Here is a 57,671-nt window from a genome sequence, read left to right on the forward strand (position 1 = left end):
GGAACCTGTACGATTACTAGGTGTTACCATATCGAATGTCAGTGATATTAAAGAAACGACACAACAGCTAACGTTATTTAACTTTGAAGAGCATGTAAAAGATGAACCAATTATTAAACTGGTTGATCAAATCGAGCAAAAGTTTGGAAAAGGAACAATTTTGCGAGGTTCAGATATTGCCAAACCAGTAGGGAAATATCAAGCAAATACGAGTTTTAGTAAAGACTTTTGGGATGAACATAAGTAGAATAAATGATCAAACTTTAAAAATAAAATAGAAAACCGTCATTTCGATCAACCTTTTTTCGCAATGACGGTTTTCTATTTGTATTCAGATTGAAAGCAGCTTATTTAAGTGGAAATATTATATGTTCGTAGAAAATTCATTTTCCTTTTGTTCATAGTTTTCACGGCGATCTTTGATGTTTTGTAATACACTATCTAGCACATTCCGTTCAGACAGCGTTTGATAAAGGGTATTTTGTACCTGTGCAGCTTCCTTGTTTTCTTCTTGGTTACTTAGAAATTCACTGTATGTTCCCATATATTCATGATAATCAATATTAGAAAGTGTCTTAGCAGCAATTTGGTTGTGTTTAGTTAACGCAGAAGTAAACTGTTTACGTGCCTCATCTGGTTGGGCAGGTAATAGTTTAATTTTACCTCTTGTATCTGTGTTACCTGTGAAGTCAAGGAATTGATAATCGAACGCCAATGGTTTAGCAAGAGCGATATGAGCGTGAAGAGCAACAGCATGGTCAGGAAGTTTTTCAGTTATCTCACGAAGGACATCGTTTCCTTTGTCAAGATAACGACTGCCATCGAAGGCAAGAACACGTCCTACTTCTTCAGAGAAATAGTCTTGAGCAAGGAATTCCTGATCGTATCCTGTAGGTGGTAAAACTCGAAGTCTTAAGTTATTTGATACGATGTTATGGCCGTTTATTTGCATAGCTACTTGAATGTTATAAAATCCTGGGTCATCAATTAACCAGCCATTTTTCCCTACAGACGCGAAAATAGTTTCGTACAGTGATTCACCAGGCATTATTACCTTGTTCTCTTTGTTCCACAAATATTGAACATGAGGTAGTAATCGCCGTCCTTGTTTTTCTTCTTTTTTAACCATTACAGACATTCCGTATAAGTCAGACAATAAATGTTTATTGATTGACTGAGGTTGGTTCGAAGTATTCGTTAGTTTGATTTCAATAACTGTAGGTTCTAACCATTGGAATATAGGTGATTTACGGTTAACCCTCAATTCAAGATTAAAAGAAGGGTGAATAGAAATGTTTGATTGCTCAAAACCATGATCTACAGCCCAGTCAGCATTACCCATTTGTACGAAGCGCTCAGGTGCGTGTCGCAAAAACAACAGTTCTTGATCACTAAAACGATACTCAAAGTTTTTAAAGAACGCTTTGCCACCAGTTTTACTATCAAAATTGTAAGGATAATTCATAAAGCTTAGAGCCTTTGGTTCTGGGGTAAGAGGGCGCTCCAAAGGTTCCCAAGGATAACCTAGGTGTTTTTGCCAAGAGTGCAGCAGATTAAAAGCATGTCCCATCTCATGGCAAGCACACCAAAAACGATAGCGCTGTACAAAAGCCTCAGGAGCGGGATCACCTTTAGGTGGATCGGCAATAAATGAATTATTAAAAATGGCAGTCCCTTGACGATGATTCGGACCTATGCTATCAAACATAATACCGCCTAGACCATGGCCTTCTTCAGCTTCCGAATTTGCAAAGAATGTCCACATGGACCATTGGGGCTTATTATCAAAGTGTGACCAATATACTTGCATGGCATCATGCATCTCTTGAGTGTTCCACTTTTTATCAGTCCCTGCATAGTCTTTGGAAACAATATTATTACCGTCTGATATTTTTACATCAAACCCAGTGCGTTTAAAAACTTCTGAAATTGATAAAGTTTCATCCGGCAAAGATGTAGGCTTGTCTGGATGAGCGTGAGTTTGGTAGGTAGTAACTGGTGTTGTATCTACTTCAGCATCAAATTCAAATTCCACAGGGTGGAAGTAAGGAGATTGAAACTGGAAAGTGCTAGTTCTGTCTGTCTCCCCTCCAATCAGAAACGCGACTTCTGCAGTATGCTGTTCAGGTAATGAACCGCGTGTTACTTGTATTTTTACATTTGTATAAGGAAATGATTGTATGTCGTCTAAGTATTTATTTCGAATATTGCCTGTCCAAGTATCTGGACCATTCGCTGTTAACTTAGCAATCCAATGAATAGTAGAAGACATGTTTGAAATAATAGTGCCGCTTGCTACCATTTGTGGGTAGTATCCGTCTACATCGATGCGAAGTTCCTCACGGATTTGCTGTTCACTCCATACATATAAGCCACTAATTGGTGCGAGGGGAAATTCTCCTAAACTGGAAGGGGTAATGGCTTTTACTTTTAGTTCGTTCGTTTTGTTTTGATCCATCTGTATTACCTCCATGTTTATTATTTTTTTGTCTTTCTTCCTCAATCTCAAGAGCCACAATGCTACGTAAAAAAATGGAAAATGTGTTTCGAGTATTATATATGCAGCAGAAACTATAAATATGACACATAAACACTACAAATTGGTAAAATAAATACAATGTGTAAAAGTATAGCTCATAACCATAATGAGTGGTTGATTTCCGTTCCGACTGGGCGCTTTCCTGGGGGCGTCCGATGAGCCGTTTCACTCGCGTTGCTCGCTCCAGGGTCTCATCTGTGAAGCTGATCCCCGAGGAGTCGCACAGTCTCCACTCCAATCAACTTATATACAAGGCATACACTTTAACAAAAGTTATCCACAGCTTTTGGTGATGATTTAAAATATGTAAGAATAATTTGTTTATTTCCCAGGAAATACAAGAATGAAGAAAGAAGGTGTGGTAATGCATTTTAAAGAGTACGGAGATATACATAAGCCGCTTATACTGTTGATTCATGGGGGTGGTGTTGGAGGGTGGATGTGGGATAAACAAGTCCAATACTTTTCCGATTATCATTGCGTTGTACCAGAATTAATAGATAACGGGGCTAAAAATAACTCTGATTTTTCAATTGAAGATAGTGCCAAAACCCTTCTATCATTAATAGAAGAAAAAGCAAAAAATAAATGTGTTATAGTTTTATTAAAAGTCAAGAGTTATACTGGATACACTTAATATAATGTGCAACATTATAACAAGTTATTTTTAAGCTGAACTAATTTTTGTATTAGTTCAGCTTTTATTTGTGTTTAAAGATATGATTTGGAATATTTGGTAGGCAGAAGTGTAGTTTGAGTGAGATGTTAAATTATATATTCTTCAACTAACAATGCAGGATAGTTAAAGAACATTTAGGGTACTTTACTTTTAAAAAGGAGTAACCTAAATGAAAAATCCATTCTTAATTAGTTTGTATATGTTTATATTCTCGTGCAGTCTTTCCCTGTTATTAGGAAATCCTGTTTATTCACAAACTACATCTTCAGATAAAATTGAATATTTATATCCTGCAAATAAGGAAAAAGTTTTTGATGAAACTGTAGATGCATTTTACCAGGCATTAAGAGACCTAAAGTATCCTATACATCAGGAGTTTTATCAAAGATATATGCAGAAGCCCAAGCAACAGCAACAGCAAAGAGATTTGGATACTGCTCTTTTTAAAGAAATACCTGATGCATCTGTAAATATTAGAAAAAAGTTATTGTTTAATGAGGTAGAAAGATTAAATTATATAACTATTGATGGAAATATTCTTCGTCCCTACCCTGATATAGATATTAACTACCATCAGACTGTTAGCCCTGATAGGCAAGTTTATTTCTTTTATTCCTTTATAGACACAGAAAAAGAATTCAGAGGTAGATATGCAATTTATGATGTTGAAACAAAAGAAATGGTAGCAGGTGGAGGTACTTATATGCCAAAGCTCAATCTCACAAGGAACACTTAAAATAATGAAGGATAAATTTTGAGCCAGAAAAAATAGCATATAGTTTGTGTTCGTCTTGTTCAACTAAACGGAAGTGTTAGTTAAACTAAGATAATCAAAATAGCCTTGTTGAAAATATTCTAACAAGGCTATTTCGTAATTCTTTAATTTCTATTTAAACTGCTCAAAATGATTAGCTACCCAACGCTTTTGATTCTCTGCTATATATTGCTCCACAGCTACCAGCTTATTCACCAATTCTTCCTTTGAGAGTTTCATATACTTCGCTTTAACAACGTCTATATTACGTTTTGGTTAAATATTCCTTAAACTTGATTCATCGAATTTAGGAGGCGTTGTAGGCTTTTTACGAACCTTATTTACTTTATCGTTGGCGATAAGAGCTTATCTAAAACTCCTCAGCTTTGAGGATTACACCAACAGTCGCAAGCTTATAGAAATGTATAACGAGCCTTTGAGGATTTATAGTAGAGCAGGAATCATTTACACAGGTTGTCTGATTGGAGCAACCGAGTTGTCTGTGAGCTTGTGAGAACATAACAAAAGGGCTTGCATATATGAAAATCAATCATAAACAAGCCCTATTCTTATTAAACTGTTAGGAGAATAAGAAAATGCAGCTTATTCAACAGTTGCGTTTGATTGTTGGGGAGCTAGATTATTGTTGTCTTGTAATTGATTTTGTTGCATAGCAAAAAAGTTTCGTACTGGTACATTAATATAAAAGAACAAGCCTGTAATGAAAATCGAGAAAGCCCACCCTGCGAATTGCTTATATATCAACATGCCACCATAACCATCAATTCCGTATTTTTTGAGTAGGTATACGGTTAATCCTGCCATAAAAAGTCCTCTGATGATGAAGATAACCTGAATAATTTGAAACCATTTAAAGATTCCTTTTTGAAAAAATAATGCTCGGCTGTCGATTCGTGCATAACCTTGCAAATATACAAAATCAACAACGAAATATAAAGAAAGAGGACGCTTAATCATTAGCGTAACAATATAAAGGAATGTATAAAAAAGACTTAGATATACACCGTTCCAAATCATTTGCTCTGCTGAACCTGATAGCAAATTAACCGTCGTACCTAGTGCTAGTGAGCTAAAAATTAATAAGCCCGTAATGTTAAATTGCTTATCTAAAATAAAGCGGTAAATGGTATAAACAATTCCAGGGATGGTTGAAATCAGCATTGCTGAATAATCACCTAAAGTCTCTCTACCAAAATTCCATATAACATAAGGTAATACTGCGTAAAAAATCAACTCTAATAAAATTACTATTTTGCTTGAACGTTGTCTTTTCACCATATTCCCCTCCATTTATCTCTATTAGCTTGCACCTTTTTATACTTATAGAGGTTTAAACTACATAATTTTGCCCAATAGTTGATTATGCTAAAACATTTTTCATTAACTAAATTGCTGCGTTGTTTTAGTAACTGAATAATCAGACGTTTCATTCTAGTATACTATATTTACAAATAGTATTTTCAACCAAATTCAAATCTTAAAACTACGTTGAAGAACAGGTTTTTACGTTACCCGGAATTCATATATAGTAAAAGCTAATAGGAGTAGAGATTATTGGACAAACAACTTAGCAGATATAGATGGGTTGTATTTGTTTCTGTATTATTTACGTATTTGTTAATGGCGAGTCAACGAACCGCCCCAGGACTAATAACAGACCAATTGATGCGAGATATTAATGTAACAGCATCAACGATTGGGTTATTGACGAGTATACAATTTTGAAGCGCCCAGTCGGAACGGAAATTTGTTGAAGAGCCAGGGTATATAAAAACAGTAAGATGTTAGGTATAATTATTATTTAAGAAAAGAAAAATTATATGATTAGATTATATAGTTTAGAAGGGAGAGAAAACGTAAATTGACAAATAATAATAAAACGGTTATCCGTTCAATGGATATTTTAAATTTATTTATCGAACATAATGAACTGTCATTTCAAGAAGTAATTGAGTTATCAGGAATCCCTAAAACTTCTGCTTTCCGCATGTTGAAATCTTTCGAGGAAATGGATTTTTTAGAAAAGGGAACTGATGCAAAATATCGGTTAGGCATTCTCTTCCTTAAATTTGGACATCTAGTATCAATGCGTCTAGATGTGCGGAAAATTGCAGAACCAATTATGAATGAGCTACATAATGATGTGAAAGAAGCGATTAATTTAACCGTTCGTGATGGTGACGATGCTGTATATATCGAGAAAATAGATACGAAGCAAAAAGTTCGACTCTACACAGCAATTGGTAGAAAAAGTCCTCTTTATGCAGGGGCATGCCCTCGTGCTGTATTATCCTATTTACCGGATGCAGACATAAAGGAATATCTCGAATCGGTAGAACTTAAATCATTTGCAAAGGGGACGATTACAGAAAAGGAAAAGCTTTTTGAAACGATTGTGCAGGCTAGAGAACTTGGTTATACAATCAGCCATTCAGAATTAGAAAATCATACATCTGCTGTTGCAGCACCGATTTACGATCATAAAGGAGAAGTCGTTGCAGCAATGAGTATTGCGGGACTAGAAACGAATTATCGAGGGGAAAACGTTGAAATCTTCGTCGATAAACTTAAGAAGGCTACCGCAGAGATTTCTAAACAATTGGGGTATGAACAGCTATAAAAAATGGGTAGTCTCAAAAGTCATTTGAGATTACCCATTTTGCGTTGGAGTTGATAATTTATGGATGACATTTTTTAAAATATATGCACTGTATTTTAGTTGATTGTAGTGGAGACTGGGCGACTTCTTGGGGATCAGCGTCACAGATGAGACCCTGGAGCGAGCAACGCGAGTGAAGCGGCTCATCGGACGCCCCCAGGAAAGCGCCCAGTCGGAACGGAAATCAACCACACGGTTTGGTGAAAAGCCTAATTTTTAGGAAATATTTTTATCTAAATATGCTATAACCTTTTTAAACGGAGCCCAAATGCTAATTCATTTCGTTTTTTTTCTTGATGTATTAATGCCAATTGAGCTTCTTCAAGAGAGACCTCTTTAAAATAGACTCGACCATTCGCTTGCATTTGTGCTAATGATGGTAAATCGGCAGAAATCACTTGAGCTATTTTAGGATATCCACCAGTAGTTTGACGATCTGCCATTAAAATAATAGGTTGCCCACTAGAGGGCACTTGAATCGTTCCAAATGTAACCCCTTCGGATAATAATTCAAATGGCTCTTTTAATTGAATAGCCTCTCCATCTAATCGGTAGCCCATTCGATCTGCGTGGGTTGTGATGGTGTAAGGCGTTGAAAGGAATTTTTTTAAACTTTCTTCATCGAAATGTTCATATTCAGAGCCCCTTATGAAGCGGATTGTTTGCGTTTTTTTAAATGTAACAAAGGGTGTGTAATCAGCTGACCAAGAAAGGTACGTTGGTTCTTTTTTTAATTGGTTAAAAAGATCTGCTCCTAATTCTGATCGTCTTTCCAATTCAATGACATCATTCCTCAGCAATTTTCTTCCGTAAAATCCTCCAATCCCAGCACGTATGTAGGTACTTTTACTGCTCATCACTTTGGGCACTTGAATTCCGCCACTAAACGATACGTAGGCTCTGCAACCACTAATCGCAGTATTAAATTTTAAAACAGAGCCTTTTTGAATTAACAGTGGTCGCCACATTGGTGCTTCTTTGCCGTCTATTGTAGGTTGTAAATTGCCCCCTGTAATTGCGATCAGTTCGTCCGTTTCAAATAAAAGAGTTGTTCCATATAGTGTCACCTCAAGAGCGCCTTCTCCTTCTGAATTTCCGACAAGTAAATTTGCAATTCGTAAGGAAATAGAATCCATTGCTCCTCCGACGATAACACCAAACTTTTGTAACCCATATCTTCCTAGGTCTTGAATGGTTGCCAGCATACCTGGCTGTAATACTTTTATGCCCATGTTTTCATCTCCCAGTCGTTCTTATATTCTTCCAACGAAATTGGTACAAACTGAATTCGATCACCCGGTTGTAATAAGGTTGGAGGAGATTGTTCAGGTAGAAACAAACGAGAAGGTGTTCGTCCGATGATTTGCCATCCCCCTGGAGTTTCTAATGGGTAAATACCTGTTTGATTTCCCGCAATTCCAACAGATCCCGGAGAAATCGATAACCGTGGAGTTTCTTTACGAGGTGTTGCTATTTGTTTGTCCATTCCTCCCATAAACGGAAAACCTGGAGCAAAACCTATCATGTAAACTAGATATTCTACAGAAGAGTGAATTTTAATAACTTCATTAGGTGTTAAACCATGATAAGAGGCTACAAATTCTAAATCGGGTCCCATTTCACCACCATATACTACAGGGATTTTTACGACACGTTCCTTTGTTGTTTCAACTATGTGAGATTGATTCATTAAAGAAAGAATTGTTGCTTTCACCTTTTCGTAAGGCATTTCGCCTTCTTTTCCTATAGTTGAAAAGTATACTTCAATCGGATTGTAATAAACCGTCACACTATTATAGGCAGGCACAACCTCGATGAATCCTTCAAATGGATTTCTCTCTAATAAGTTCAATATAATTTTAACTTTGTTGTGAATTGCCTCACTGATTCCTTCACCTACATGAATGACTAGTGCAGAATCACTCAAAGGTCTTATCTGTACATTCTCTTTTAAATTCATCATAAAAACCATCTCCTGGAGTTTCATAATTCGGTATGTAAGTTTTAAATAACGGATAAATATTATATTTAAACAATAAACGAAAACAAGTTTAATTTAAATGAAAATTTCAAAAAAAAAATTCTTTCTCAAAATTTTAAATTTATACTTTTCAGTAATAATAAAATATGTTAAGATTTTTTTAAATTTCAAAACTCAAGTTCCGAATATCGGTACAAAATAGTTGTAAACGTATTCAGTGTAACTATTTTAGTGGGAAGAAAATGGGGGAAGAAGATGTTTCGAGTTGATTTAAACTGTGATTTAGGGGAAAGTTTTGGTCGTTATCGACTTGGAGAGCAAGAAGAAATCTTAAAATATGTAACCTCTGCTAATATTGCTTGTGGATTCCATGCTGGAGATCCAACTGTTATGCGAGAGACAGTTAAGCTAGCCATTGCTAATGGTGTGAAGATTGGGGCACATCCAGGCTTACCGGATTTAAATGGCTTTGGACGACGTGAGATGAACATCACACCACAGGAAGCCTATGATATGGTTGTTTATCAAGTGGGAGCATTGCAAGGTTTTCTATCGACTTACAATGAAACTATGCAGCATGTTAAGCCACATGGTGCACTTTATAATATGGCTGCTAAAGATCCGGCAATTGCTGAGGCAATTGCACAAGCCATTTATGATATTTCACCTTCACTTGTGTTATTCGGTCTTTCAGGTAGTGAATTAACAAAAGCCGGAGAAAAAGTAGGGCTTCAAACAGCCCATGAAGTGTTTGCAGATCGTACCTATCAAAAGGATGGTTCTTTAACATCCCGTAAACAACCTGATGCATTGATTACCGATAAGGAACAAGCTGTGACACAGGTTGTGAGAATGGTGAAAGAGGGAATTGTGCTGTCACAACAACAAATCGAAATACCATTACAGGCAAATACTATTTGTATTCATGGGGACGGGGAACATGCTGTAGAATTTGCAAAATATATTCATTCAAGATTAGCAGAACATCAAATATCAGTACGTGCAATCAAGGAGGGGTAGTCCAATGGGAGCAAAAATAACGGAAGTTAGTGAAGTAGTAATCGAGCAAGAGAAAAAAGGTAAATTTGTTAAGAAAACAGCAAGTAAAAGTGTGTTAATAGGAGCTGCCTTTTTAATGGCTACCTCATCTATCGGACCAGGTTTTTTAACACAAACGACAGTATTTACACAGCAATTAGCGGCTAGCTTTGGATTTGTCATTTTAATTTCATTAATTCTAGACATTGTCGCACAGGTAAACGTTTGGCGAATCATTGCTGTTTCTGGCTTGCGAGGGCAAGAAATTGCCAATAAGGTGTTACCTGGATTAGGTGTGCTCCTTGCGATTATGATTGTTACAGGTGGTTTAGCATTCAATATTGGGAACGTTGCTGGAGCTGGATTAGGGTTAAATGCAATGCTTGGCGTAGATCCAATTATGGGGGCCATTGTAAGTGCACTTTTTGCTATTTTTATATTTATCTATAAAGAAGCAGGAAAGGCAATGGACAAGGTTGCGCAAATTGCTGGCGGTGTCATGATTTTACTCATGCTATTCGTTGCTTTTAAAACGTCACCACCTGTAGGAGAAGCGATTGTGAACACCGTTTGGCCTAAAGAAATTAGCTGGTTTGCGATTGTAACTTTAGTTGGTGGATCAGTTGGAGGTTATATTACTTTTGCTGGTGGTCACCGCCTTTTGGACGCTGGCATCAAAGGACAAGAATCATTGCCAGAAGTAACAAAAAGCTCTGTGACAGGGATTTTAATTACAGGCGTAATGCGTATTGCTTTATTTTTAGCGGTTCTTGGTGTTGTTTCAAAAGGTTTAGTTATTGATCCTGCGAATCCACCTGCATCTGTATTTCAACTAGCTGCGGGTAATATTGGTTATCGTATGTTTGGTATGATTATGTGGGCTGCAGCGATTACTTCTGTTGTAGGTGCAGCTTATACATCTGTTTCATTTATTCGTTCATTCCACCCTAGCATTGAGAAATATCATAATTGGGTGATTATAGCATTTATCGTCATTTCAACAACAACTTTTTCCTTGGTTGGAAAGCCTGTTAATGTGTTAATTTTAGTAGGTGCATTAAATGCACTGGTTTTACCATTATCACTTGGCATTATATTAGTTGCTGCACACAAAAAAGAAATTGTTGGTACATATAAGCATCCACGTTGGTTAACTGTAACTGGAGCAATTGTAGTTGTACTTATGGGATATCTCAGCATTAATACATTAATTGAAGAAATTCCAAAAATTTTTAGTTAATCTAACAACCAACCATCCATCCATCCATGAGCATCTTTTCATGGATGGTTATTTTATAAGGAGTGAATTAATGATGACAACATATAGTGCTTTAGAGCCGAATGAAATCCGTAAACGTATTCGCAATCAAGAAATTTCTGGACCAACTTCTGGCATGTCGATTGGGTTTACACAAGCAAATTTAGTGATTTTGAAGAAGGAGCATGCGTTTGACTTTCTACTATTTTGTCAGCGAAATCCAAAGCCATGCCCATTATTAGACGTGACAGAACCTGGATCATTTATACCTTCAAAAATTGCTAAAAATGCAGATATTCGCAAGGACATTCCGAAATATCGTATTTATCGAGATGGTATTTTAACGGAAGAAGTATTAGATATTACAGATTATTGGGAAGAGGATATGGTAGGTTTTTTAATAGGTTGTAGCTTTACATTTGAAACACCTCTTCTTGAAGCAGGTATTCCAATAAGACATATTCAAGAAAACTGTAATATGCCAATGTATAAAACAAATATCGCGTGTGAAAAAGCAGGTGTATTTGAAGGACCAACTGTTGTCAGTATGCGCCCTATGACACCAGAGGATGCGATTCGTGCAATCCAAATTACTTCGCGCTTTCCAAATGTACACGGTGCACCAATTCATATTGGTAATCCAGCACAAATAGGGATTACGGATATTTCAAAACCAGATTTCGGTGATGCCGTGTCCATTAAGCCGGGGGAAATACCAGTATTTTGGGCTTGTGGCGTAACCCCTCAGGCAGTAGCAATGGAAAGTAAACCTTCTATTATAATTACCCATGCACCGGGTCATATGCTAATCACTGATATAAAGGAAACAAGCTTGAGCATACTTTAAGGTATGATCGAAGACATCTATTTATAGTAAGCGTCAAGAGGATGGACAAAACCAATTTCTGAAATCTAAAAAGCTGGTGAGATTTTACGAAGAGTAAAATTTCACCAGCTTTGATTTTTTAAGTGGATGGCTAAAATTACAATGAAGTGAATGGTTCATTACAATTGAAATAATATTAATATATAATTTTTTATTATAAGAAGAAAGCGCAAGTTTGAAGGAACTAATGAGGTGTGTATATATGGATTGGAAACCTGATAGAAAAGCGAAAAAAGCTATCTATAAACAACTAGCAGAATATATTGAAAAGGGAATTGCAGATGGTACATTTCCACCTGATAAACCATTGCCATCAGAGAGATATTTAGCGAGTGCTCTACTTTTAAACAGAAGTACTGTCGTTCATGCATATGACGAATTAGAATCGATGGGGTTAATTGAAAGGACTAGAGGAAGCGGTACTACCATTAGTAAAGATATATGGGGTATAACAAAAAAACGGATTCCTAGTTGGAATAGGTATATTGAGGCGGGTTCTTTTTTACCGAGTCAACCTGTCACGCAAAAAATAAGAAAAGAAGCTGTTGAACATAAATTAATAAATTTAGCTTCCGGTGAATTGTCAGAAGAACTTTTCCCAAAAAGATTTTTAAGCGAAATAACGTCAACACGATCTTTTACAGGAAGCTTAGGATACGATCATCCACAGGGGAATGAAATCCTTAGAACTACCATAGCAAAACACGTGAAAAAAAGTCGGGGAATCGAAACCAATCCTTCTTCAATACTTATAACATCAGGAGCGCAACAAGCATTACATTTAATTGTACAATGTTTGTTAAAGCCTGGAGATGCAATAGCAATAGAAGATCCTTCGTACAATTATAATCTTCCAATTTTCAGATCGGTAGGTATACAAATACATTATTTACCTGTCGATAAGGATGGAATAAACCCAGAAGATTTGCAGTCATTATATAAAAAACACCGAATCAAAATGATTTTTTTAAATCCATATTTTCAAAATCCAACGGGCTCCTTATTGAATAAAAAGAAAAAAGAAGCGATTTTAGACATATCCTCAAAGCTTGGAATTCCAGTAGTAGAAGATGATCCCTATAGTTTAACAGCTTTTTCAGGAGAGAAAATCTCTACCCTTAAATCAATGGATAGGAATGGCAACGTATTATACATTAGTTCTTTGTCCAAAATTGTTGCCTCAGGATTAAGAATAGGGTGGATTATTGGTCCAACATCGGTGATTGAAAGGTTATCCGATGCGAAACAACAAATCGACTTCGGTCATTCTAGCTATACACAATGGATAGCGAATGATTTTTTAGAATCAGAAAATTTTCATATTCATATAAAAAGGTTAATTAAGGAATTAGAAAAAAGGAGAGATAAAATTATAAAAAGCCTTGATACTTATTTAAAAGATCAGGTGGAATATTCTATTCCTCAAGGTGGCATTCATATATGGTGTAAAATACTTAAAAATTATAATGAAACCCAATTGCTTGAAGAATCCATTAAAAGAGGCGTCATTTTTGTTCCTGGTTCTACACTGGGATCTAAAGTTGGGTTTGTTCGTTTTACTTTCGCAAAGGAAGATGAAGACTCAATCGACGAAGGAATTAAAAGGTTTGCAGAAGCCCTTAATAGTATATAGACAATTGGATGGTTAAATGGATGGTCAAAAAAGCATCGAATTGGATGGTTATAATAAATATAAATCCATTATCATGGAGAGGTGGATGTTAAAACATCAATATAGCCTAATTACTAATTATTTTTTATGAAACAAGGTGAACTGAAGGTAATAATAGAGTAATTGCTATTAAAATGATAAAATTTTTGAAAGAGTTGGTATGGTATGACAACAGGATTGATTATTACGCTAGTGATTGGATCTATTCTTAAATTGTTAATGAGCCCTCCCAGTATAGCTGTGGGGTGGGGAGTAAGTAAATTTGAACTTCATAAAAAACTTGATTCAAAAGATGTGACGGTAACATTTAATGGAAAGAATTTAGATGAGGAAGAAAAAAATAGATTTACAGACTATTTTAATAAAGCTTCCTTTTTGAAAAAACATTATATATTTCCAGGTAATGAAAAATTATTTTTACAACCAGAGACTAATGTTACTCCATTTATCATGAACGTAAAAAGAGGCAAAAAAGATGTTAATTTCTTTGTTTTTAGTTACGACAATCACGTTGATGTAGTCAAGAAGTACAAGGAGAAGGTTGTTTCATATAGTATTAATTCTGAACATCTTCAAAATTTCGCAGCTTTAACTATAAATGCAAACCATTAAAATAAGGTTTTCGAAAATTAGGGATTCGGTCACTGACGTAGAATCCCTTTTTAATACCCTGAAACATTACGTCGAAATTGTCTTCCAATTTAATTGAATGGAGGATTTTTTTGACAAAAAAGTCGGGATTATATTGCTACTCATCTCAGCACTTAATACTTGATGAAAAACTTCTTTAAACTAGGGCTTTACTTCTATGTCAAGGGCTGTAGATGAATGCGAATTTAAGCTCCATTGCAGGTGTCTAAACACTCGCTGAAATAGAGGAATCTCAGGCTAACAACTTAACATCGTGCTGTTGTTGTTGCTGCCGATTCGTTGGCACTACGCTTTCGCACAGTAAAAACCATGTTGCTGCCGCTTCGCTTTCGCATGAAAGACATTTGTTGGCCTAAAGCCCCAGCGGGAATAGAAGCAGAAATAGAAACTACTAATTTTTGGGATAATCCTCGATTCATTATTCATCTCCCTAAAAGCTGGTAGTATAATTGTAGAAGCATACATTCATAAAGGAGAGAAATTGATGACAGCTCAACAACAAGCAGCAATGCAATCCATGATCGACTGGCTAGCAGATGAACATGAACTTGGGCAAGAACCCAAGAAAATAGAAATTGCAGCAGAATTTGATTTATATGATATGCACTACTATATATTCAAGTATAAAAAATCATTGTTAGGAAAATGGCTCCTTAGCGTATGTGGAGGTTATGAGGATCCGTCTGACACTGAGCATTGCGGCCATATATTCAGCGAGATGCAACCTTATGACCCTGCGACTGCAGAGCAAGAAGCTGTAAAGATGGTAGAATTAATCCGAGAATACTGGATGCAGCGGGCTGCAGCATATGAAGCTACTCAATCCATGGAGGACGAGACGGAAACGCAAGAGAATGGATCTGGTATTTTTAACGGGTTCGTTCTGCTTAACTCTGCAGAATGTGATATTGATCAGATAAAGGCTAACCTTTTGAATGATTGGAACATCTCTTGCTCGTCAGTAGAAGATGAGGAAAACGTCGAAGAAACAGAGAAAGGAACCTTGGTCTTTGAAGTGGACGACTGCATGTTAGCGGTTAGTTTTGTCGATGCTCCAGTACCCGATGGTGAGGCTGAGTATTATGCACAGGGAAATTACATGTGGAAGGAAGCCGTGGCGGTTACTCAAACGCATGTTGCTCAAATCATCCTGGCTGCATTTACCCGCTCCGGCTCCCCGCTGGACAGTGGCAGGCTCTACACTAAGCTGGCGGCAAGTTGTTTAAAGCTTCCTAACGCAATAGGGATCTATACATCTGGCACCGTATTCCAACCTGAACTTTTTCAGGATATGGCTGAAGCCATGAAGAATGACGACATGTTTCCTTTACTGAATCTTGTTTATTTCGGCCTGGTCGGAACGGAAAAAGGGGTAGATGGATATACTTATGGGTTAAAAGCCTTTGGCAAGGATGAAATTGAAATTCTGGACAGTCAAGCAACTCCTGCCGAACTGCGCGATTTTTTGATTATGATTTCCGGATATATAGTAGAAGAGAATGTCACTTTAAGGGATGGAGAAACAATCGGCTTTTCAGCAGAACAAAAGCTACCGATATCCCGTTCTGAGGCAGTTTATGTCGATGGGGATACTCTCAAAATCCAATACTAGTCTCATGCTCAAAAGACACCGTAGCAGGTGTCTTTTTTTATTGTGCGCCCGGCATGCGCAACAACTTGGTGGTGAAAGTCCACTACAGGCTTGGCAGTAGGAACTGTTAGCGAAAGACAAGGGTGTCCATGGTGACGTGGAATCTGAAGGAAGTCGGACGCAAAATCTCGAACTGACGAACAGAAATCAGATATAAGGCTGAATTGGGACGGACGAGTTTGCAGCACAAAACAAAGTCCAATACTGCCCGAATCCCATACAGTAAATCTGGCAGTTACATGAGAGGAAAGTGGTTGCGCTTACCCGGGGAGGTCTCTTGAGGGTTATTGGAGTAACAATCGGATGAATCAAGAGAAGTCAGCAGAGGTCATAGTAGCTTTCTAACAAAAGTAAAGGACCGAACAATCTTAAATCTTGAAGGAACAAGGAGGTGAAGACATCCCATCAAAGCACAGAAAACATCGAGGTAAAGACCAAAAGATGGCTACTTATAGAGGGATAAGCTGGAAGCGAAAGAGTATATAAGAGCGTGTAGGGATGTAATCATGGAAATGAAGAAACAAGATGGTATCAATTTAATCGATAGAATCGTTACTAACGGCAACTTATGGAGAGCTTTTAAAAAGGTAAAAGAAAATGGAGGAGCTCCGGGTGTGGACGGAATAACAGTTCACGAACTAAAATCTCATCTCTGTAATGAATTCTTCTAGATACGCTCTTAGTCGTTGGTGATGGATTGTGTCAAAATAGCTTTTTAAATCACAGTCCACCACTGTTCGATATCCTTCTTGATAGTATTGTTCGGCGAGTTCGATTGCCTGATGTCTTCCTTTTTGACCATGATGATGCGATGAAAATAGCACATTCAAGAAAAGGGTATTAGGGACTATCGAGAAACGGAAATGGCAATACAAGGTTATTTATACCCATGTAATGAAACGCTCGCAATTAAGTTATTAGAATTGATTAGTGATTTGAATATCTATGTAGAAAATCAGGAACAATTAGAGTTTGCAAATGGCTCTGTTGTAAGTAGAGAAAGCAATAAACTTGTACCAATATTAGTTGAGACAGACGCGGAAGCAAAAGTAAAAATTCGTAAAGGTCAGCAAAAATATAAAGAGGCGTTAGCTCCATTATGGAATCATCAATGTGCATTATGTGGTGCAATGCTTAGAGTAAGTCATTCCAAGCCGTGGAAGGATAGCACAAATGAAGAAAGATTAGATGCTTTTAATGCTTTGTTGCTATGTTGTAATCACGATGCATTATATGACAAAGGCTATATTGCATTTGATGGTACAGGCAAGATACATATCTCTGAACGAATTGATGAATTGGATTATGTAAATTATGGTATTCATCCTGAAATGCGGGTGAATCGTTACGAAGAAATAAGAAGTATTTTTAGTGGCATAAGAAAAACGTGCTTTTATAGTGAAAACTGACAAAGAGAAGCAAGATTTATATGGGGGGATCCATTCTATGGATTGGTTTTGACTCCCGCCGTTCTACGTTTCGCTTCTTCTTTCGCTTTCTTCAAAAATCGAAGGGGACAAGCTCCCATAGAAAAACACCTTCTCATTGATTATTTCAGGTTTCAATACCCGTTTTTCAATGAAAGGTGTTTTTCTTTATCACATGGTTAGACAAGTAATTTCCTACTCTCAACGCTATTGTTTTAACCGAGGTATGTCCATGCATCTATAATACATCTAGTAGCTTTTATTAATGGATTTTGTTTTGACTGAACAACTGCATACTTTAATATGTAACCGTCATATCCGTAATAAAAGCTGGTTTTTTATACTCATATACTTTCGTTATTTCTTTATTATCCAAGTCATACTTATAGATACATTGTATTTTAGAAATTATACCGTCAAAACTAACATCTGCTGCATTTTTAGGTATACCCGAAAAATAAATAAATCGCTCATTTTTTGACAATACCGCTAGCCTTCTTTGACCAATCTCTGATAATAGGGGACTTTTACTTTTATTAATCATTTGATCTGTTAATATGGTAGTTAATGTTTTGTCTGTAAGAGATAACTGATAAATGCCGCTTCCTTCATCTTCATTTATATTTGCCCCTCCAAGAATAACAGTATTCCCATTAGGTCCATATGCCATCGAATCAATATTGACGGCTTTTATATTCGTTACCAAATTCATGTCAGAGCCATCTAAATTCATTTCATATATTGAATAGACAATTTGCCCTAAAGGTACACCAGCATCATTTGCAGCCTTCCTTCTTGCTGTATTCTCTTCCTCAGAGACAAATGCACCAATAATTTTGTCTTTAGAAGTATCATACATTTCTACAGCACGGTCAGGTTGTTTTGTATCAAATACAATAGAATTCTTCTTTTTAACATCTATTTTCGAAATCTTGGATACAGGGAATGTTGCCCCTAGTATTTCACTGTAGATGGTGTTGTTATCACCAAATCTAGGAATAAGTTGTCCTAAAGTATCATTTGTAACTTGATAAGTTTTTTTATCCTTTCTGTCTAATAAATAAATCTCCCAAGGTCCTTCACCTTTTGCACTTGTATAGGCAAGATATTGTTTATTGTCTGAAAGTGATGCATGTAACCAAACCTCTTCATTATTAACTAATTCGTTTTCTACATTTTTTTCAGGATTTATCTCCACTACACTACTTTTGCCTTCCTTATCAAATACAGAAACAATGAGTTCTTCATTATCATCAACATGCTGATCACTAACAGGTGGATCACCAACAGGTTGGCTGGTATCTTCTTTCTTTTGACATCCAAACAAAACTAATACTAACGATAAAAAAATGATAACAGAAGTACCCATTGTTTTTTTCCTGTATTTACAAACAGATCTATACATTATGCACTTCATCCTTTGCGAAGTTTTTTTAGAAATTGTATTATCACATACCAATAACTATCAAAATACTACATATTATTTTGATAAGAAACTCAGTTATTTCTTAAATTTATACAGCCTATTTCCCCTAATTAAGAAGAGCTAATTCAATCAGAATCACTGAAAAAGTCAGTTTACGCCAAAAAAGATTGTGTAAACTGACTTTCCATAACAAATAAAATCAGAAAGAATTATTTACTATCCCAACTAATCGTACCGTCAAATACTCCCGTACTTAAAGTATGTAGCTTACTAAATGATTGTTTAGACATATCTAAAATTCTTCCCTTTGCATACGGTCCTCTATCTAAAATTAAAACTGTTGTTTTATTTGAATTCTTGTTACTTTTTACATTAACATATGTCTTCATAGCTATAGTTTTATGAGCCGCACCATCATTCGCTTTTGAACCAGATGCTGTACCACTTTCTGCCCAAATATCAAACCAAGAAATTTCACCCGATTCTGTTTTTACGGCTAAAGGACGTATTCCTTGTTGCGGATTAATTTCTTTCATTTCAACATTAATAGATTCTTCAGTTTCTGGGACAACTACTATTGGTGCACCTAAAGCATCATAGACCACTGTCATACCTGGTTTTATAACTGGCAAATCTGTTTCGTCTGCTTGAAGTCTATATTGTTGCATAAAACTTGGTTTTTTATCTCCTTCTCTTAGAATAACAGATTCTTCCTGTTCATTAAATTTAATTACTGTCCCAGGAGCCATGTATCCAGGAATAGTAGCTTCATTGTCTGTACTCGTTTCAATCCCTTCATTTGAATTAGCAGCAAAAGCTAAATTGGGAATAACCAAAGTGGATGCTACTACACAGCCTAATAATAATTTTTTCATTTTACATCTTTCCCTTCGCGTTTTTTTAGAAATATGTTGCTAGTTGCATCATATTACGTAAAAAGAATACACGAAAAATTTGTTTTAAAGAGTGTTTCTTCTTATAAAGTAATCTATATGTCCTTAACGCTAACTCATACTATTATAATAACAAATAGGAAAAAAAATCAATATTTCAGGAAAATTAATTCCAATATTGTATAATTTGTGTAAAATAAGAAAGAAAGGTGGACGTTTATGAAATATATAGAGGATCAACTAGTCAATCTATTTACACTTGAATCTCATACACAAACTGAGAAGCTAAAAATTGAATATGGTATTAAGCTAATTGTTTCAGAGGCAGTTATATGTTATTGATAGTGTTTGCTGTTAGATTACTTGTTTCAAGTCTCAACAAAATCCAAACGATTCGGCAAAAGGAAGTAACACAGCAGCAGTTTTTTGAATATATGCAGGTATTGGAGCAAGTGAATACAGATATGCAAAAGTTCCGCCATGATTATATAAATATTTTAATGTCGTTGCAAAACTATATAGAAGATGAGGATGTACAGGGGTTAAAGCAATATTTTTATTCGCATATTATGCAGGTGGAGCAACAGACCTTATTCCAAAGTAAAATGATTGGTACATTGGAAAATTTGCAAATCGTCGAGCTAAAAGGTTTATTATCCTCTAAGCTGTTACTCGCGAATCGTTTACAGCGGAGGGTCACGATTGAAATTCCACATACGATATCCTCTGTTAATATGAGTCTTATTGATTTAACGAGGGTGCTAGGCATTTTGATTGATAATGCTCTTGAGGCGAGTGTTGCAAAAGCAGATTCAGTTGTGCATATTGCTATTCTCTCCACAAATGACCATGTTGTTATCGTCATCGACAATCCATTACAGGATGCAAGCTTCAATATTTCAACTATCTTTGATTATCAATCCTCTTCTAAAGGAGAAGACCGAGGGATTGGTTTAGCTAATGTGAAGGGAATTTTACAGACCTATCCTAATGTTACATTAAACACGCGTATTGAAAAACAACGCTTTATTCAGGAGTTACAAATTTTCTAAGGAGTGTCTACTATGAAAATTGTTATTTGTGAGGATGATGCACAACAACGAAAATTTTTGCAATCGACTATTGTTCATTCTTCTTTATTTCAATATGAGGATGTTGAGATTGCATTGATCGCCTCTAATCCATCTGAGGTACTTACATACATACAGGAACACCGAGCAGATTGTTTTTTATTGGATATTGAGCTTCAGCATGAGATAAATGGCTTAGAACTGGCAAATACCATACGCAGTAAAGATCCTTTTGCAACGATTGTCTTTATTACCACATATGTGGAAAAGCTAAGGCTAACCTTTACGTACAAAGTAGCAGCACTGGATTTTATTGTTAAAAATGAGCCGGGTTTAGCTGAAAATTTAATCGACACCTTGCATGTTGCTTATCAAAAACATCAAAATATACATGCCCAACAAATTGAAATGACTTTTCAAGTGAAAATAGGGGAACATATTAAATTCATCCCATTTGATGATATTTATTGCTTCTGCACATCACCAATTGCACATAAAATTGAGCTGAAGGAGAAAAGTGGTGTCTATGAATTTTTTAGCAATTTAACAGATATTGAACAGCAATTAGATAATCGCTTTTTCCGCTGTCATCGCGGGTATATTGTTAATTTGCAGCATATACATAAGATTGACTCAACCTATCGAAAAATTACAATGAAAAATGGCTCTATTTGTCATTATTCATATCGCTACAAAAAAGCATTTATGAATGCACTGGCCTCTACAACAGAAATTATTTCTAAATAGTGCTAGTTCAGAAAAGTGATATCTTTTTAGCATGTTATTCTGCTGATACGTTAGGAGTGATACTATGATTCGACAATTAACAGTCGATAATCATGAGATTTGCATGGCTCTCGTTCAATAGCAACCTGCTGAAAATTTATTTATGATCGGGGGTATCTACTGGGTACTGAAAAACTTCAATTGGTTCCACTTAGCGAGGTATTCGACGATTGAATCGTCGAATACCTCGCCTTTTTAATTTATAATTGAGAGACTAAATGCAGGTGGTGTTCTCAATGATTTCAACCAAGAGACTTTCAACTTAAGTCCATATAACCAATTTAAAATATTTTCTATTGAAAGTTAATTGTATATGAACTAAAAACCTTTCTCACAATTCGCTTATAGAATATTGACCTTCTTCAAACAATTGAAGGATATGTAGTTTTAACTCGAGTGGATGTTTGCTTCGCCCCATAAAAAATACTCCCCTTAGATAAACAGATTTTATTTTTTAATCTGTCTACCTAATAGGGAGCATATCAAAATCTACTCTATCTATCTCAATTATATAATCTATAATTAATCATCAATCTTTCTTACTTCCAAAAAAAATTAAAACCACTTTAACTTTTCCTTTTTTAGTTTTTAAATCTATATCTAAACCATCTTTTTTCCAATCAGAAGAATACCATAAATAATCAGTTCCACTAATTTTAACTGTATGATCAGGAACAACAAACTCTTCTTTTACTTTATTTAGATACATTTTATGAATCCCTGATACAGTGTCTGGTGTGTTTTCTTCTTTGCTCCAATCAAATTTATGCCACCAAAAATTTAATTCATTGATTTCATCAAAGAAATAATGCGTTGTTCCTGATAATCCATATCTCGCTTTATTTGTAAAAATACTAGAGTTCTTCGTAGAGTAAGTAACATTGTTCTTCACAATCTTATACACAGAATCGTAAGACATGCCATGCTTAATATCAGAATCATTGTAGATACTATTTTGGTTATTGTTTAATTTGTTTCCAACTTTAACCTAAATATTTTACAGTTCTATACATAAACTTGGATTAATTTGCATTCAGAATACTCGTGAATATCAGAAAAAACAGTATTTTTTATTTAGTATTAACCTATACAGGGAAAATTATCTTCTATTAGGTTTTTATGGCATATACCGATATACCATTGAATTATTTCTCCGGTAGCATTAAACATAGTTGTTACAGAATGATTTTTTTAAGGGGAAATTGTTGCAACCATATATAGCCGTTATCAACAATACATAGGTTTTTTCTCCATAATTCACGGTTAAAGGTTCAGTAACCTGGAGTGTTTTTAATAATGTAGTAAAACCTTTGATTTCTCTAATGTCAAGGTATGATTGACTATACTTTCTTTCGATAACTCGTAGCCATTCTGAACGGTCACCGAACTTTCTTTTTAGCATACTGAACCTCCAAACTCATTTAAAATAATGAGGATACAAATCTTTATGCCGCCATATCCAGTGTTTCATCTCAACGATCATGTCTTCATAGCTAGGAACAATAAATGAAAAATCTTTTCGTGTGTTGACTAGTGTTTTATCGATGTTTACGAGGGGATATGGCTGGATCGTAACTTTATTTTCTTTGAAGTGCATATTGAATAATTGCAGTAGCTCAAATTTTGAAATACTGCTATTGTTGACTAGGTGGTAGAGGCCTGTTGTCCCTTCAATTGCTGCACGTTCAATTGCTTTTGCTAACGTTAGGGTAGTAACTCCGGTCCATATTGCACCAGTATAGCCGCGAATAGTATCATGCTGCTTCATAAACCAATTGAAGAGACCAATGCCGTCTTCCTTCAAATCAGGACCGATGATAGAGTTACGAAACGTTAGGTGTTGAGTGCTTTCAATTTCGCCTAGTCCCTTCGTACGATCGTAAAAGGTTTCCCCGTCGCGAAGGCTTTTTTCATAATAGGGAGCTGTTTTTCCTGAGAATACACAATCTGTACTTAAATGAATAAGCTTAGTATTACTGTTTTTTAATAAAGATTCAATGGCATGAGGCAAATAACTATTGAGATATACACTTTTCTCGCGGTCCGTTTCACAGGCGTCATTTAAAACACCGATACAATTGACCACAACATCATAGGCGTGATCTAATAAAAGTGACCTTAAAAAATTTGTATCTGTAATATCTCCTGTAATATTATTGCCACAAGAAAAGGATGTTCGTGAATAGGTTGTTACATCATGCCCTTTGGCGTACAAATAGAGTGAAATTGTGTGGCCAGCCATTCCAGTAGAGCCAAGTACTAAAAATTTCAAGGTTTTCCTCCCGTCCAATTTTGTAATTCTTCTTGAATGAGAGGAAGCTTTAATAATTTTTCTTTTATTTCAGTGACGGACAGTATTTTCGTATTAGTAGAGTTGTATTCATCTGTTAACGTAATTTTAGGAGAGCCCTCATCAAGATATTTTCCGTAATTTAAATCTCGATTATCCGCAGGGATTCTATAAAAATTCCCCATATCAATGGCCTTTGCAGCTTCTTCCTTTGTTAATAACACTTCGTAAATTTTTTCGCCATGCCGTGTTCCGATAACTTGTATTTTATTTTGAGCTTGGAAAATTTCTAGTAAAGCCAGTGCTAAATCCTCAATATAAGCAGCCGGGGATTTTTGTACCATTATGTCCCCATTATCAGCGTGTGAGAAGGCGTATAAAACTAATTCAACTGCCTCATCAAGACTCATCATAAAGCGTGTCATTTTTGGATCTGTAATCGTTAAAGGCTTGCCAGCTTTAATTTGTTCAATAAATAAAGGGATTACTGAGCCCCTTGAAGCCATGACATTTCCATATCGTGTCCCGCAAATCAATGTTTTATCTGGATGAACCATTCTTGATTTAGCAATAAACGTTTTTTCCATCATGGCCTTTGAAATTCCCATTGCATTTACTGGATAAGCGGCTTTATCAGTGGAAAGGCAAATAATTTTTTTCACACCTGCTTGAATAGCAGCCGTTAAAACATGATCAGTGCCAAGGATGTTCGTCTTAACTGCTTCCAGTGGGAAAAATTCACAAGAGGGGACTTGCTTAAGAGCGGCAGCATGAAAAACAAAATCGACATCATACATTGCATTGTGAATACTTTGGATGTCACGTACATCGCCTATGAAAAATTTAATTTTCGGATGTTGATAGAGTTTACGCATATCATCTTGCTTTTTCTCATCTCTTGAAAAGATACGTATTTCTTTAATATCGGTATTCAAAAATTTCTTTAATACTGCATTACCAAAAGAGCCAGTGCCGCCAGTAATGAGAAGAACTTTATCTTTAAACATTGTTACACCTCTGCATGTACGGAGTAATGATTCATTTTAATCCTCTACGATGTAAATCATATTCAGAATTTTCCCTTGGGAAGTTATACCAGTATGCCAATTCATTTGTATATTTACTTGTCGGGTTTTTATCCATTAAGGCACAATTAAAATCCCAATCCCCAGCAATATCTTTTCTTATGGTAAAGGTTGCATCACCTATAAAACTTCTTCGAATAATTTTAAATTGCCCAGGTAATGTGTAACGGTTAGATTCATCTTTTATAAATGCATAGCCTGCCTTTGTTAGCATGTTGTAGTAGTAAATATCAAACTGACCATCTACTTGGGCTAAGACGTTTCGAATAGCGGGTAAATAGTGATCATCACTATCAATGATAGCTATATAATCACCCGAAGCTTCTGCGATACATCGATTATAGGCTACACTAGCACCCAAATTAGTTGGATGATTAATAATTTTTAAGGCAGGGCAGTTTTTTTGATAGTCCTTTAAAATGGCTAAAGTATTGTCCGTAGAGCCATCATCGCAAACGATAATTTCATAGGCGTATTCTTTAGGAATACTTTCTAACAATGTCAATATCCACTCTTCACTATTGTAGGCAGGTGATAAAAAGCTAATTTTCATGTAACACCTCGATTCTTTTATTGTTAGTAGAAGTGTTCAATAGGCGTAAGTAGAAGTTTTATAAAGTCTATACTGTTTACTTTCATTGACAAAAAGGATTCTTTATTACAATATGCGTTGCAAGAGTTGTTATATAGGCAATTGCTTACAATCGTTAGTTATTTAAAAGAGAGAACACTTCAAAAATAAGGTGATTTTACTAGTGTATTCATGATATTTATACTATTCTTTTCACGTTATTCAACGAGAAATCATATTTTAATGAAGTACAGACTTTAAAAAGGGGAATGTTATGTCAAAAAAAATAGCCTTCATATGTAGTGTGGAATCGTATAAGCTCTCCGACGCACATATTTTCAAAGATTTGTGCCTTGTTCCGATTTTGTTAGGTGAATATTTAGGATATGATGTTAGTATTTTGACGACGGAAATGAATGAGGCATTATTGAAACAAAATTTTCCTGCTGTTACTTTTCAACATATTCCGTTTGAGGATGACTATGTTGCTAATATGAATACTTATTTAATAGAGCATGCAAAGGACATCGATATTGCATTTGTAATAGGACCGTATCCATCGTATTTGTCGATATTAAAAACCTATAAAAAATTTAATCCGAACGGAAAAATTTATATGAAACTTGATGTTAATCGTTTTTGGTTAAACCGATTAAAAACCTATCCTTATTTCTCAGAGTTACTCCAGCTTTGTGATGTACTTTCCTCTGAATCTGAATCCATTCAAAACGCTATTCATGAATTTTTAAATTTAGATATTAAACGTATTCCTAATGGTTTTTATGAGCTATTTCAAACAGAGCCGGTTTCATTTAATGAGAAAGAAAATAGAATACTAACGGTTGCCCGTTTAGATGCTCCTGAAAAACAAATTCTTTTAGCAGTCAAAGCATTTTTAGCTGCACAACTTTCAGATTGGGAATTTCGGTTAGTAGGTCCAATGTCAGAGGCGTTTAGACAGGAGCTGTTGAACGTGCTTGATGGAAATCCATTTGCGGCACAGGTCGTTATTTTAGGACCGATTTATGATAAGGTACGATTGGAGGAGGAGTATAGAAAGGCTAAAATTTTTTGCCTTACCTCTTTAGTAGAATGCTATGCTCATGTATTTGCTGAGGCTGCAAAGAATGGTTGTTACATTGTTTCGACTGATGTAGATGGGGCTATGGATATTACTCATAATCAACGCTATGGAACAATTCATCCGACACATGATTGGCAAAGTGTTGGGCGGACATTGCAGCAAGTAACGAAACAGGAAGCTTTATTGGGGGATACGTGTGAACACCTCCAAGCATTCGCAAGGGCGGAATTAAATTGGAAGCATATTGTGCAAAAAGTAGCAGAATATTTAGGGGAAAAGCCAAGTTTAAATTAGATCGAATTAGAGGAAGGGTAGATCATCTCTAACATGCCATTATTATAAGGTGATTGGCATGAAGACAAGGCGACTCCTTGAAGATTAGAGAGCTAGTAGGGGAACGAGTATGGAAATAAAATCCTCGTTATGGTGAATAAAGGTTCATCACCAAAAGTTGTGAATGACTTTTGTTAAAACGTCTACTATGTAAATAGTTGATTGGAGTGGAGATTGGGCGACTCCTCGGGGATCAGCGATAGAGGAACGAAGGCTAAAAGCATCACATCCTGTGATAACGCCTTCGTGACCAACATCGTGTTGGCCCGAGACCCTGCAGCGTAGCGGATGTTTTCTGTAGCGAAAGCGAAGCGGCAGCAACAAAGCGCCCAGTCGGAACGGAAATCAACCACACGTTTTGGTGATGATCCTGAATAAAACATAAATGTATAAAAAAATCCCCTAGATTTTTCATCATCTAGGGGATAAACCTTCATTTTTTTGAAAACTTAAATCTTGCAGCTATTACACTACCTTCAACTGAAAAGTCTATTGTTCTTTAAAGTTCGTTTTTCAGCCCAATGGTATATCTTATTTTATTTCAAGTGTATATGGTTGAGTACTAGCTTTGCCGTAATATTCACTTACTTCAATATAGTAAGTGCCTTTATCCAGTTCGACTGTACCTACTTCAGCATCTCCAGCTCCGTAAAGATCTAAAGTTTCTACTGTTTTTCCTTTTGCATCAATAATACGGATGACGCCATCAAGTGCTTTTTCTGTTTGAAGAGAGAAGGACACATTGCGTTTGCTGTCGTTTTTAAATTCAAAATAGTCCTTATCACCAAATGGAACACCAGCATTTAGATATTGAGTAGCTACCCATTTATCATCTTTTTTCGTAAGTACAGTTGGTTTTGTCGGTATACCATTAACTAACTTAGAATCTGCATCTTCATCTAGTTTTTTATGATCAAATAAAGTTAAAGTATATGGCTGGATTGATACTTGTCCAACATTGCTTCCGTTAAGAACAATAAAATAACCGTGGTCTTTTTTTGCTTTAAAAGAAGTATTTACATCTGTTGTTCCTCCAAGACCGAGTAGTATTTGAAGGAGGTCTTCACCTTGTCCAAATTGAATTTCAGTCGCCATTTCTTGTGGATCGATTTCCATATTACCATTTGTATCTTCTATAATGGAGCCTGAAAATTTCAAGTCATTTTGAAGTTCTTTAGGTAATTGAGCTAGCTGTTCTTTAGTATATGGTACAGAAGAAATAAGAAGACTCATGACTTCATCTTTACCCTGTTGTTTATAGTAGTAGAAATCAGTATCATCTTGATAAATGAGATGGTCTTTATAAGTAATACCAGATTTAAGCGTTTTTGCAGTAGTTGGTGTGTTATTATTTCTATTATCGTCTTCTGGAATAGCTGCCATTTTACTTGTTTTAAGTGTATATGGTTCAGCAGAACGATCACCAAGATTCATCACTTTTACAACATATGTTTTGTCCTTTTTCAATGCAATTGCCTTAGCATCGTTTGGATCACTTGTTGATCCAAAAAGTAGACTGAGTAACCCCATATCATTCGATAATGAAGAAACTGGGATTAATTCATTTGTTTCCTCATCATATTCGAATACATTACCGGCTGGAGATTGGTTTAACCCTTTTTGAATTTGGAAACCATATACGGCATCTTCTTTAGCTGTAAATGCGAAGTAATCTTCATCATCTTCTGTTTGGAAGTATGCTTTTTGATCTTTACCAATATCAAAACGAATTGCTTGGTTCATGATTTGGTCAACGTTTTCCGGTTGTCCCATAGCATCTAGATTCATGAATATATTCATAAAATCATTTAGTTGATTACGTTTCTTTGTTTTATACTCAGTTAAAGATAAAATATCCTTTTGTACGTTGTTTTCTTGCATTCCTCCATTTGATGAAAGTCCGTCTTCATCATTAGGAAGGGTAACGACTTCACCTTTTAATGTGTAAGGAATGATTGATTCACTAACAGTTTGCTCTGTTTCAATACCGCCGCCAAAGAACATATCAAGTGAAAAATTCATACCGTTTTCATTAGATACGCTTATTACATACTCTTCCTCAGGTACAGCATCGACAACTAAGTTGACGCCATCGCCTTTATCCGTGCCATAAGATGCTCGGATTGGGTAGGCCTCATTTAATCCTTCAGCATCGTCCTCCTCTGACGGAACATTAACTAAATCTTCTTTTAGATAAAGCTCCATAGAAGCAGAAACACCTGGAATCCCAGCTAAATCAAATTTCAGTGTCGTTGGTTCATTTACTGAAAATGTAAAATAATCTTTATCACCTAGATGATCTTCAGAAAGTAGGGTATAGTTTTTCCCGGCTGTACTGAATGGGAATTTTTCAATCTTCTCCATATGTGCCATATCTAATGCATCAATTGGTAATTTTTTAGTCGTTTGAGCCGTGAATACGTAGTTTGAATTACCCTTCGAGCTATAGCTGCCATTATGATCTTTTACGCCAATAAGAAGGGTTCCTTTTTGATCTGCTTTATATAGGTATCCTTCTTGCTTGCCTACACGAACATCATTGACGTTAATTGGTTCTACTTCTTTTTTATTACCATCAGGGTAGAAGTATAAATCAAATGCATAATCATATTTGTCTGCACCTTTTAATGTCAGTTGAGCATACTCATTTGCGTCTAGATCCACCTTGTACCATTTCTTCTCGTCTGGTAACTTGAATTCACCTTTTTCAGTATTTACTATATCTTTTTTAAGGACTTTTGCGTTTTTCAAGCGCTCTTCTTTTGTTTCAGAATACTGTTTTGGTAGATTATTAATATTAAACTGTAATGCTTTCACAGGATCTACAAGGCCATGTCCATATGTAAGATCATAGCCCTTGTCACCTAAATCCTTTGCGGTCATTTCGAGAATAGCTTCTATTTCATAAGGCTTTAAATCTGGATATTTTGATTTTAGTAGGGATGCCACACCTGCAACAACAGGAGATGCCATCGATGTTCCACTAAATTTTACAAAGGATGATCCTTTTTTCTCATCATGAACTGAACTGTAAATGTCTTCACCTGGAGCTACAAGATCAACCGATGGACCATAGTTTGAATAGCTCGATAGCTTATTTCGATCATTCGTAGAGCCTACACTAATAACGCCTTCGTAAGAAGCAGGGAAGGAGTAATTGTCTGTCGATTCATTTCCAGCAGCTGCTACAATGGTAACTCCTTTATCAATTGCTTTCTGAACGGCTTCCTGCATTAATGGAGATTCACCATAACCGCCAAGGCTCATATTGATAACATCTGCGCCTTGCTCAATGGCGTAAAGGATTCCTTGTGCAATAACGAAATCATTAGCGCCATCTTTTCCGTTGAATACATCAATTGGAAGAAGCTTGGCATTTGGATTAATTCCATGTCCTCCAATACCATTATCTTTTGCCGCGCCAACAATTCCTGCTACATGTGTTCCATGCTCACTAGGATAAGATGTATTGGCAGGTGCTGCTGCATTATATGGTGGAAGCACTTGAGATTTTAAATCTGGATGTTTAAAATCCACACCACCATCGATAACAGCTACTTTTACATCATTGTTGCCTGCTAATTCTAGTGCTTTATCAATTTGAAGTAGACTCAAATGGTACATATCCTGTTTCTTTGGATCTACTGCTGTGCCAAAGGAATGATACACGTAGCTTGGAGATACTTTTTTAACTCCTTTTTGTTTCACATAATATGAAACTGCTTTTTCTAAATCTGTTCCTTTGTTCAGTTGGATAACATCGTATCCTAATGAAGGAATAGAGCGGATCACTTTTGCGCCAATTTTTTTGTGCACATTCTTATCAAGACCGGAATGTTTGACGATAATCGTATCCTGACTAATCCATTCTTTTTGATTCTTAGATGTTTGATCCTTATTGCTAGCTACTTTCACTAACTCTTGGTTCTTCGCTGTTTTTTGTGGCGCTTCAGCAAAGGCAGAAGTAGCAGGAACCATTAGTGCTGCAGTTGCTACTAAAGCAACTGATTTTTTTTTCCAGTTTTTCAACTGTTTTCCCTCCTTGAGTGTGCCAAATATTTGTGACATCTATACTAATACGTATGACTAATAGAAAAGTTTCGTAATAAGTATATATTTTTCCAAAAGCACCATTCTATATTTTACCATATTTCCCCCATTATAAAAATATGTAGAAGAGAGGTCGAAACATTCTACTCGATTTGTGAGATTGGAGTAGGAGCTTGGATTCAACCATAATTGAATTGTACCAACTATGAACAAATTGTCTTAAAGCTGCTCAAGAAGTCTGTGTAAATCTTTCTTCGAACGGGGCATTTTAATGTTTTTTTTAAATAACTTTTTCTTTTGCAAGGCAATGGCCATTTCAAAGACCCATGGGCGTTCAAGATGGGCTCTTTCAAGCAAATCCTCTTGGAAGAACATTGCAACTGGATCTCCATTATAAATAATTCTCCCAGCTTCCATCACGATTATTTGATCTGCCCATTCATAGGCTAATGAAATATCATGCGTAGCTAGTAAAATTGTTCGTATATCGTTCTCTAACGTAGCTAAATACTTTAAAACTTGTGCACTATAATAATTATCTAGTCCAGCTGTCGGTTCATCTAATAATAAAACGGAAGGTTCCATTGCAAGTACTCCTGCCATTGCGACACGTTTTTTCTGTCCAACACTTAAAAAATGGATCGGTTTATCTAGCAATGCTTCGACTTCGGTTTGAGCGACAGCCCACGCAATTTTCTCTTCAATTTTTTCAGTTGTCCAGCCAAGATTCAAAGGACCAAATGCAATATCTTGCTTAACTGTGCCAGAAAAAAGCTGATTGTCGGCATCCTGAAAAACAATACCAACCTGTTGGCGCAATTTTTTTAATGCTTTTCTACTATAGTTCAGGTCATTGCCACAAAAGGATATACTTCCAGCGGTAGGCTTCAAAATACCATTTAAATGCTGAAATAACGTTGATTTTCCAGCTCCATTATGACCGAGTAAAGCGATTTTTTTCCCCTTTGGAATTTGAAGTGTAATATCTGTTAGGGCATAAGTTCCATCTGCATAAGCGTAGGATAAATGTGTTAAATCAAAGTATAAATCTGTCATCAGAAAAACCCTCCATAAATGATGAGGAGTATAAAAATAGTAGCAATACCTACCCAATTTTTCGCGTTATAGGTAACATCGTCTTGCCAATAAACAGTTTCGCCACCACGCGCTTCCATCGCATTGTTTAGCTCACGACTTCGTTGGAACATCTCGACAAATAAAGCTGCAATTAACATTGATACCGAACGGAGCCACTGCATAGGGGAGCTGTATCCTAGACGAGCCTGCTGGGCAAGATGAATTTTTTGCATACTATCTAAAAAGATAAAAATAAAACGATACGTTAGCTCTACTAGCTCTACAAATAGAGTTGGAAGTCGCCATTGTCTTAGCACGTAACAAATAGATTGGACTGATGTTGTGAGAATTAAAAAATACAAACAGCTAATGCTGCCAAGGACGATGAAAAAAAGCTGTTGCGCTGTCACGAGGCTCGCTCTGCCGATAAAAATCGTCCAACTATTAAATGAAAATGACCAAATATACGTTGGTAACGTGCTAGTTGTTGGCGCTATAGAAATTAAAATTGACACTAAACTTGATAGTAAAAAAAATCCAGGTAGCAATAGTAATTTAGCATAATATTTAGCAGGGATTTTTGCGCCTAAAATGATAAAAGCACTCATCACAATAAATGTAATGAGTGACATTCGTTCATCTCTCATGATAAGCGACAATATAAGTAGTCCAAGGGATAACGTCGTTTTTTCTAACGGATGAACAGACGCTAATTTATTCAAATAAGCATACTTATCAATGAGTAACATCGCTTAACCCTCTTTATGTTTGCCACGCATTAAGCCAATGAAATAGCCGATAAATCCAGCGCCAATAGCAGCTTGTAGTGCGAATAATAAGCTTTCAATTTCACCACTTGGTGGCTCCCATAAGCTTTCAAACCATGGCTCGTAGTTTGCATCAATTTCACTAATTGCTGCTTCCGCTTCGCCATCAGCCCCCTCGAATTCTGCACCTTTTTGAATAAATAGGGGGATAATTGCTAGGAACACAACAATGGCTAAGAGCAGTAAGTTCTTTTTCATGTTAGTGAGCCTCCTTTGTTGAGAAAACACGTAGAGCTTTTAATTCACTCACATTGTATTTTTTCAGAAAATTCATAACGATCACTGTTAAAATTCCTTCACTAACAGCAAGAGGAATTTGTGTTAACGCAAAAATACCAGCAAATTTTGTGAATGAAGCCATAAAGCCACCGACCTCAGAAGGGAAGGCAAGAGCTAATTGTACAGATGTGACAACATATGTACCTAAATCACCAAGCATTGCTGCTAAAAAGACGGCTACTGAAAATGATAATCCCAGTTTTTGTGAGCCCTTAAATACATAGTAAGCGATAATAGGGCCCATAATTGCCATGGAAAAGGTATTTGCCCCTAATGTTGTAAGCCCACCGTGTGCTAACAGTAAAGATTGGAATAATAATACGATTGTCCCGATAACACTCATCGCTAATGGTCCAAAAAGAACTGTCCCAAGTCCAACTCCAGTTGGATGCGAACAACTCCCTGTTACAGAAGGGATTTTTAAGGCAGATAGTACAAAGGCAAAGGCACCCGATAGCCCTAATATCATTTTTGTTTCAGGATTTTCTTCAATGGTTTTACGAATAGAACGTAATCCTAAAATAATAAATGGAATCGATACGACCCACCAAAAAATCGCCCATTCAATTGGCAAAAAACCCTCCATAATATGCATCGCAAATGCACGATTTGGCACGAATAAAAATGCCAATAAGAAATAACTAAGCTTCCAACCTGAAAATTTCAAGAATCTCTCCTCCTAGCTTTAAAATTTTTCGAATTAGTATGCGATCGATAAAATTTCGCCTTGGCGTAATTGTAGCTGCCGCTTCGCTTTCGCTACAGAAAACATTTGTAGCTGCCGCTTCGCTTTCGCGCAGATAAACAATGCGTCCGGATTTTGAATTGTGCAAGCACAATTCATTCCTTTCAAAGTCCGTGACATCCGCCGGAAGCTTTTTTTCATTCAGTAGGTGTTTTGGCCCGGTTGGAACCATATCTGTACTCATCTACTACCTTGAGATGGAGTCTCTTCTGAATGAAAAAAAGCACTTCTCCGATAGTGGAAAAGTGCATGCTAAAAAAGCAAATAAAATTCTAATCTGCTAAGCCGCACACCCATCCTCGTAGGTTGAAACGATCACATATTTTTCGGCAGGTCTCCTGGCTTTAGTTCAACGTTTTATAGGCCTTCCCATCCTTTGGACAGTGACATTCTCTATAAAACTTCCTAGTACAGTGGCGGGACCGCGCCGGACTTGAACCGGCTTCCCTTTTAAGCGAAATGCTGAACAATTCGCACCGAAAAAAGATGAAGTTGTGAGATTTCACGACAAAGTGTAACATGAATTTCCATATATATGCTATGATTTTTATAGAAAAATTTTAAATTAATAGTCTACGTCGAAAATTTAGATAAATCAAAAAGAAATGTCGCGTTTTTCTATAGAATTTTAAAAAAATTGTCACAAATTAAGAAAGTAATATTGAAATTTTTAAAAAATAAGCTATGATAGAAACAGTTTTCAATTACATTAAAATTCTTTCAGCAAATGTCTTTTGTAGCGAAAGTGAAGCGTTAGCTACAGAAGTCTCCTACCTCTATAGATGGTAAGATGAATGCTGATTTAAGTTCTTTTCAGCGGGTGTCAAAACACCTGTACCTGCTGAAAGAAGTTAAAGCCTCCGGCGGCTGTCATGCAATTATGCCGAGGCATACTTGATATATTAAAAATTCATATAAAACGTCCATAAGTGCTTGAATATTCAAGATAATAGGGAAATCGGTGAAAGTCCGATACAGCCCCCGCTACTGTAATAGCTGATGAAATCGCGGATGCCACTAGTGAAAACTTGGGAAGGCGCGAAAGTAAAAGGAAGCTTAAGTCAGGAAACCTGCTTATGGGATGATACATGCAAACTTTTCGGAGGGAGAAGTTGAAGCGAAAGCGAGTACCCGTATATATTCGTTTTTATTTGGCTTCTACAAAACCTTTACTCTTCGTCTAGAGTAAAGGTTTTTTTTTCCTAAAAGCAAATGAGGGGAGAACGACTATGACAACTTGGAATTTAGAGGGGATGAAAACACATCTTTTTATTTGTAATGGTAGTAGCTGTATGAAAAAAGATGGGGAGGACATTACACAGGCGATCCGTGATGAAATACAGTTGCTGGCGCTTGATAAGGAAATACATACGACGAGAACTCGCTGTAATGGCAGATGTAAAGATGCTTGTGTTGTCATTGCATATCCTCAGGGAAATTGGTACCGTGTGCCAACAACGGAGCATGCGAGAGCACTCGTACAAGATTTAAATCATGAGTCGTTACATAATGAGCATGTCTTTACATTGCAGGAAGGTTCGTTACAGCGTACAGCACAAACAACAGCCATTAAAGGCATTGAAAAGGTGAAAGAGGGGTAACAAAATGGCACAAAAAGGTAAGATTTTCGTAGTTGGCTTTGGTCCTGGAGACTTTAAACATATTACGACTCGTGCTGTGGAGGCACTACAACAAAGTGATATGATTATAGGCTATAAAACGTATGTTGAGCTTATTCAGGATTTAGTTAGTGCAAAGTCGATTATTAGTACTGGTATGACGGAGGAAGTTTCACGTGCACAGGAAGCGGTACGTCAAGCAGAGGCTGGAAGTATCGTATCGGTCATTTCTAGTGGAGATGCCGGGGTTTATGGAATGGCAGGATTAGTGTATGAGGTATTAATCGAGCTAGGCTGGACAGAGGCAACTGGTATCGAGGTAGAAATTGTTCCAGGTATTTCAGCTATTAATTCGTGTGCAAGTTTACTAGGTGCTCCAATTATGCATGACGCCTGTACCATTAGTTTAAGTGACCACTTAACACCTTGGAATTTAATTGCAAAAAGAGTAGAAGCGGCAGCAATGGCGGATTTTGTTATTGCTCTTTATAACCCGAAAAGTGGACGTCGTACGAGACAAATTGTAGAGGCACAACGAATTTTATTGGAATATCGTTCGCCAGATACACCAGTTGGACTTGTGAAAAGCGCATATCGTGACCGCCAGGAAATAACGATGACTACTTTAGCAGAAATGCTTGAACATGATATCGGCATGTTAACGACAGTTATTATTGGGAATTCAACAACATTCTTCTACGACAATAAGATGATTACGCCACGTGGTTATCAGCGTAAATATACACTTGGTGTAGAAAAACAACCGTTACGACCGCATCAACGACTTAAGGAAGAAAATGAACCATGGGCGATGAATCAAGAAACAGGAGCAGCGCGTAATGATTTTGCGACAGATCCTAATGCAAATCGTATTAAGCCCAGTTTAGCCATTAAACCACAACCAAAGTCTAACAAATCGTCACTTGAAATGGCAACAGCAGCTCTTGCAATGGTAAAGGGAACAAACGCTGTGAAAGTATCACCTAAGCGTGTTCAACAAAAAATCGAATCTATTTTTGAATTAGCGGTTAGTCCTGGGGTAGCCAATAAGTTCTTTACGCCTCAACAAATGAAGACTTTAGCTGAAGTAGTTGGTGAGGAAGGAACGATGGAGTATACACCAGACCATCAAATTCATTTGAAAATTCCAACGTCTGACCCTGAAGAAATTACAGCAAAGCTCCGTGAAGTTGGCTTTTTACTTGCACCACTTGGTGACGTGCTTTCGTTAAAGGCTTGTGACTTCTGTTACGGAGAAAAGGTCGATTCGATTCCATATGCAGAAGAGATTCAAGAAAAGCTTGGGGGTATGGCGTTACCGAAAACATTAAATATTGGCTTTAATGGCTGCGGTATGGCGTGTTATCGAGCAGTATTTGATGATATTGGCATCGTTTATCGTAAAAGTAAATTTGATGTTTTTATTGGTGCCAAGCCGGTTGGTCGTACAGCTCATGCTGCACAGCCTGTTGTTGAGGGGTTAGAGCCTGAACACCTCATACCACTTATCACCGACATTATCGATGAATATAAAGCAAATGCGCATCCAAATGAACGTCTGTTTAAATACTTCAAGCGTGTGAAAAAGATCCTACATTTTACGTATCAGGATATGTCTTCAAAAATAAAAGTAGAGCCCGCTCCATGCGGCGACTAGTGAGGAGTAATGAGATGAAAGCAATTTTATTTGTCGGCCACGGGAGCCGTTTAGAAGCAGGAAATGAAGAGGTACGCACGTTTATCGAGCAAATGACACCTCGCATTGATGAACGTTTTTTAGTAGAAACATGTTTTTTAGAGTTTGCCTCGCCAAACATTGAAGAAGGTATTACGAACTGTGTGAAGAAGGGTGCTACAGAGGTGCATGTTATTCCGATCATCCTGCTTCATGCTGGACATTCAAAACTACATATTCCAGCAGAAATCGAACATGCGCGTGAGCATTATCCAAATATAACGTTCACATATGGGCAAACAATCGGTATCCATGAAGAAATATTTGCTATTTTAGAAGATCGTTTAGTAGAAATCGGTTTTAATGCTGAAGAAGAACATGAAGATACTGCCATTTTATTAATTGCACGTGGTGGCAGTGATCCTGCTGCAAATGGTGATTTTTATAAAATTACACGCTTGTTATGGGAAAAACTCCCGGTTAAGTATGTGGAAAGTGCATTTATGGGTGTCACTGATCCGCGTGTTGAAGAAGGAATTGAGCGCTGTGTGAAGCTCGGTGCTAAAAAAATTATTATGCTACCGTACTTTTTATTCACAGGTATCCTAATGGAACGTATGAACGGTATGTGTCAGCAATTTAACGAAAAATATCCGGACTGTGATATTCAAATTGCTAACTATTTTGGCTATCATGAGCGTTTACAAAATGTACTATTAGAGCGTATTGAGCAAGCTGTAAATGGCACGTCAACAGGTATGCAAGATTTAGAAAATTATCGTGCTTATGCAGCAGTACATGGACATGCGCATCATCATCACCATCATGACCACGACCATGATCATCACGACCACGACCATGATCATCATCACCACCATGAAGAGGAGCCAGTGAAATGATTTTCATGTTAGCAGGGACGAGCGATGCTAGAAATCTAGCACTTGAAATCCAGTCAGCGGGTTATGCTGTGACAGCAACGGTCGTTACTGAATCAGCTGCTTCTAGCCTTGCAGAAGTAGGCCTTCCTTATTTAGTCGGTCGTTTAACGGCGGATGAAATGGCGACGATTATTACAGAGCGAGGGTACCGTTTAGTTGTAGATGCCTCTCATCCATTTGCTGAAGAAGCTTCAAAAAATGCTATGGTGGCAGCTGAGCAAGCAAATGTTCCGTATATTCGCTATGAACGTGCTCATGAGCATTATGCAGATCCACTAATTACGATTGTGAAAGATTACGACGAGGCTGCCCATTTAGCAGCAGAAAAACGTGGTGTCATTATGCTAACGACGGGCAGTAAAACACTAGCAACCTTTACAAAGGTATTACATGGTTTAGAAAATACAAGAGTAATTGCGCGTATGCTTCCTCGACTCGATAATATGGAAAAATGCGAAGCACTTGGTGTGGCACAAAGAGATATTGTTGCCATACAGGGCCCTTTTTCAAAGGAATTAAATGAAGCACTTTTTCGTCAATATGATGTGACGTTGATGATTACGAAAGAAAGCGGCAAGGTTGGCTCGGTGGATGAAAAGCTAGAGGCTGCCCTTGCATGTGGCATCGAAACGATTTTAATTGCCAGACCAAATATAAAATACGGACAGCAATATTCTACATTTGAAGATGTACGTCAAGCTGTACAAAACACACTTTAGGAGGCAATCCAAATGGACTTTAAAACAGATTTCAAACCATTAACAGTAGACCCAGATAAAATTTATGATTACAGTTTCTCTATTATTGCAGAGGAAATGGGCGAGCATAATTTCTCAGAGGATGAGTGGAAAGTTGTACGTCGCATCATTCATGCTTCTGCAGACTTTGAATTAGGGCGTAGCGTAATTATTACACCGGGAGCACTTGAGGCCGGTATTAAATCAATCCTTGCTGGTCGCCATGTCATTGCAGATGTGCAAATGATTGAAAGTGGTTCAGGGAAAAAACGCTTCCAAAAACATGGTGGCGATTTACACTGCTATATTGCAGATGAAGATGTTTCAGTTGAAGCAAAAAAACAAAACACAACACGTGCGATTATCTCTATGCAAAAGGCTACTAGATTACACGAAGGTGGCATTTATGCAATTGGGAATGCACCGACAGCATTGCTTGAATTAATTCGTTTAATTAAAGAAGGCATAGCGAAACCAGATTTAATTATCGGTATGCCAGTTGGCTTCGTATCAGCCGCTGAATCGAAGGAAGAGTTATTAAAACTAGAAGGTATTCCGTATATTACAAATGTTGGTCGTAAAGGCGGTAGTACAGTGACGGTTGCCGCATTGAATGCTGTCTCACTTTTAGCGGATGAACAGGCGAAAAAATAATGGAGCGGAAGCCTAAAAAAGATCCCAAAGACATGCGTCACGGTTATACAACGGGGTCCTGTGCGACTGCAGTAACGAAGGCCGCATTACTCGCCTTAATTACAAATGAAGAGCAAGAAACAAGTACGATTCATTTGCCGATTGGACGAGATGCAACTTTTACGATAGAAAAATGTACATTTCAGCATGATGCTGTTAGCTGTGAAACGATTAAAGATGCTGGTGATGACCCGGATGCAACACATAAAGCACTCATTGTTGGCACAGTAAGCTGGTCAGATATACCAGGCATTCATCTGGACGGTGGAATTGGGGTCGGGCGTGTAACAAAGCCTGGCTTACCAGTACCTGTTGGAGAAGCAGCTATCAATCCTGTACCACGGAAGATGATTCATAGTACTGTACAAGGTGTACTTGATGAATTTCAAATTAAACGAGGCGTTAACGTAGTTATTTCCGTCCCTAAGGGTGAGGAAATTGCTAAAAAAACGTTAAATGGGCGACTTGGTATTATTGGAGGCATCTCAATTTTAGGCACAAGGGGAACCGTCGTGCCTTTTTCGAGTTCTGCCTATATGGCCAGCATCGTCCAAGCGATTAGTGTTGCAAAAGAGGCTGGTTGTAAGCATTTAGTCGTCACGACTGGTGGACGTAGTGAAAAGTATGCGATGGCACAGTACCCTCATTTATCAGAGGAAGCGTTTATAGAAATGGGCGATTTTGTAGGCTTTACATTAAAGCATTGTAAACGACTTGGTATGAAGCAAGTCTCGCTTGTTGGGATGATGGGGAAATTCTCGAAGGTGGCACAAGGTGTCATGATGGTGCACTCTAAAAGTGCTCCAATTGATTTTAACTTTTTAGCACAATTAGCAGTGGATATAGGTGCAGATGAAGAAACCATTACGAACGTACGAGAGGCAAACACTGCTTCACAGGTTGGAGAAATTATGGCAGAAAAGGGCTATGATGCATTCTTCCACCACTTATGTGAAGCTTGCTGTTATTCTTCATTACATCATATTAAGGGCGGATTAACGCTATCCACATCGATCTATTCGATGCAGGGACAATTATTAGGAAGGGCTGATGACATTGCATCGATCGATGAAATTGATTGGGATCGGGGATAACGGACAAGAAAGCTTACTACCGCAATATGTACAGTGGATTGAAGACTGTGAGGTACTTGTTGGTGGGGAGCGTGTCCTAGAATTTTTCCCGAATTTCACGGGTGAAAAAATGTTAATTAAAGGTGGTCTTTCAGCGCTTGTCGAAAGATTATCTGCAGAAACAAGAACTACAGTTATTTTAGCGTCAGGTGATCCATTATTTTACGGAATCGGTGGTTATTTAGCGAAAAAGCTAGACATTGACGTTTATCCATATATGAGCTCTGTACAGCTTGCTTTTTCAAAGATGGGGGAAAGCTGGCAGGATGCTTATGTTACAAGTATTCATGGGCGCTCCATGAAAGGCTTAGCACAACGCATCGATGGTAAAAAGAAAGTGGCATTGCTAACAGATGCAGAGAATAATCCGAATGAGTTGGCACGTTATTTAAAGCATTTTGGCATGACAGAATACCGTGCATTTGTCGCAGAAAATTTACAGGGCACAAATGAAAAATTCGGCTGTTATTCACTTGATGAATTAGAAATGGCTGATTTTTCTCCGTTAAATGTTGTTATTTTACAGCAAACTTCAGTACCAAAACGCTATGCACTCGGTATCGCTGATGAAGAATTCTCACAGCGTAAGCCAGACAAAGGGCTGATTACGAAAAAAGAAATTCGTGTTTTAAGTTTACAAGCAATGCAGCTACAATTTGATAGCATCATTTGGGACGTTGGCACATGTACGGGTTCGATGGCCATTGAGGCCGGCAAGCTTGCGCCAGAAGGTCGAATATTTGCCGTGGAGAAAAATGCCCCCGATTTAGAAAATTGTCTGCAAAATCAGCAAAAGTTCCGTGTAGATATTACAGCTATTCATAGTAAAGCGCCAGCAGGACTTGAAAACTTCCCTGATCCGGATGCGATTTTTATCGGCGGCACTGGAGGAGAAATGGTGGAGTTATTACAATTGTGTTGTACACGCTTAAAGCCAAATGGTCGTATTGTCTTGAATGCTGCAACAATTGAAAATTTATATAAAGCAGTCGAAGCGTTTAAGTCTTGTGGCTTTGCTGTAGACATATTGCAGGCACAGCTTGCGCGCAGTAAACCAATATTAGATATGACACGTTTTGTCCCATTAAATCCTATTTACATTATTTCTGCATATCGAAAGGAAGAAAATCATGAGTAATCTTGGTATTTTATATGGCTTGGGCGTAGGTCCTGGCGATCCAGAGTTAATTACAGTTAAGGCATTCCGTGTTATTCAAGAATCTCCTGTTATTGCCTATCCGAAAAAATTAAAAGGCAGTAAAAGCTATGCACATCGTATCGTAGATGTCTACATTAACCCAGAAGAAAAAGATATGCTTGGCCTAGTATTTCCAATGACAAAGGATGAGGCTGTATTAGAACGCGAATGGACGAAATCAGTGGAACTTGTCTATGAGAAATTAAAAGAAGGTAAGGACGTCGCATTCGTAACAGAAGGTGACCCATTATTATATAGTACGTTCATCCATATGATGAAGCTTATGCAGGACATGCACCCTAATGTTGAAATCCGAACAGTTCCTGGAATTTCTTCGTTCAATGGTTCAGCATCCCGACTTGGGATTGCGCTAGCAGATGGCGATGACCGTGTTGCCATTGTCCCTGCCCATGATGACTATGATGCTATGCGTGAAGCGATTGAAAGTCACGATGCAGTGGTGTTTATAAAAGTAGCGAAAGTTATTGATTTAATGCTTGAGGTGCTACGCGATTTAGATTTACTTGATAAGGCATCGGTCGTAACAAAAGTAACATCTGACGAGGAAATCATTTGGGATGTACGGGAGCTAGACGGTGTCGATTTAGAATATTTAACGTTAATGGTGGTGCGTAAATAATGAAGAAAATATATATTGTCGGCGCTGGTCCTGGTGATCCAGATTTAATTACAGTAAAAGGTTTACATATGCTACAAACAGCAGACGTTGTGATGTATACAGATTCATTAGTGAATGAGGACCTTATTGCAAAGGCAAGACCAGATGCAGAGGTTATTCGTACAGCAGGTATGCATTTAGAGGAAATGGTAGCGGTCATGGTAGATCGCGTCAAGGCAGGTAAAGTAGTAGCTCGTATGCATACAGGAGACCCTGCGATGTACGGAGCAATCATGGAACAAGTAGCTCTATTAAAAAAAGAAGGCATTGGCTACGAGGTTATTCCTGGTGTTAGTTCTGTCTTCGCTTCAGCAGCGGCAATCGGGGCAGAATTAACAATTCCTGATTTAACACAAACACTTATTTTAACGCGTGCCGAAGGACGTACACCTGTTCCAGAATTTGAGAAGCTACGTGATTTAGCGAGTCACCACTGTACAATTGCCTTATTCCTGAGCGCAACGCTAACAAAGAAAATAGTAAAAGAATTACAAAATGCTGGATGGGCCGATGATACACCAGTAGCTGTTATTCAACGAGCTTCTTGGCCAGATCAAAAAATCGTACGTACAACATTAATTGAACTGGATGAAGCAATGCGTGTCAATGGGATTCGTAAACATGCGATGATTTTAGCTGGCTGGGCATTAGACCCGAATATTCATGATAAAGATCAATATCGTTCCAAATTATATGATGCTTCCTTTACACATGGCTTTAGAAAAGGTGTGAAAACAAGTGATTGAGTTACAAGAGGGCGTATTGCCAGAAGTTGACCAACGAAATCCTTATGCAGTTGTAGCCATTACAAAGCACGGTGTTCAAATCGGACGTCGCTTGCAGCAAACCTTTGCAGCAAGCGACTTATATTACATGAGTAAATTCGAGCAAGGTGATGAAGCAAAAAAGCATATTCAGATGTTTACAGGTACGGTGCGTTTACTGCTGCCAACTCTTTTTAAGCAATATAAAGGCTTAATTTTAATCATTTCACTCGGTGCAGTTGTACGCATGATAGCACCGATTTTAAAGGATAAAAAGACTGATCCAGGTGTTGTAGTCATTGACGACCGTGGTGAAAACGTGATTAGCGTGTTATCGGGACATTTAGGTGGCGCCAATGAGCTGACACATGAAGTAGCTGCAGCACTTGGAGCAAATCCTATTATTACAACAGCCTCAGATGTGCAAAAGACCATTCCGGTTGATTTATTTGGTGCCCGTTTTGGCTGGGTATGGGATAGTGCCGATAAACTAACACCTGTCAGTGCCTCTGTTGTCAATGAGGAGCACGTTGCAATCGTTCAGGAAACGGGGGAACGTGACTGGTGGATGCGTGACACAACGATGCCAGAGCAAATTAAAATTTATCCTTCAACATATGATGCGATTGAAGCGAAACCACATGCGACATTACTCATTACTGACCGCATCATTGACCCAAAAGAAGAAGTGCTTCTAGAAAATGGTGTTATTTATCGACCAAAATCGGTTGTGCTTGGCATGGGCTGTAATCGTGGGACAGCTGTGGAAGAAATTGAGCAAGTCATTGATGAAACCCTTGCAGAGCTGAAGCTTTCGAAAAAAAGTGTGAAAGCGCTATGCACGATTGATTTAAAGAAGGACGAGCAATGTTTCTTAGAAATAACAAAGAAATACGATTGGGAATTTGTAACATATTCACCGGCGGAATTAAATGAAATTGATTTCCCTTCACCTTCGGAAACCGTTTTTAACTATACAGGAGCATACGGGGTGAGTGAGCCAGCAGCAATGCGTTATGCGCAGGTGGAGTCACTTGTACTAGAAAAGAAAAAATCGGGCAATGCTACAATCTCTGTTGCTAGATTAACATTTTAAGGAGGAAGCCTATGCAAACGAATCGCTTTGTACTTGCTGGTACTGGTAGTGGAGTTGGTAAAACAACCTTTACCATTGGACTAATGAAAGCGTTACAAGAAAAGGGCAAAATTGTGCAAGGCTTTAAATGTGGTCCCGATTATATTGACCCTACTTATCATACCGCTGTTACAGGACGTGTATCACGTAATATCGATAGTTGGATGTTTTCACATGAAGCAGTACGAGATATTGTCGCACGCGCAAGTAAAGATGCTGATGTTTCCATTATTGAAGGAGTTATGGGCTTTTATGATGGCAAAAGTCCGCTATCGAATGCTGGCTCTGCAGCAGACATTAGTGTTGTCACAGAGAGCCCCGTTATTTTAATTGTCAATTGTGCAAGTATGGCACGAAGTGTAGCGGCAGTTGTGAAAGGATTTCAATTGTTGTCGGATCAACCGAATATCGTTGGTGTCATTGCTAACCAAGTCGGAAGTGTCGGTCATTATGAAATAGCGAAGGCTGCTATTGAGCAGGAATGTGGTATTCCTGTCATTGGCTATTTAAAGCGTGAGGAAGGGATTGCTATTCCAAGTCGTCATTTAGGACTAGTCCCTGCCATCGAACGAGGGGAACTAGATACATTTTTTGATAAGCTAGGCGATCTAATGGCTGAGACCATTGATTTAGATCAATTGCTTGCATTAACAAAGGCTTCTGTTCTACAAGAATCAGGGCAACTTTTTGATGAACAACCATCGCAAAATATTTGCATTGCCGTAGCAAAGGATGCAGCTTTTAACTTCTATTATAAAGAGAATTTGGATCTGCTACGTGCAAAAGGAGCTGAGCTGCAATTTTTCTCACCACTTGCAAATGAGCCTGTTCCAGCTGAAGCAGACGGATTGTATATCGGCGGGGGCTTCCCAGAGGAATTTGCAAATATTTTGGCGGACAATTCGGTTACCAAAAAGTCTATTCGTGAAGCAGTTGCCAAAGGTCTTCCAACATTAGCTGAGTGTGGTGGCTTTATGTATTTGACGGAGGCTATTACGAATAGCAATGGTGACCGTTATGACATGGTTGGTGTTATTCCAGGAGAAGTAGCGATGCAAGCGAAGCTAGCGGCTCTCGGCTACCGTGAAATTTTTGGCACACCAAATAATTTTTTAATTGGTACGGATGAAGAAGCAAAGGGGCATGAATTCCACTATTCAAAATATAGCGGCTCGCATAATACGCCGGCCTATGAAACGAAGGGGCGTTTTGGTAACAAACAAGAGGGCTACCAAGCTGGAAATTTAGTAGCTGGCTATACGCATTTTCATTTCGTATCGAACCCAAAGCTTGTTGACAATTGGTTAACAGCTTGTAAGAAGGTGAAAAATCGTGACTAATTATTTTCCTATTCACATCAATATTGAATATAAAACTGTAGTAATTGTTGGAGGGGGACACGTAGCAACACAGAAGATAGCTTCACTGCTTCCAGCTAAAGCTAATATTGTCGTTGTTAGTCCAACTCTAGATGAATCATTACTGCCTCTTGCCGAGTTAGGGCAAATTACGTGGCGTGAAAAAGAATTTGAAGCGCGTGATTTAGATGATGCATCACTCATCATTGCGGCTACAAATGATATGTTAGTAAATGAGGCTGTACAAGAAGCAGCACAACATTGGCAGCTCATCAACCGCGCAGATGCACAGGCTGAAAGCGACTTTATAACGCCAGCAACAGTGCGCCGTGGTCCTTTAGTGTTAACAGTTTCAACGTCAGGTGCCAGTCCTGCATTAGCGCGTAAAATAAAAGCTGACCTCGAAGAGCAATTTGATGAGGTTTATGACGACTATGTATGCTTCTTACAGCAGGCACGTTTAATGATTGCGGCTCAGTTTGACAAGGGCCCACAAAGGCGCAACGCTTTACAAGCATTACTTGAACCGAGCCTACTAGAATGGACACGTAATGGAGAGATTGAGAGACGTGAAGCATTTTTACAACAAATACTGATGGGAGAAGCGCAATGAAAGACGGAATAGTGTATTTAGTTGGAGCTGGACCAGGAGATCCAAAGCTCATTACAGTGTACGGGCTCGAATGTATTCAAAAGGCTGATGTCATTGCATATGACCGTCTTGTGAACCCGAAATTACTAGAGTTTGCCAAAAAAGATGCAGAGCTTGTGTACTGTGGTAAATTACCTGGGAAGCATCACTTCATTCAAGATGAGATTCATACATTACTTGTCGAAAAAGCGCATGAAGGCAAGATTGTTACACGTTTAAAAGGTGGCGATCCATTTGTTTTTGGTCGTGGTGCAGAAGAAGCGGAAATTTTAAAAAGTCATGGTATTGCTTATGAAATTGTACCAGGTATTACAGCTGGAATTGCTGCCCCAGCATATGCGGGCATCCCTGTAACACACCGAGATTTTGCGACAAGTTTTGCGCTCGTAACAGGTCATGGTCGTGAGGAAAAAGGACAGGACTTTTTAAATTGGCCCGCACTTGCAACAGGCATCGATACAGTTGCCTTTTATATGAGTGTTGGTAATATTGCTTATATTTCTAGAAAGCTCATCGAAAATGGTCGCAAGGCAACTACTCCAGTCGCCGTTATTGAATGGGGAACAACAGAGCAACAGCGTACCATCACAGGTCAGCTTGATGAAATAGCTAGCATTATTGAACGAGAAGGCTATCATAATCCTTCCATGATTGTCGTTGGCGAAGTCGTCAATGTACGCGAGAAAATTCAATGGTTTGAGGAGCAAGGGCTTGCTTTCTCATAAAAAACTTACTTGAGCATAAGGAGGAAACACATCATGACAGTAATCGAGGCTTTAAAAAATCGTCGAGCGATTCGTAATTACACGACACAGCCTGTTGAAAAAGAGAAGATTGAGCAAATTTTACAAGCCGCAACTTATGCTCCAAATGACCGTATGCGTGAGCCTTGGCATTTTTATGTTATTCAGGACGATGCGATGAAACGCTACGAGGAAATGGCGAATGCCTATTTGCAAGAGCGATTCCCAACAAAACCAAATTTAGTGGAAAGCTCGTTAAAAGTTGTTCAAACAACGCCTGTGGCCATTGTTGTGACAGCAGATATTGTAGAAGACGATGCCGATGCGACAGCAGATAATGTTTTTGCCGTATGTAGTGCTATTATGTCTATGTGGCTTGCTGCAGAAGAGCTTGGGCTTGGTTTTGTATGGCGTACACGTGGTGTAGGGCTTGTTCATGATTCACGTATGCATGCATTCATTGGCGCAAGTGAATCACAAAAGGTAGTAGGAACGATCTTTATTGGCTACCCAGAAGAACAGGAGCTTAAAGACAAGAAACGTACCTCATTTGAAGAAAAAACAACATGGCTTTAAGGGAGGCATGAAGAATGGCTAGAAAAGGCTTGTTTTTAGTGTACACGGGTGAAGGGAAAGGCAAAACAACTGCTTCTCTTGGTGTCACATTGCGAGCAGTTGGTCGAGGCCTGAATGTACGCTATATGCAATTTATTAAATCACCAGAGCGTACATACGGAGAGCAAATTGCTCTTCGTAAGCTTGGCGTAGAAATGGAGCAAATGGGAATCGGCTTCACTTGGACAAAAACACCAGACGAGCATCGTGCTGCATTAGCAAAAGCATGGGAAAAAACAAAGGCTGCCTTGCAAGACGACAGTATTGATGTACTCGTATTAGACGAGCTCAACAATGCGCTGGCTATTACAAAATTTCCAATCGATGATGTGCTCCCATTAGCCGAAGTCATTGAAGCCATTCAGCAGCGTCCATCTACAATGCATTTAGTCGTAACAGGACGTAGCGCGAATCCAGCGCTAATTGCAATGGCCGATTTAGTATCAACAATCGATGCGACAAAGCATTATTATGATGAAGGCATTCCAGCTGTAAAAGGTCTAGAATTCTAATTCGAGATTCTCACTTTTGTGAGAATACCTGTGGAACGTGGCAATACTCGCGCTTCGGAGGAAATACCCACGGAACGGGGGAGAATACCGGAAGCAAGCTGAACCCCGTGTATCAAGGTGAACTTCGCATGTTTGTGAAAATACTCGCGGGACGTATCAGAATATTCTCGCTTTGGAGGGAATATACGCGAAAGCAAGAAGAACACCCGCGCAAGGACCCAGACTTGCTCCCCCGCTTCAACTATAAAAAAGGAGGGAAAAGACTATGCCAGCAAAATCTATCATGGTTCAAGGAACGGCATCTGATGTGGGGAAAAGTATGATTTGTACTGCGCTGTGCCGTATTTTCTCTGATGATGGGCTAAAGGTAGTACCGTTTAAATCACAAAATATGGCCCTTAATTCGTTCGTAACTCAAGACGGCGGAGAAATTGGCCGGGCACAGGGTGTACAAGCAGAGGCAGCACGAGTTGTCGCAACTACGGATATGAATCCTATATTGCTAAAACCAAAGCAGGATATGGTATCAGAAGTAATTGTTCATGGCAAGCATTTTTTAAATATGGACGCCAAAAGCTATCGCAATCAATTCGTACAAGAAGCGATGCCGATCGTTGAAAAATCAGTACGAACTTTACAAAATACATATGATGTCATTGTCCTTGAAGGTGCGGGTAGCCCTGCAGAAATTAATTTAAAAGACCGTGATATAGCAAATATGCGCATGGCTCATCTAGCAGATGCAGCGGTTGTGCTAGTGGCTGATATCGATCGGGGTGGAGTATTTGCATCGATAATTGGCACACTCGCATTACTTGACGATGCAGAACGTGCACGTGTAAAAGGGCTGATTATAAATAAATTCAGAGGGCTGCGAGAATTACTCGATGATGGCATTGAATGGGTAGAACGTGAAACGGGGATTCCTGTCCTTGGAGTTATACCATATGTAGATGTCAATATTGAGGCTGAAGACTCGCTAGCATTATCTTCATTGCGCTTTAAAAAGCCAAAGCAAGGGGAGTTTGGCGTGGATGTGGCAATGATTCGGCTGCCGCGCATTTCAAATTTTACGGATGTTGATCCATTTTTTGATGAGCCAGAGGTTGGTGTGCGTTTAATTGGCAATGTCAATGAGCTTGGTACGCCCGACTTACTTATACTACCTGGAACAAAAAGTACAATAGATGATTTAGCGTGGCTAAAGGAACAAGGCTTCGATCATGCGATAGCAAATTTACGCGCACGAGGGACAAAGATTATTGGCATTTGCGGCGGCTTCCAAATGCTAGGTGAAACATTACTGGACCCAGATGCAGTAGAAGGTAATGGGGATTCAGCGCAAGGTCTAGGATTATTACCGATGGAAACGGTTTTTGTTGGTGATAAAAAAACAGTGCAAATGACAGGAACAAGAGGCCAGGATACGTTTACTGGCTATGAAATTCATCTTGGACGTACGAAAATTTTACGTGATGAAGCATCCCCATTTTTACAGCTTGCAGATGGGCGAGAAGATGGTGCAGTAAGTGCTGATGAACAAGTGATCGGAACATATTTCCACGGTTTATTCCATAATCGCATCTTTACAAGACAGCTTGTTAATGACATTCGCGTGAAAAAAGGGCTCGCTGCGTTACCAAGTGACGTGAAAAGTGATGCAGAACGTAGAGAGGATGCGTACAATATGCTTGCAAAACATGTGCGTGCGAATCTCGATATGAAAAAAGTATACGAAATCACGAATATAGAGGTACCTGTATGACAAGAAAAGGACCGTTAGCCATTGATTATGAGGCATTATGGCAGGAAGGTATGAAAGATTGGCATGGTCAAATGCCTGAAAGAATGGTCAATGATCAATTAGAGGAGCAGTTTTGGGCGCAGTCAATCGCACGTAAAAAGACTGGACAAACAGATCCTTACGCCGCAAAAATTTTTCAAGAAATTAAAAAAAGTATTCAACCGGAGCACTCTGTATTGGAAATTGGTCCAGGCTGGGGCAATTATACGTTTCCGCTAGCTGATCATGTGCGACAGCTAACTTGTGTAGATAGCTCAGAAAGTATCCTTAGCTATTTAGAAAATTGTCTGGAGGATAGGCAACATGTTTCTTATCTTCATGCAAAGTGGGAAACCCTTGCTGAAGATGAGGTAGGAGAGCATGATATAGTCATAGGTGTCAATTGCTTTTATCGTATGTATGAAATCAAATCAGCACTTTACCACATGAATCGTCTAGCTAAAAAGCGTGCAATTATTGGCATGACAACAGGGCCGATTCAACCTCACTATGAAATTTTATACGACAAGTATGGCTATGATATTAAATTTCCACGAAGAGATTATATAGAATTTTTAAATTTGCTCTATGAAATGGATATTTATGCAGAGTGCAAAATCATCCCGTTAGAACGAGTGTATGAATATGAAAGCTATGAACAGCTTATAACAACACAAAGTAAAAAAATAGTAAATAACACTTTTAATAGAGAGCATGTTGAGGAATCGCTCTTGCCGTTTATTGAAGAAAAGAACGGTCGTTATTATTATCGTCATGATTTCCATGCGGCACTCGTATCATGGGAGCCGAAATAATTATGAAACCTTTGGACAAAACAGACCAAAGGTTTTTTTTATTGGAAGCGATAGGGTACAATAAAGCGATATAGAAATAGAAGTGAGGTGGCATATGTGCAACTACATTTTTTAGGAACAGGCGCAGGAATGCCTTCAAAGGAACGAAATACAAGTGCCCTAATGGTAAAGCTTTTGGATGAAGTGGGGGAAATGTGGCTTTTTGATTGTGGGGAGGCGACCCAACATCAAATTTTGCATACATCATTAAAGCCACGTAAAGTAACGAAAATATTTATTACACATTTACACGGTGACCATATTTTTGGCTTACCTGGCTTTTTAAGCTCTCGTTCATTTCAAGGCGGGGACGAGCCATTAACGATATTTGGCCCACAAGGTTTACAGCAATGGATTGAGCAAACTTTAGCCTTGTCAAAGACGCATTTAACATATCCATTACAATTTGTTGAAGTTCATGAAGGTATTATTTATGAAGATGAACATTTTACAGTAAGTGCAAGTGAATTGCGACATGTAGTTCCATGCTATGGCTACCGTATTGAGCAGAAGGATTTACCTGGCGAACTATTAATGGAAAAAGCACAGGCCCTTGGTGTCCCAAAAGGTCCTTTACTAGGACAATTAAAAGCAGGGAAAGATATTGAGCTAGCGGATGGCACCGTTGTATATGCGAAAGATGTTGTCGCCCCATCTAAAAAAGGCTTTACGCTCACTATTTTAGGAGATACTAAATACTGTCCAGAGGCTGTTTCATTAGCTAATGGAGCAGATATTGTGATTCATGAAGCGACCTTTGATGGTACTACGACAGATTTAGCAGCGAACTACGGACACTCTACAAATGTCGAAGCGGCCAAGGTGGCACAACAGGCAGGAGCGAACTATTTATTGCTAAACCATTTAAGTGCCCGCTTTTTACCACATGATTTACCAAAATTTTTAGCAGATGCACAGGAGGTTTTCCCACAAACCTTCCTGACATCTGATCAATCTGTATTCTCTTGGAATAACAACAAATTAACTTAAGCAAAAACATAAAGTACCCTTTAGATGACGTTTCATTTAAAGGGTACTTTCATCTTTTTCAGCGAATGTTTTTTCTGTGCGAAAGCGAAGCGCCAGCAACAAATGTTTTTCTGTGCGAAAGCGAAGCGCCAGCAACAAATGTTTTCATAGCGAAATACACCCAATATTTTGAGGTCACCCATTTATTAGTACGAATAATTATCGATATAATTCAATAATTTGACTGGCTATATATTCGGAGCTAAAGTGAACCCCGTTTCTGAGCCACCACATGATAATGCCAAGTATTGAAGATGCGAGAATATCCATCGATAGAGTACTATCAGCACCTTCACTTTTACGTTGTATGACAATCAAATCCTTTAATGTCCTATGCATTTTTTTTATGAAACCAGGGTGCTCAAATAGAACAGCTAAAATTTTTCTGTGCTTATAAAAGTAATCTAAAAATGTAATTAATTGTTCTTGATTATTTAAATTATCAATTTGTAAAGAAGGAGACATTTCCGACAACAAGTCGTCGAACATATCGTAAACTACTTGCTTTAATAAATCATTAATATCTATAAAATGTAAATAAAAAGTTGCTCGATTTAGCTCTGCACGTTGGGCTATTTTTTGTACTGTAAGTTTCGAAATATCTGGGTTTTCGATTAATATATCTACGACAGCTTCTTTAAATACCCGTTTAGAGCGAATAGCTCGTGGGTCTTGCTTTTTTTGTGTGGTCAATTTAATTCTCCTTTATCTATTAAATACAAATTTAATGAATAGTATTTTTAACTTTGTTGTTTAATTGACACTTCTTGAAAAATTGTAAATAGGAATCAAAAAATAAACGTGTTATTATCTATTTTATTGACATAGTGTTAATAAAACAAGTAGAAAGAGGAAGAATGTAATGTCGGAATCGATCAATAAAAAAGTACTATTAACAGTTTTAATTTTCGGGTGTTTTTTATCTACACTAAATCAAACTCTGTTAAACGTTGCATTAAGTAATTTAATGGACGTATTTTCTGTTTCTGCGACAACCGTTCAGTGGTTAGCTACTGGTTTTATGTTAGTAAACGGGGTGCTAGTCCCTATTACAGCATACTTAATGAAACGCTTCTCAACACGCCAATTATTTATAAGTTCAATGCTGTTTTTATTAGTAGGCTCTATTTTTTGTGCAATAGCTCCGAACTTCACCACTTTACTAATAGGTCGTATGATTCAAGCAATAGGGGCGGGAATTATTATGCCGTTGCTAATGAGTATCGTGATGTTTATTTTCCCTCCTGAAAAAAGAGGTAGTATGATGGGGTTAATTGGGCTAGCTATGATTTTCGCTCCAGCTATTGCACCAACATTAGCAGGTTTTGTAATAGATAATTATTCTTGGCGTTGGTTATTTATCGGCATCATTCCATTTGTCGTGATCATTCTATTTATGGCAATGAAATATTTAAATAATGTTTCAGAAACCGCAAAAGCAAAGTTAGATGTAATCAGCGTTATTTTATCAACAATTGGCTTTGGTCTTATTTTGTATGGATTTAGTAATGCAGGAAGCCATGGTTGGGATGATAAAGTTGTAATTGCTTCTATACTTGTAGGGATAATGATTACAGCAATGTTTTGTCTTCGACAAATTAAATCATCTGATCCACTTCTTAACTTATCCGTTTTTAACAATAAGTTATTTACGCTCACGTCCATCATCAACATTATTGTTACAATGATGATGTATGCGGATATGATTTTATTACCAATATATTTACAAAACGGAAGAGGGTTTACAGCTTTAGATGCCGGTTTATTATTATTACCGGGTGCACTTGTAAATGCCTTTATGTCTCCAGTGACAGGAAAAATGTATGACCGCTTTGGAGCAAAGCCGTTATTTATTATCGGTTTGATTTTTGTCATTCCTTCAATGTGGGTTGTAACGGATTTATCAGAAACAACAACCTATAGCTTTATAATGATACGTACTATTTTTCTACGTATAGGGTTGAGTTTTATCACAATGCCATTGAATACAGCTGGTTTGAATGCCTTACCGAAAACACTTGTCACACATGGTACAGCAGTGAATAATACATTACGTCAAATCGCAGGCGCAATTGGATCTGCTGTCGTTATTACAATTTTCACAGCACAAACGACAAACCATGCGAAAACATTGCTAGTAGAGACACCAGATGCTACGACTGAAGGTATTCGTACACTTGCTTCAATCTTAGGTTCAAGTGATGCCTATTATTTCATGACAATCTTAGCAATCATTGCATTTGTATTAACTCTATTTGTTCCATCTAAAAATAAGTTTAAACAACAAGCATAATGATTAAGCATTCAAAGAACAACTTTAAGAGCCTTACTACAATAAACTGTAGCAAGGCTCTATGTTTTTACAATTGGCTGTTTTCGTAAAGTTTGTTGCTGCTTTTAATAAAAATTTGCTTACACTAAAGAGCAAATGTTCTATAATATGGATGTGTACATATAAGGAGTGTTATGCATGAGACCTATGCTTACAAAAGAAATTAGTAGTCAAGATTTTATGGATTTTTATTGGTTAAAAGAAGAATTACAATCATTTTGTAGAGATAATGGAATAAGCGCGTCGGGCTCTAAGATCGAGATTTCTGATAGAATTGAAACTTTTCTTCGGACAGGAAAGATAAAAAAACCACAAAGAAATTCAAAGGCAAATAATAAACCTCGAACTAACAGTGAATTAAGTCTTGATACAGTCATTACGGAAAATCATCGTTGTAGTCAAGATGTGAGAGCATTTTTCAAGACGGTAATTCCAAAGTTTCATTTTTCTACCTATATCCAAAACTACATTAAAAACAATATTGGAAAAATGTATCGTGATGTTGTGGATGCTTGGTATGAAGAAGAAAAACGCAAAAAAGACCCATCACACCAGAAGAAAATTCCACCTCAGTTTGAATACAATCAATTCATTCGTGACTTTTTCTCTGATTCAAAAAATAAAGGGAAAAGTCGTGCAGAAGCGATTGAAGCTTGGAATAAAATGAAGAAACTCCCTGGGAGTAACAAATATATACCTGAAAATTAGTCTTTTAATTGAGGTAATTTTCAACGAGTGGAATTTAGCATTTGTTTTCTATTTACAAGCCAGCGAAACCAATACCTCATTGTAAATTGCTCTATTAGTAGGTAGCAACAATTTATGTAAGAAAACAGCCATATGATTAAGTAGTCTCTACCTTTCAAGTTAAAAGAAAAGTAGTAATAGTTAGAATGGGAATTTGGAATATGGAAGAATTATAATGCGATTAATAGTTAATTTTTGTATAATTGATTAAAGGGGAGTGGTTTTATATGAATCAGCAAAAGATGCCACCAGCACTATTGCGTTTAATCGTTATTTTTCCCAATGTGCTGAGCTATTTATTACTATTTGGACTAATTATGTTTGTTATCTCAAATTATGACACATTAAAAGCGACGGACAACTTAACGGTTTGGCTTATTTTTATTGTAGTGCTTGCACCGGCTGCTGCCTACACAACATTCAGTATCGTCAAGAAAATTCGTTCTGGACAAATGTAAGTAATAACAACACGTGTATTCTTTAGTTTATCTAATGGATACACGTGTTTTTTTCTTTGAAGTCTTTATTGTCATATTGTTAAAGTTATTGCTGATATTAGAAGTCAAAACTCATTGATAAACGAAGGCACATGATGAGCTGCTTGACAAGTGTTTCCCCTAAATCCTCTAATTTAGAAAAAGGCCCCCATTAAACTTTGTACAATTTCTAGGAAAAAAATAAGTTATCTTCTTCAATATTTTGTCGAAGAATTACGTTCAACTTACGATTTTCATTTGTGAAAAAAGTGTGCTCATTATCCTCATAGATTGTACATAATGTTCATTCATTTTCTTAAAGCGCATCATGAAAATACTTGATTTAGAAGAAAAGTTTTGATAGAAAGACCCCTTAGTTGTTTTACTCTCCTTGGTAATTCGATCCACAGAAACATTATCATACCCAAGACTTTTAAATATTTCGAGCGCTACATTCATAATATAGACCACAATCTAATGTATGGAGGTGTTTTAAAATGGGAAAATTAAGAAGTTCTGAAGAGTTGGAATCATTATTTAAGGATAATATGCGTTTATTAGTTGGAGGATTTGGTATTTCAGGAACGCCGTTAACATTATTAGATGCTGTAGCAAAGTTCGAGGCAGGAAATTATGAGATTGTTAGTAATAACTTAGGTGATGACGGCAAAGGGCTTCATAAAGTGTTCGAGGCAAGGAAAATTGCTAAAGCGATTGGTTCTTTTTTTACAATTAACAAAGAAGCTGTTATGGCTTGGTCAATTGGAAAATTGGAGATTGATTTAATGCCACAAGGGACGTTAGCAGAAGCAATTCGTTGCGGTGGTGCTGGAATAGGTGGTTTTTATACACCAACAGCTGTTGGGACACGATTAGCCGAAGGCAAAGAAGTTCGCGAAATTGATGGGGTTCGTTATTTATTTGAGAAGGCAATTAAAGGGGATATAGCACTTATTAAAGCATCGAAAGCCGATAAAGCAGGAAATTTAGTGTACCACACAACTGCAAGGAATTTTAATCCTCTAATGGCTACTGCTGCAGAGGTAGTTATTGCTGAAGTAGATGAAATCGTTGAAATTGGTGAGCTAAATCCTGAAGAAATTGTAACACCACACATCTTTGTAGATTTCATAGTTGAAAGTAAATACATCAAACAGGGAGGTACTTATGTTGACATTAAATAGTCGAGAAATAATTGCAAAGCGTATTGCATTTGAGCTAAAAGATGGGGAAGTAGTGAATCTGGGGGTAGGAATTCCAACACTTGTTTCTAAATATATTGCAGATAAAAAAGTATATTTGCAAACTGAAAATGGGCTACTAGGCATGGGTCCATCACCACTCATGGATGAAATAGATATAGATTTAATTGATGCAGGGAAACATCCCGTAACAATTACACCCGAAGCGTCATTTTTTGATAGCGCATTCTCGTTTGCAATGATTAGAGGAAAACATATAGACGTAGCTGTTTTAGGAACACTTGAGGTTGACCGTTATGGTGAGATCGCAAACTGGTCTGTACCGGATCAACCAATTTTAGGTGTTGGAGGTGCAATGGATTTAGTCGCTGGAGCAAAGAAAGTAATTGTAGCTAGTACTCTTTTTAAAAAAGATGGAACTCCTAAGTTAGTAGAATCGTTAACGCTTGATTCAAGTGGTGAACGACGTGTTAATCAATTTGTAACGGAGTATGCAAATTTTATTTTCCAAGATGATGAGATTTTCATAGATGATATTTATGGAGATTTGACATTTGAAGAATTAAAAAGGCGAATTGGCTTACCGTTGAGACAAAAATAAACAACTATCAGGAGGGAACAGTAGATGTGGAGTTTAATTACGATTGTGATTTCATTAATTCTTTTAATCGTATTAGCTTTAAGGGGATTTAGTATTATCATCATCGCTCCTGCTGTGAGTTTATTTGTAATGGTAACGAATGGATTTCCGATTTTAGAGACGTTCCAAGATACGTACATGACAGGATTTATAGGTTATGTTCAGAAATATTTCCTGATTTTTTTATTTGCATCTATGTTTGGAAAGCTAATGGATGATAGTGGTGCAGCTCGTCAAATTGCTAATCTCTTATTGTTGATTATTGGTAAGAATAGCAAATACAAAGTGTTAGTAGCAATTATGGTCATTTGTGCGTTTTTAACGTATGGTGGGATAAGCTTATTCGTAGTAGTTTTTGCAGTATTACCAATCGCAAGACCATTATTCAAAGAGCTAGATATTCCGTGGCATCTATTCATGGCACC

The 57,671-nt window shown here is 37.6% G+C and carries 59 protein-coding genes, 1 pseudogene and 2 riboswitches (2 of these 62 cut by a window edge); of the genes and pseudogenes, 41 read left to right on the forward strand and 19 right to left on the reverse strand.

The window, feature by feature from the left end; translation table 11 throughout:
* Positions 1-247, forward strand: the 3' portion of a protein-coding gene (locus ACIPKN_RS13320) for a DNA polymerase IV (RefSeq protein WP_400936675.1). Its footprint begins 989 nt before the window's first position; the window shows 247 of its 1,236 coding nt (coding positions 990-1,236); its start codon lies off the left edge, out of view; it ends in the stop codon at positions 245-247.
* A 117-nt stretch (positions 248-364) separates the two neighbouring features.
* On the opposite strand, the gene ACIPKN_RS13325 is transcribed toward ACIPKN_RS13320, so the two are convergent.
* Positions 365-2,458: a hypothetical protein gene (locus tag ACIPKN_RS13325; protein ID WP_400936677.1), complete on the reverse strand. Its 2,094-nt coding sequence runs from the start codon at positions 2,456-2,458 to the stop codon at positions 365-367.
* Positions 2,459-2,882: 424 nt separating this feature from the next.
* Here ACIPKN_RS13325 and ACIPKN_RS13330 point away from each other — a divergent pair, with 424 nt between their 5' ends.
* Positions 2,883-3,176 carry an alpha/beta fold hydrolase gene (locus tag ACIPKN_RS13330; protein ID WP_400936679.1) on the forward strand — a complete coding sequence of 98 codons (294 nt, stop codon included), beginning with the start codon at positions 2,883-2,885 and terminating at the stop codon, positions 3,174-3,176.
* Positions 3,177-3,387: 211 nt separating this feature from the next.
* Complete coding sequence (locus ACIPKN_RS13335; RefSeq protein ID WP_400936681.1) at positions 3,388-3,954, forward strand: hypothetical protein; 567 nt, start codon at positions 3,388-3,390, stop codon at positions 3,952-3,954.
* A gap of 621 nt (positions 3,955-4,575) precedes the next feature.
* Here ACIPKN_RS13335 and ACIPKN_RS13340 read toward each other — a convergent pair.
* Positions 4,576-5,271, reverse strand: coding sequence for a VC0807 family protein (locus ACIPKN_RS13340; protein WP_400936683.1), 696 nt, complete (start codon positions 5,269-5,271; stop codon positions 4,576-4,578).
* A gap of 276 nt (positions 5,272-5,547) precedes the next feature.
* On the opposite strand from ACIPKN_RS13340, the pseudogene ACIPKN_RS13345 reads away from it, so the two are divergent.
* A pseudogene (locus tag ACIPKN_RS13345) lies at positions 5,548-5,715 on the forward strand (MFS transporter); the annotation flags it as partial.
* A gap of 139 nt (positions 5,716-5,854) precedes the next feature.
* Entirely contained in the window at positions 5,855-6,613 is a 759-nt protein-coding gene (locus ACIPKN_RS13350; RefSeq protein WP_400936685.1) for an IclR family transcriptional regulator, read from the forward strand.
* Positions 6,614-6,894: 281 nt separating this feature from the next.
* On the opposite strand, the gene ACIPKN_RS13355 is transcribed toward ACIPKN_RS13350, so the two are convergent.
* Complete coding sequence (locus ACIPKN_RS13355; RefSeq protein WP_400936687.1) at positions 6,895-7,884, reverse strand: 5-oxoprolinase subunit C family protein; 990 nt, start codon at positions 7,882-7,884, stop codon at positions 6,895-6,897.
* The gene (gene pxpB / locus ACIPKN_RS13360; RefSeq protein WP_400936689.1) at positions 7,875-8,615 is read right to left on the reverse strand and encodes a 5-oxoprolinase subunit PxpB; all 741 of its coding nucleotides are present in this window, start codon (positions 8,613-8,615) and stop codon (positions 7,875-7,877) included. Before pxpB ends, ACIPKN_RS13355 begins: the two co-directional genes overlap by 10 nt.
* Before the next feature lie 273 nt (positions 8,616-8,888).
* Here pxpB and ACIPKN_RS13365 point away from each other — a divergent pair, with 273 nt between their 5' ends.
* The 5 genes from ACIPKN_RS13365 to ACIPKN_RS13385 all read left to right on the forward strand — a co-directional run bounded on the left by ACIPKN_RS13365 (position 8,889) and on the right by ACIPKN_RS13385 (position 14,099).
* Positions 8,889-9,653 carry a LamB/YcsF family protein gene (locus ACIPKN_RS13365; protein ID WP_400936691.1) on the forward strand — a complete coding sequence of 255 codons (765 nt, stop codon included), beginning with the start codon at positions 8,889-8,891 and terminating at the stop codon, positions 9,651-9,653.
* Positions 9,654-9,693: 40 nt separating this feature from the next.
* Positions 9,694-10,911 (forward strand): NRAMP family divalent metal transporter, encoded by a 1,218-nt coding sequence (locus ACIPKN_RS13370; RefSeq protein WP_400936855.1) that lies wholly within the window; start codon positions 9,694-9,696, stop codon positions 10,909-10,911.
* Between the two features lie 73 nt (positions 10,912-10,984).
* Positions 10,985-11,776, forward strand: a complete 792-nt coding sequence (locus ACIPKN_RS13375) for a putative hydro-lyase (RefSeq protein WP_400936858.1) — start codon at positions 10,985-10,987, stop codon at positions 11,774-11,776.
* 241 nt (positions 11,777-12,017) lie between these two features.
* The gene (gene pdxR / locus ACIPKN_RS13380; protein WP_400936693.1) at positions 12,018-13,448 is read left to right on the forward strand and encodes a MocR-like pyridoxine biosynthesis transcription factor PdxR; all 1,431 of its coding nucleotides are present in this window, start codon (positions 12,018-12,020) and stop codon (positions 13,446-13,448) included.
* Between the two features lie 204 nt (positions 13,449-13,652).
* Positions 13,653-14,099: a YfmQ family protein gene (locus tag ACIPKN_RS13385; RefSeq protein WP_400936695.1), complete on the forward strand. Its 447-nt coding sequence runs from the start codon at positions 13,653-13,655 to the stop codon at positions 14,097-14,099.
* Between the two features lie 284 nt (positions 14,100-14,383).
* Here ACIPKN_RS13385 and ACIPKN_RS13390 read toward each other — a convergent pair whose 3' ends face one another.
* Positions 14,384-14,557: a hypothetical protein gene (locus ACIPKN_RS13390; protein ID WP_400936697.1), complete on the reverse strand. Its 174-nt coding sequence runs from the start codon at positions 14,555-14,557 to the stop codon at positions 14,384-14,386.
* 65 nt (positions 14,558-14,622) lie between these two features.
* On the opposite strand from ACIPKN_RS13390, the gene ACIPKN_RS13395 reads away from it, so the two are divergent.
* The 3 genes from ACIPKN_RS13395 to ACIPKN_RS13405 all read left to right on the forward strand — a co-directional run bounded on the left by ACIPKN_RS13395 (position 14,623) and on the right by ACIPKN_RS13405 (position 17,198).
* A complete protein-coding gene (locus ACIPKN_RS13395) occupies positions 14,623-15,750 on the forward strand; it encodes a DUF4261 domain-containing protein (RefSeq protein WP_400936699.1) in 1,128 nt (375 codons plus the stop codon).
* 551 nt (positions 15,751-16,301) lie between these two features.
* Positions 16,302-16,460, forward strand: a complete 159-nt coding sequence (locus ACIPKN_RS13400) for a hypothetical protein (protein WP_400936701.1) — start codon at positions 16,302-16,304, stop codon at positions 16,458-16,460.
* 192 nt (positions 16,461-16,652) lie between these two features.
* Positions 16,653-17,198, forward strand: a complete 546-nt coding sequence (locus tag ACIPKN_RS13405) for an HNH endonuclease (RefSeq protein WP_400936703.1) — start codon at positions 16,653-16,655, stop codon at positions 17,196-17,198.
* 316 nt (positions 17,199-17,514) lie between these two features.
* On the opposite strand, the gene ACIPKN_RS13410 is transcribed toward ACIPKN_RS13405, so the two are convergent.
* Both ACIPKN_RS13410 and ACIPKN_RS13415 read right to left on the reverse strand, forming a co-directional pair.
* The gene (locus ACIPKN_RS13410) at positions 17,515-18,621 is read right to left on the reverse strand and encodes a TolB-like translocation protein (RefSeq protein WP_400936705.1); all 1,107 of its coding nucleotides are present in this window, start codon (positions 18,619-18,621) and stop codon (positions 17,515-17,517) included.
* A 230-nt stretch (positions 18,622-18,851) separates the two neighbouring features.
* Entirely contained in the window at positions 18,852-19,517 is a 666-nt protein-coding gene (locus ACIPKN_RS13415) for a septal ring lytic transglycosylase RlpA family protein (RefSeq protein WP_400936707.1), read from the reverse strand.
* 237 nt (positions 19,518-19,754) lie between these two features.
* Between ACIPKN_RS13415 and ACIPKN_RS13420 the strand changes: the two genes are divergently transcribed.
* From ACIPKN_RS13420 to ACIPKN_RS13430, 3 genes are read left to right on the forward strand one after another with little or no spacing between them, the layout of a single operon-like run.
* On the forward strand, positions 19,755-19,877 hold the full coding sequence (locus tag ACIPKN_RS13420) for a hypothetical protein (protein ID WP_255504959.1): 123 nt from the start codon (positions 19,755-19,757) through the stop codon (positions 19,875-19,877).
* The gene (locus ACIPKN_RS13425) at positions 19,868-20,587 is read left to right on the forward strand and encodes a GHKL domain-containing protein (RefSeq protein WP_400936709.1); all 720 of its coding nucleotides are present in this window, start codon (positions 19,868-19,870) and stop codon (positions 20,585-20,587) included. Before ACIPKN_RS13420 ends, ACIPKN_RS13425 begins: the two co-directional genes overlap by 10 nt.
* 12 nt (positions 20,588-20,599) lie before the next feature.
* Complete coding sequence (locus ACIPKN_RS13430; RefSeq protein WP_400936711.1) at positions 20,600-21,352, forward strand: LytR/AlgR family response regulator transcription factor; 753 nt, start codon at positions 20,600-20,602, stop codon at positions 21,350-21,352.
* A gap of 568 nt (positions 21,353-21,920) precedes the next feature.
* Here the strand turns inward: ACIPKN_RS13430 and ACIPKN_RS13435 are convergent.
* The 4 genes from ACIPKN_RS13435 to ACIPKN_RS13450 form a co-directional block, all read right to left on the reverse strand.
* A complete protein-coding gene (locus tag ACIPKN_RS13435; RefSeq protein ID WP_400936713.1) occupies positions 21,921-22,283 on the reverse strand; it encodes a hypothetical protein in 363 nt (120 codons plus the stop codon).
* 525 nt (positions 22,284-22,808) lie between these two features.
* Positions 22,809-23,663 (reverse strand): SDR family oxidoreductase, encoded by an 855-nt coding sequence (locus ACIPKN_RS13440; protein ID WP_400936715.1) that lies wholly within the window; start codon positions 23,661-23,663, stop codon positions 22,809-22,811.
* Complete coding sequence (locus ACIPKN_RS13445; RefSeq protein ID WP_142507102.1) at positions 23,660-24,688, reverse strand: polysaccharide biosynthesis protein; 1,029 nt, start codon at positions 24,686-24,688, stop codon at positions 23,660-23,662. The genes ACIPKN_RS13440 and ACIPKN_RS13445 overlap by 4 nt, the downstream gene beginning before the upstream one ends.
* Before the next feature lie 31 nt (positions 24,689-24,719).
* A complete protein-coding gene (locus ACIPKN_RS13450; RefSeq protein ID WP_400936719.1) occupies positions 24,720-25,319 on the reverse strand; it encodes a glycosyltransferase family 2 protein in 600 nt (199 codons plus the stop codon).
* A 292-nt stretch (positions 25,320-25,611) separates the two neighbouring features.
* Here ACIPKN_RS13450 and ACIPKN_RS13455 point away from each other — a divergent pair, with 292 nt between their 5' ends.
* The gene (locus ACIPKN_RS13455) at positions 25,612-26,715 is read left to right on the forward strand and encodes a glycosyltransferase (protein ID WP_400936722.1); all 1,104 of its coding nucleotides are present in this window, start codon (positions 25,612-25,614) and stop codon (positions 26,713-26,715) included.
* Between the two features lie 570 nt (positions 26,716-27,285).
* On the opposite strand, the gene ACIPKN_RS13460 is transcribed toward ACIPKN_RS13455, so the two are convergent.
* The 6 genes from ACIPKN_RS13460 to ACIPKN_RS13485 all read right to left on the reverse strand — a co-directional run bounded on the left by ACIPKN_RS13460 (position 27,286) and on the right by ACIPKN_RS13485 (position 33,916).
* Positions 27,286-30,783 (reverse strand): S8 family peptidase, encoded by a 3,498-nt coding sequence (locus ACIPKN_RS13460; protein WP_400936725.1) that lies wholly within the window; start codon positions 30,781-30,783, stop codon positions 27,286-27,288.
* 240 nt (positions 30,784-31,023) lie between these two features.
* A complete protein-coding gene (locus tag ACIPKN_RS13465) occupies positions 31,024-31,860 on the reverse strand; it encodes an energy-coupling factor ABC transporter ATP-binding protein (RefSeq protein WP_400936727.1) in 837 nt (278 codons plus the stop codon).
* Entirely contained in the window at positions 31,860-32,630 is a 771-nt protein-coding gene (gene cbiQ, locus ACIPKN_RS13470; protein ID WP_400936729.1) for a cobalt ECF transporter T component CbiQ, read from the reverse strand. The genes ACIPKN_RS13465 and cbiQ overlap by 1 nt, the downstream gene beginning before the upstream one ends.
* A 3-nt stretch (positions 32,631-32,633) precedes the next feature.
* Complete coding sequence (locus ACIPKN_RS13475) at positions 32,634-32,906, reverse strand: energy-coupling factor ABC transporter substrate-binding protein (RefSeq protein ID WP_132359992.1); 273 nt, start codon at positions 32,904-32,906, stop codon at positions 32,634-32,636.
* A 1-nt stretch (position 32,907) separates the two neighbouring features.
* Positions 32,908-33,654 carry an energy-coupling factor ABC transporter permease gene (locus ACIPKN_RS13480; protein WP_400936731.1) on the reverse strand — a complete coding sequence of 249 codons (747 nt, stop codon included), beginning with the start codon at positions 33,652-33,654 and terminating at the stop codon, positions 32,908-32,910.
* Complete coding sequence (locus tag ACIPKN_RS13485) at positions 33,629-33,916, reverse strand: hypothetical protein (RefSeq protein ID WP_400936733.1); 288 nt, start codon at positions 33,914-33,916, stop codon at positions 33,629-33,631. Before ACIPKN_RS13485 ends, ACIPKN_RS13480 begins: the two co-directional genes overlap by 26 nt.
* 127 nt (positions 33,917-34,043) lie before the next feature.
* Positions 34,044-34,228, reverse strand: a riboswitch (cobalamin riboswitch).
* A gap of 414 nt (positions 34,229-34,642) precedes the next feature.
* Positions 34,643-34,824: riboswitch (cobalamin riboswitch) on the forward strand.
* 137 nt (positions 34,825-34,961) lie between these two features.
* Here ACIPKN_RS13485 and ACIPKN_RS13490 point away from each other — a divergent pair.
* From ACIPKN_RS13490 to rnz, 18 genes are all read left to right on the forward strand, one after another.
* Positions 34,962-35,333: a (2Fe-2S) ferredoxin domain-containing protein gene (locus ACIPKN_RS13490; protein ID WP_400936736.1), complete on the forward strand. Its 372-nt coding sequence runs from the start codon at positions 34,962-34,964 to the stop codon at positions 35,331-35,333.
* A 4-nt stretch (positions 35,334-35,337) separates the two neighbouring features.
* Complete coding sequence (cobJ, locus tag ACIPKN_RS13495) at positions 35,338-37,008, forward strand: precorrin-3B C(17)-methyltransferase (RefSeq protein ID WP_400936738.1); 1,671 nt, start codon at positions 35,338-35,340, stop codon at positions 37,006-37,008.
* 14 nt (positions 37,009-37,022) lie between these two features.
* Positions 37,023-37,925 carry a sirohydrochlorin chelatase gene (locus ACIPKN_RS13500; protein ID WP_400936740.1) on the forward strand — a complete coding sequence of 301 codons (903 nt, stop codon included), beginning with the start codon at positions 37,023-37,025 and terminating at the stop codon, positions 37,923-37,925.
* On the forward strand, positions 37,922-38,683 hold the full coding sequence (gene cobK / locus ACIPKN_RS13505) for a precorrin-6A reductase (RefSeq protein WP_400936742.1): 762 nt from the start codon (positions 37,922-37,924) through the stop codon (positions 38,681-38,683). The genes ACIPKN_RS13500 and cobK overlap by 4 nt, the downstream gene beginning before the upstream one ends.
* Before the next feature lie 12 nt (positions 38,684-38,695).
* A complete protein-coding gene (locus tag ACIPKN_RS13510) occupies positions 38,696-39,355 on the forward strand; it encodes a precorrin-8X methylmutase (protein WP_400936744.1) in 660 nt (219 codons plus the stop codon).
* On the forward strand, positions 39,355-40,488 hold the full coding sequence (locus tag ACIPKN_RS13515; RefSeq protein ID WP_400936747.1) for a cobalt-precorrin-5B (C(1))-methyltransferase: 1,134 nt from the start codon (positions 39,355-39,357) through the stop codon (positions 40,486-40,488). Before ACIPKN_RS13510 ends, ACIPKN_RS13515 begins: the two co-directional genes overlap by 1 nt.
* Positions 40,445-41,665, forward strand: coding sequence for a precorrin-6y C5,15-methyltransferase (decarboxylating) subunit CbiE (cbiE, locus tag ACIPKN_RS13520; RefSeq protein ID WP_400936750.1), 1,221 nt, complete (start codon positions 40,445-40,447; stop codon positions 41,663-41,665). The genes ACIPKN_RS13515 and cbiE overlap by 44 nt, the downstream gene beginning before the upstream one ends.
* Positions 41,658-42,365, forward strand: coding sequence for a precorrin-2 C(20)-methyltransferase (cobI, locus tag ACIPKN_RS13525; protein WP_142507087.1), 708 nt, complete (start codon positions 41,658-41,660; stop codon positions 42,363-42,365). The genes cbiE and cobI overlap by 8 nt, the downstream gene beginning before the upstream one ends.
* On the forward strand, positions 42,365-43,150 hold the full coding sequence (gene cobM / locus ACIPKN_RS13530) for a precorrin-4 C(11)-methyltransferase (RefSeq protein ID WP_142507086.1): 786 nt from the start codon (positions 42,365-42,367) through the stop codon (positions 43,148-43,150). The genes cobI and cobM overlap by 1 nt, the downstream gene beginning before the upstream one ends.
* A complete protein-coding gene (locus ACIPKN_RS13535) occupies positions 43,143-44,264 on the forward strand; it encodes a cobalt-precorrin 5A hydrolase (RefSeq protein WP_400936754.1) in 1,122 nt (373 codons plus the stop codon). Before cobM ends, ACIPKN_RS13535 begins: the two co-directional genes overlap by 8 nt.
* Before the next feature lie 11 nt (positions 44,265-44,275).
* Positions 44,276-45,643, forward strand: coding sequence for a cobyrinic acid a,c-diamide synthase CobB (locus ACIPKN_RS13540; protein ID WP_400936756.1), 1,368 nt, complete (start codon positions 44,276-44,278; stop codon positions 45,641-45,643).
* Positions 45,636-46,274 (forward strand): precorrin-2 dehydrogenase/sirohydrochlorin ferrochelatase family protein, encoded by a 639-nt coding sequence (locus ACIPKN_RS13545; protein WP_400936758.1) that lies wholly within the window; start codon positions 45,636-45,638, stop codon positions 46,272-46,274. Before ACIPKN_RS13540 ends, ACIPKN_RS13545 begins: the two co-directional genes overlap by 8 nt.
* Positions 46,271-47,038 (forward strand): uroporphyrinogen-III C-methyltransferase, encoded by a 768-nt coding sequence (gene cobA, locus ACIPKN_RS13550; RefSeq protein WP_400936760.1) that lies wholly within the window; start codon positions 46,271-46,273, stop codon positions 47,036-47,038. Before ACIPKN_RS13545 ends, cobA begins: the two co-directional genes overlap by 4 nt.
* A gap of 33 nt (positions 47,039-47,071) precedes the next feature.
* Complete coding sequence (locus ACIPKN_RS13555; protein ID WP_400936762.1) at positions 47,072-47,632, forward strand: nitroreductase family protein; 561 nt, start codon at positions 47,072-47,074, stop codon at positions 47,630-47,632.
* Between the two features lie 14 nt (positions 47,633-47,646).
* Entirely contained in the window at positions 47,647-48,183 is a 537-nt protein-coding gene (locus ACIPKN_RS13560; RefSeq protein WP_142507080.1) for a cob(I)yrinic acid a,c-diamide adenosyltransferase, read from the forward strand.
* 265 nt (positions 48,184-48,448) lie between these two features.
* The gene (locus tag ACIPKN_RS13565; RefSeq protein WP_400936765.1) at positions 48,449-49,948 is read left to right on the forward strand and encodes a cobyric acid synthase; all 1,500 of its coding nucleotides are present in this window, start codon (positions 48,449-48,451) and stop codon (positions 49,946-49,948) included.
* Positions 49,945-50,781: a class I SAM-dependent methyltransferase gene (locus ACIPKN_RS13570; RefSeq protein WP_400936767.1), complete on the forward strand. Its 837-nt coding sequence runs from the start codon at positions 49,945-49,947 to the stop codon at positions 50,779-50,781. Before ACIPKN_RS13565 ends, ACIPKN_RS13570 begins: the two co-directional genes overlap by 4 nt.
* A 96-nt stretch (positions 50,782-50,877) precedes the next feature.
* Positions 50,878-51,810, forward strand: a complete 933-nt coding sequence (gene rnz / locus ACIPKN_RS13575) for a ribonuclease Z (protein ID WP_400936770.1) — start codon at positions 50,878-50,880, stop codon at positions 51,808-51,810.
* Positions 51,811-52,008: 198 nt separating this feature from the next.
* Here rnz and ACIPKN_RS13580 read toward each other — a convergent pair whose 3' ends face one another.
* Complete coding sequence (locus tag ACIPKN_RS13580) at positions 52,009-52,542, reverse strand: TetR/AcrR family transcriptional regulator (protein WP_400936773.1); 534 nt, start codon at positions 52,540-52,542, stop codon at positions 52,009-52,011.
* A 169-nt stretch (positions 52,543-52,711) separates the two neighbouring features.
* Here ACIPKN_RS13580 and ACIPKN_RS13585 point away from each other — a divergent pair, with 169 nt between their 5' ends.
* The 3 genes from ACIPKN_RS13585 (at position 52,712) to ACIPKN_RS13595 (ending at position 55,386) form a co-directional block, all read left to right on the forward strand.
* A complete protein-coding gene (locus tag ACIPKN_RS13585) occupies positions 52,712-54,142 on the forward strand; it encodes a DHA2 family efflux MFS transporter permease subunit (RefSeq protein ID WP_400936775.1) in 1,431 nt (476 codons plus the stop codon).
* 177 nt (positions 54,143-54,319) lie between these two features.
* Entirely contained in the window at positions 54,320-54,889 is a 570-nt protein-coding gene (locus ACIPKN_RS13590) for a DUF6434 domain-containing protein (RefSeq protein WP_400936777.1), read from the forward strand.
* A 266-nt stretch (positions 54,890-55,155) separates the two neighbouring features.
* Positions 55,156-55,386, forward strand: a complete 231-nt coding sequence (locus ACIPKN_RS13595; RefSeq protein ID WP_132359946.1) for an acyl-phosphate glycerol 3-phosphate acyltransferase — start codon at positions 55,156-55,158, stop codon at positions 55,384-55,386.
* Between the two features lie 258 nt (positions 55,387-55,644).
* On the opposite strand, the gene ACIPKN_RS13600 is transcribed toward ACIPKN_RS13595, so the two are convergent.
* Positions 55,645-55,863, reverse strand: coding sequence for a TetR/AcrR family transcriptional regulator (locus ACIPKN_RS13600; RefSeq protein ID WP_400936779.1), 219 nt, complete (start codon positions 55,861-55,863; stop codon positions 55,645-55,647).
* A gap of 38 nt (positions 55,864-55,901) precedes the next feature.
* Between ACIPKN_RS13600 and ACIPKN_RS13605 the strand changes: the two genes are divergently transcribed.
* The 3 genes in view from ACIPKN_RS13605 to ACIPKN_RS13615 are tightly spaced (at most 24 nt apart) and all read left to right on the forward strand, a layout consistent with a single transcriptional unit that may run on beyond the window.
* Positions 55,902-56,588: a CoA transferase subunit A gene (locus ACIPKN_RS13605; RefSeq protein ID WP_400936782.1), complete on the forward strand. Its 687-nt coding sequence runs from the start codon at positions 55,902-55,904 to the stop codon at positions 56,586-56,588.
* A complete protein-coding gene (locus ACIPKN_RS13610; protein WP_400936785.1) occupies positions 56,572-57,207 on the forward strand; it encodes a 3-oxoacid CoA-transferase subunit B in 636 nt (211 codons plus the stop codon). Before ACIPKN_RS13605 ends, ACIPKN_RS13610 begins: the two co-directional genes overlap by 17 nt.
* A 24-nt stretch (positions 57,208-57,231) precedes the next feature.
* Positions 57,232-57,671 carry the 5' portion of a GntP family permease gene (locus ACIPKN_RS13615; protein ID WP_400936787.1) on the forward strand. The gene runs 871 nt beyond the window's last position, so only the first 440 of its 1,311 coding nucleotides appear in the window; its start codon is at positions 57,232-57,234; its stop codon lies beyond the right edge, outside the window.

It is taken from the genome of Lysinibacillus sp. NPDC086135 (assembly GCF_044746345.1).
Taxonomy (GTDB): domain Bacteria; phylum Bacillota; class Bacilli; order Bacillales_A; family Planococcaceae; genus Lysinibacillus.

Excerpts from the sequence above, each read along its gene's own strand:
- ACIPKN_RS13325 (WP_400936677.1), bottom strand. The coding sequence starts at position 2,458 with ATGGATCAAAACAAAACGAACGAACTAAAAGTAAAAGCCATTACCCCT.
- ACIPKN_RS13330 (WP_400936679.1), top strand. The coding sequence starts at position 2,883 with ATGAAGAAAGAAGGTGTGGTAATGCATTTTAAAGAGTACGGAGATATA.
- ACIPKN_RS13335 (WP_400936681.1), top strand. The coding sequence starts at position 3,388 with ATGAAAAATCCATTCTTAATTAGTTTGTATATGTTTATATTCTCGTGC.
- ACIPKN_RS13340 (WP_400936683.1), bottom strand. The coding sequence starts at position 5,271 with ATGGTGAAAAGACAACGTTCAAGCAAAATAGTAATTTTATTAGAGTTG.
- ACIPKN_RS13355 (WP_400936687.1), bottom strand. The coding sequence starts at position 7,884 with ATGGGCATAAAAGTATTACAGCCAGGTATGCTGGCAACCATTCAAGAC.
- pxpB (WP_400936689.1), bottom strand. The coding sequence starts at position 8,615 with ATGATGAATTTAAAAGAGAATGTACAGATAAGACCTTTGAGTGATTCT.
- ACIPKN_RS13365 (WP_400936691.1), top strand. The coding sequence starts at position 8,889 with ATGTTTCGAGTTGATTTAAACTGTGATTTAGGGGAAAGTTTTGGTCGT.
- ACIPKN_RS13375 (WP_400936858.1), top strand. The coding sequence starts at position 10,985 with ATGACAACATATAGTGCTTTAGAGCCGAATGAAATCCGTAAACGTATT.
- pdxR (WP_400936693.1), top strand. The coding sequence starts at position 12,018 with ATGGATTGGAAACCTGATAGAAAAGCGAAAAAAGCTATCTATAAACAA.
- ACIPKN_RS13385 (WP_400936695.1), top strand. The coding sequence starts at position 13,653 with ATGACAACAGGATTGATTATTACGCTAGTGATTGGATCTATTCTTAAA.
- ACIPKN_RS13390 (WP_400936697.1), bottom strand. The coding sequence starts at position 14,557 with ATGAATCGAGGATTATCCCAAAAATTAGTAGTTTCTATTTCTGCTTCT.
- ACIPKN_RS13395 (WP_400936699.1), top strand. The coding sequence starts at position 14,623 with ATGACAGCTCAACAACAAGCAGCAATGCAATCCATGATCGACTGGCTA.
- ACIPKN_RS13400 (WP_400936701.1), top strand. The coding sequence starts at position 16,302 with ATGAAGAAACAAGATGGTATCAATTTAATCGATAGAATCGTTACTAAC.
- ACIPKN_RS13405 (WP_400936703.1), top strand. The coding sequence starts at position 16,653 with ATGGCAATACAAGGTTATTTATACCCATGTAATGAAACGCTCGCAATT.
- ACIPKN_RS13410 (WP_400936705.1), bottom strand. The coding sequence starts at position 18,621 with ATGTATAGATCTGTTTGTAAATACAGGAAAAAAACAATGGGTACTTCT.
- ACIPKN_RS13415 (WP_400936707.1), bottom strand. The coding sequence starts at position 19,517 with ATGAAAAAATTATTATTAGGCTGTGTAGTAGCATCCACTTTGGTTATT.
- ACIPKN_RS13420 (WP_255504959.1), top strand. The coding sequence starts at position 19,755 with ATGAAATATATAGAGGATCAACTAGTCAATCTATTTACACTTGAATCT.
- ACIPKN_RS13425 (WP_400936709.1), top strand. The coding sequence starts at position 19,868 with ATGTTATTGATAGTGTTTGCTGTTAGATTACTTGTTTCAAGTCTCAAC.
- ACIPKN_RS13430 (WP_400936711.1), top strand. The coding sequence starts at position 20,600 with ATGAAAATTGTTATTTGTGAGGATGATGCACAACAACGAAAATTTTTG.
- ACIPKN_RS13445 (WP_142507102.1), bottom strand. The coding sequence starts at position 24,688 with ATGTTTAAAGATAAAGTTCTTCTCATTACTGGCGGCACTGGCTCTTTT.
- ACIPKN_RS13450 (WP_400936719.1), bottom strand. The coding sequence starts at position 25,319 with ATGAAAATTAGCTTTTTATCACCTGCCTACAATAGTGAAGAGTGGATA.
- ACIPKN_RS13455 (WP_400936722.1), top strand. The coding sequence starts at position 25,612 with ATGTCAAAAAAAATAGCCTTCATATGTAGTGTGGAATCGTATAAGCTC.
- ACIPKN_RS13465 (WP_400936727.1), bottom strand. The coding sequence starts at position 31,860 with ATGACAGATTTATACTTTGATTTAACACATTTATCCTACGCTTATGCA.
- cbiQ (WP_400936729.1), bottom strand. The coding sequence starts at position 32,630 with ATGTTACTCATTGATAAGTATGCTTATTTGAATAAATTAGCGTCTGTT.
- ACIPKN_RS13475 (WP_132359992.1), bottom strand. The coding sequence starts at position 32,906 with ATGAAAAAGAACTTACTGCTCTTAGCCATTGTTGTGTTCCTAGCAATT.
- ACIPKN_RS13485 (WP_400936733.1), bottom strand. The coding sequence starts at position 33,916 with ATGAGTACAGATATGGTTCCAACCGGGCCAAAACACCTACTGAATGAA.
- ACIPKN_RS13490 (WP_400936736.1), top strand. The coding sequence starts at position 34,962 with ATGACAACTTGGAATTTAGAGGGGATGAAAACACATCTTTTTATTTGT.
- cobJ (WP_400936738.1), top strand. The coding sequence starts at position 35,338 with ATGGCACAAAAAGGTAAGATTTTCGTAGTTGGCTTTGGTCCTGGAGAC.
- ACIPKN_RS13500 (WP_400936740.1), top strand. The coding sequence starts at position 37,023 with ATGAAAGCAATTTTATTTGTCGGCCACGGGAGCCGTTTAGAAGCAGGA.
- cobK (WP_400936742.1), top strand. The coding sequence starts at position 37,922 with ATGATTTTCATGTTAGCAGGGACGAGCGATGCTAGAAATCTAGCACTT.
- ACIPKN_RS13510 (WP_400936744.1), top strand. The coding sequence starts at position 38,696 with ATGGACTTTAAAACAGATTTCAAACCATTAACAGTAGACCCAGATAAA.
- ACIPKN_RS13515 (WP_400936747.1), top strand. The coding sequence starts at position 39,355 with ATGGAGCGGAAGCCTAAAAAAGATCCCAAAGACATGCGTCACGGTTAT.
- cbiE (WP_400936750.1), top strand. The coding sequence starts at position 40,445 with ATGACATTGCATCGATCGATGAAATTGATTGGGATCGGGGATAACGGA.
- cobI (WP_142507087.1), top strand. The coding sequence starts at position 41,658 with ATGAGTAATCTTGGTATTTTATATGGCTTGGGCGTAGGTCCTGGCGAT.
- cobM (WP_142507086.1), top strand. The coding sequence starts at position 42,365 with ATGAAGAAAATATATATTGTCGGCGCTGGTCCTGGTGATCCAGATTTA.
- ACIPKN_RS13540 (WP_400936756.1), top strand. The coding sequence starts at position 44,276 with ATGCAAACGAATCGCTTTGTACTTGCTGGTACTGGTAGTGGAGTTGGT.
- cobA (WP_400936760.1), top strand. The coding sequence starts at position 46,271 with ATGAAAGACGGAATAGTGTATTTAGTTGGAGCTGGACCAGGAGATCCA.
- ACIPKN_RS13555 (WP_400936762.1), top strand. The coding sequence starts at position 47,072 with ATGACAGTAATCGAGGCTTTAAAAAATCGTCGAGCGATTCGTAATTAC.
- ACIPKN_RS13560 (WP_142507080.1), top strand. The coding sequence starts at position 47,647 with ATGGCTAGAAAAGGCTTGTTTTTAGTGTACACGGGTGAAGGGAAAGGC.
- ACIPKN_RS13565 (WP_400936765.1), top strand. The coding sequence starts at position 48,449 with ATGCCAGCAAAATCTATCATGGTTCAAGGAACGGCATCTGATGTGGGG.
- ACIPKN_RS13570 (WP_400936767.1), top strand. The coding sequence starts at position 49,945 with ATGACAAGAAAAGGACCGTTAGCCATTGATTATGAGGCATTATGGCAG.
- ACIPKN_RS13585 (WP_400936775.1), top strand. The coding sequence starts at position 52,712 with ATGTCGGAATCGATCAATAAAAAAGTACTATTAACAGTTTTAATTTTC.
- ACIPKN_RS13590 (WP_400936777.1), top strand. The coding sequence starts at position 54,320 with ATGAGACCTATGCTTACAAAAGAAATTAGTAGTCAAGATTTTATGGAT.
- ACIPKN_RS13595 (WP_132359946.1), top strand. The coding sequence starts at position 55,156 with ATGAATCAGCAAAAGATGCCACCAGCACTATTGCGTTTAATCGTTATT.
- ACIPKN_RS13600 (WP_400936779.1), bottom strand. The coding sequence starts at position 55,863 with ATGAATGTAGCGCTCGAAATATTTAAAAGTCTTGGGTATGATAATGTT.
- ACIPKN_RS13605 (WP_400936782.1), top strand. The coding sequence starts at position 55,902 with ATGGGAAAATTAAGAAGTTCTGAAGAGTTGGAATCATTATTTAAGGAT.
- ACIPKN_RS13610 (WP_400936785.1), top strand. The coding sequence starts at position 56,572 with ATGTTGACATTAAATAGTCGAGAAATAATTGCAAAGCGTATTGCATTT.